At 68.3% G+C, this 55,352-nt stretch carries 58 protein-coding genes and 1 riboswitch (2 of these 59 running past the window's edge); of the genes, 14 read left to right on the top strand and 44 right to left on the bottom strand.

Translation table 11 applies throughout. From position 1 onward, the window contains the following. Positions 1-1,205 carry the 3' portion of a glycoside hydrolase family 172 protein gene (locus E5A74_RS17400; RefSeq protein ID WP_135986898.1) on the top strand. It extends 61 nt beyond the left edge of the window, so the window shows 1,205 of its 1,266 coding nt (coding positions 62-1,266); its start codon lies beyond the left edge, outside the window; its stop codon occupies positions 1,203-1,205. 6 nt (positions 1,206-1,211) lie between these two features. Here the strand turns inward: E5A74_RS17400 and E5A74_RS17395 are convergent, their stop codons facing one another. The 12 genes from E5A74_RS17395 to E5A74_RS17340 form a co-directional block, all read right to left on the bottom strand. Continuing rightward, positions 1,212-1,415: a hypothetical protein gene (locus tag E5A74_RS17395; RefSeq protein ID WP_135986897.1), complete on the bottom strand. Its 204-nt coding sequence runs from the start codon at positions 1,413-1,415 to the stop codon at positions 1,212-1,214. Then, positions 1,412-1,783: a plasmid mobilization protein gene (locus E5A74_RS17390; RefSeq protein ID WP_135986896.1), complete on the bottom strand. Its 372-nt coding sequence runs from the start codon at positions 1,781-1,783 to the stop codon at positions 1,412-1,414. Before E5A74_RS17390 ends, E5A74_RS17395 begins: the two co-directional genes overlap by 4 nt. A 67-nt stretch (positions 1,784-1,850) precedes the next feature. Continuing rightward, positions 1,851-2,600: a helix-turn-helix domain-containing protein gene (locus tag E5A74_RS17385; protein ID WP_240699867.1), complete on the bottom strand. Its 750-nt coding sequence runs from the start codon at positions 2,598-2,600 to the stop codon at positions 1,851-1,853. Beyond that, positions 2,593-4,518, bottom strand: coding sequence for a 1-deoxy-D-xylulose-5-phosphate synthase (dxs, locus tag E5A74_RS17380; RefSeq protein ID WP_135986894.1), 1,926 nt, complete (start codon positions 4,516-4,518; stop codon positions 2,593-2,595). The genes E5A74_RS17385 and dxs overlap by 8 nt, the downstream gene beginning before the upstream one ends. Positions 4,519-4,644: 126 nt before the next feature. Next, complete coding sequence (locus E5A74_RS17375; protein ID WP_135986893.1) at positions 4,645-5,106, bottom strand: Fur family transcriptional regulator; 462 nt, start codon at positions 5,104-5,106, stop codon at positions 4,645-4,647. 41 nt (positions 5,107-5,147) lie between these two features. Continuing rightward, a complete protein-coding gene (locus tag E5A74_RS17370) occupies positions 5,148-5,534 on the bottom strand; it encodes a MerC domain-containing protein (protein ID WP_240699866.1) in 387 nt (128 codons plus the stop codon). A 244-nt stretch (positions 5,535-5,778) separates the two neighbouring features. Beyond that, the gene (locus E5A74_RS17365; protein ID WP_135986891.1) at positions 5,779-6,456 is read right to left on the bottom strand and encodes an RBBP9/YdeN family alpha/beta hydrolase; all 678 of its coding nucleotides are present in this window, start codon (positions 6,454-6,456) and stop codon (positions 5,779-5,781) included. 259 nt (positions 6,457-6,715) lie between these two features. Continuing rightward, positions 6,716-8,116: a dihydrolipoyl dehydrogenase gene (gene lpdA / locus E5A74_RS17360; protein ID WP_135986890.1), complete on the bottom strand. Its 1,401-nt coding sequence runs from the start codon at positions 8,114-8,116 to the stop codon at positions 6,716-6,718. Between the two features lie 15 nt (positions 8,117-8,131). Further along, positions 8,132-8,932, bottom strand: a complete 801-nt coding sequence (locus E5A74_RS17355; RefSeq protein WP_135986889.1) for a hypothetical protein — start codon at positions 8,930-8,932, stop codon at positions 8,132-8,134. After that, a complete protein-coding gene (locus E5A74_RS17350; RefSeq protein WP_135986888.1) occupies positions 8,932-9,330 on the bottom strand; it encodes an acyl-CoA thioesterase in 399 nt (132 codons plus the stop codon). Before E5A74_RS17350 ends, E5A74_RS17355 begins: the two co-directional genes overlap by 1 nt. After that, entirely contained in the window at positions 9,323-9,613 is a 291-nt protein-coding gene (locus E5A74_RS17345) for a hypothetical protein (RefSeq protein WP_240699865.1), read from the bottom strand. Before E5A74_RS17345 ends, E5A74_RS17350 begins: the two co-directional genes overlap by 8 nt. A gap of 10 nt (positions 9,614-9,623) precedes the next feature. Then, complete coding sequence (locus E5A74_RS17340) at positions 9,624-10,925, bottom strand: pyruvate dehydrogenase complex dihydrolipoamide acetyltransferase (RefSeq protein ID WP_135986887.1); 1,302 nt, start codon at positions 10,923-10,925, stop codon at positions 9,624-9,626. A gap of 136 nt (positions 10,926-11,061) precedes the next feature. Between E5A74_RS17340 and E5A74_RS17335 the strand changes: the two genes are divergently transcribed. Together E5A74_RS17335 and E5A74_RS17330 are read left to right on the top strand one after the other, a co-directional pair. Continuing rightward, positions 11,062-11,517: a universal stress protein gene (locus E5A74_RS17335; RefSeq protein WP_135986886.1), complete on the top strand. Its 456-nt coding sequence runs from the start codon at positions 11,062-11,064 to the stop codon at positions 11,515-11,517. Positions 11,518-11,530: 13 nt separating this feature from the next. After that, the gene (locus E5A74_RS17330) at positions 11,531-12,811 is read left to right on the top strand and encodes a M20/M25/M40 family metallo-hydrolase (RefSeq protein ID WP_135986885.1); all 1,281 of its coding nucleotides are present in this window, start codon (positions 11,531-11,533) and stop codon (positions 12,809-12,811) included. 132 nt (positions 12,812-12,943) lie between these two features. Here E5A74_RS17330 and E5A74_RS17325 read toward each other — a convergent pair whose 3' ends face one another. The 5 genes from E5A74_RS17325 to E5A74_RS17305 all read right to left on the bottom strand — a co-directional run bounded on the left by E5A74_RS17325 (position 12,944) and on the right by E5A74_RS17305 (position 15,956). Continuing rightward, positions 12,944-13,813, bottom strand: a complete 870-nt coding sequence (locus E5A74_RS17325; RefSeq protein ID WP_135986884.1) for an RcnB family protein — start codon at positions 13,811-13,813, stop codon at positions 12,944-12,946. Between the two features lie 127 nt (positions 13,814-13,940). Then, the gene (locus E5A74_RS17320; RefSeq protein WP_135986883.1) at positions 13,941-14,426 is read right to left on the bottom strand and encodes a GAF domain-containing protein; all 486 of its coding nucleotides are present in this window, start codon (positions 14,424-14,426) and stop codon (positions 13,941-13,943) included. Between the two features lie 9 nt (positions 14,427-14,435). Further along, positions 14,436-14,912: an SRPBCC family protein gene (locus tag E5A74_RS17315; RefSeq protein ID WP_135986882.1), complete on the bottom strand. Its 477-nt coding sequence runs from the start codon at positions 14,910-14,912 to the stop codon at positions 14,436-14,438. Then, positions 14,912-15,313 carry an alternative ribosome rescue aminoacyl-tRNA hydrolase ArfB gene (gene arfB / locus E5A74_RS17310; RefSeq protein ID WP_135986881.1) on the bottom strand — a complete coding sequence of 134 codons (402 nt, stop codon included), beginning with the start codon at positions 15,311-15,313 and terminating at the stop codon, positions 14,912-14,914. Before arfB ends, E5A74_RS17315 begins: the two co-directional genes overlap by 1 nt. Continuing rightward, on the bottom strand, positions 15,306-15,956 hold the full coding sequence (locus tag E5A74_RS17305) for an RluA family pseudouridine synthase (protein WP_135986880.1): 651 nt from the start codon (positions 15,954-15,956) through the stop codon (positions 15,306-15,308). Before E5A74_RS17305 ends, arfB begins: the two co-directional genes overlap by 8 nt. 144 nt (positions 15,957-16,100) lie before the next feature. Here E5A74_RS17305 and E5A74_RS17300 point away from each other — a divergent pair, with 144 nt between their 5' ends. Next, the gene (locus tag E5A74_RS17300; protein WP_166745617.1) at positions 16,101-16,901 is read left to right on the top strand and encodes a M15 family metallopeptidase; all 801 of its coding nucleotides are present in this window, start codon (positions 16,101-16,103) and stop codon (positions 16,899-16,901) included. On the opposite strand, the gene wrbA is transcribed toward E5A74_RS17300, so the two are convergent. Both wrbA and E5A74_RS17290 read right to left on the bottom strand, forming a co-directional pair. Beyond that, complete coding sequence (gene wrbA, locus E5A74_RS17295) at positions 16,832-17,458, bottom strand: NAD(P)H:quinone oxidoreductase (protein WP_135986878.1); 627 nt, start codon at positions 17,456-17,458, stop codon at positions 16,832-16,834. The two genes, E5A74_RS17300 and wrbA, sit on opposite strands and share 70 nt — an antisense overlap. 94 nt (positions 17,459-17,552) lie before the next feature. Continuing rightward, a complete protein-coding gene (locus E5A74_RS17290; protein ID WP_135986877.1) occupies positions 17,553-18,251 on the bottom strand; it encodes a pirin family protein in 699 nt (232 codons plus the stop codon). A gap of 100 nt (positions 18,252-18,351) precedes the next feature. Between E5A74_RS17290 and E5A74_RS17285 the strand changes: the two genes are divergently transcribed. After that, the gene (locus E5A74_RS17285; protein ID WP_135986876.1) at positions 18,352-19,266 is read left to right on the top strand and encodes a LysR family transcriptional regulator; all 915 of its coding nucleotides are present in this window, start codon (positions 18,352-18,354) and stop codon (positions 19,264-19,266) included. A 173-nt stretch (positions 19,267-19,439) separates the two neighbouring features. Further along, on the top strand, positions 19,440-20,153 hold the full coding sequence (gene ctrA, locus E5A74_RS17280; RefSeq protein ID WP_135986875.1) for a response regulator transcription factor CtrA: 714 nt from the start codon (positions 19,440-19,442) through the stop codon (positions 20,151-20,153). Between the two features lie 67 nt (positions 20,154-20,220). Here ctrA and E5A74_RS17275 read toward each other — a convergent pair whose 3' ends face one another. Then, complete coding sequence (locus E5A74_RS17275) at positions 20,221-21,168, bottom strand: AraC family transcriptional regulator (RefSeq protein WP_135986874.1); 948 nt, start codon at positions 21,166-21,168, stop codon at positions 20,221-20,223. Positions 21,169-21,544: 376 nt separating this feature from the next. On the opposite strand from E5A74_RS17275, the gene E5A74_RS17270 reads away from it, so the two are divergent. Together E5A74_RS17270 and E5A74_RS17265 are read left to right on the top strand one after the other, a co-directional pair. Continuing rightward, positions 21,545-22,456, top strand: a complete 912-nt coding sequence (locus tag E5A74_RS17270; RefSeq protein WP_135986873.1) for a diiron oxygenase — start codon at positions 21,545-21,547, stop codon at positions 22,454-22,456. A gap of 25 nt (positions 22,457-22,481) precedes the next feature. Then, on the top strand, positions 22,482-23,045 hold the full coding sequence (locus E5A74_RS17265; protein ID WP_240699864.1) for an OsmC family protein: 564 nt from the start codon (positions 22,482-22,484) through the stop codon (positions 23,043-23,045). A gap of 1 nt (position 23,046) precedes the next feature. Here E5A74_RS17265 and E5A74_RS17260 read toward each other — a convergent pair whose 3' ends face one another. Beyond that, positions 23,047-23,766, bottom strand: coding sequence for an HPP family protein (locus tag E5A74_RS17260; RefSeq protein ID WP_135986872.1), 720 nt, complete (start codon positions 23,764-23,766; stop codon positions 23,047-23,049). A 1-nt stretch (position 23,767) separates the two neighbouring features. Continuing rightward, complete coding sequence (locus E5A74_RS17255) at positions 23,768-25,441, bottom strand: amidohydrolase (RefSeq protein ID WP_135986871.1); 1,674 nt, start codon at positions 25,439-25,441, stop codon at positions 23,768-23,770. Positions 25,442-25,501: 60 nt separating this feature from the next. Between E5A74_RS17255 and E5A74_RS17250 the strand changes: the two genes are divergently transcribed. Continuing rightward, entirely contained in the window at positions 25,502-26,746 is a 1,245-nt protein-coding gene (locus E5A74_RS17250; protein WP_135986870.1) for a threonine ammonia-lyase, read from the top strand. A gap of 330 nt (positions 26,747-27,076) precedes the next feature. Beyond that, the gene (locus E5A74_RS17245) at positions 27,077-27,862 is read left to right on the top strand and encodes an arginyltransferase (RefSeq protein ID WP_135986869.1); all 786 of its coding nucleotides are present in this window, start codon (positions 27,077-27,079) and stop codon (positions 27,860-27,862) included. A 1-nt stretch (position 27,863) separates the two neighbouring features. Here E5A74_RS17245 and E5A74_RS17240 read toward each other — a convergent pair whose 3' ends face one another. From E5A74_RS17240 to E5A74_RS17215, 6 genes are all read right to left on the bottom strand, one after another. After that, positions 27,864-28,661 (bottom strand): transglutaminase family protein, encoded by a 798-nt coding sequence (locus tag E5A74_RS17240; RefSeq protein WP_135986868.1) that lies wholly within the window; start codon positions 28,659-28,661, stop codon positions 27,864-27,866. Then, on the bottom strand, positions 28,661-29,596 hold the full coding sequence (locus E5A74_RS17235) for an alpha-E domain-containing protein (protein WP_206365908.1): 936 nt from the start codon (positions 29,594-29,596) through the stop codon (positions 28,661-28,663). Before E5A74_RS17235 ends, E5A74_RS17240 begins: the two co-directional genes overlap by 1 nt. 202 nt (positions 29,597-29,798) lie before the next feature. Then, a complete protein-coding gene (locus E5A74_RS17230) occupies positions 29,799-31,265 on the bottom strand; it encodes a circularly permuted type 2 ATP-grasp protein (RefSeq protein WP_135986866.1) in 1,467 nt (488 codons plus the stop codon). Positions 31,266-31,396: 131 nt separating this feature from the next. After that, complete coding sequence (locus tag E5A74_RS17225) at positions 31,397-31,852, bottom strand: hypothetical protein (RefSeq protein ID WP_135986865.1); 456 nt, start codon at positions 31,850-31,852, stop codon at positions 31,397-31,399. A gap of 114 nt (positions 31,853-31,966) precedes the next feature. Further along, complete coding sequence (locus tag E5A74_RS17220; RefSeq protein ID WP_135986864.1) at positions 31,967-32,578, bottom strand: redoxin domain-containing protein; 612 nt, start codon at positions 32,576-32,578, stop codon at positions 31,967-31,969. A gap of 10 nt (positions 32,579-32,588) precedes the next feature. After that, positions 32,589-34,634, bottom strand: coding sequence for a protein-disulfide reductase DsbD family protein (locus E5A74_RS17215; RefSeq protein ID WP_135986863.1), 2,046 nt, complete (start codon positions 34,632-34,634; stop codon positions 32,589-32,591). Positions 34,635-34,709: 75 nt separating this feature from the next. Here E5A74_RS17215 and E5A74_RS17210 point away from each other — a divergent pair, with 75 nt between their 5' ends. After that, positions 34,710-36,353 (top strand): alkaline phosphatase family protein, encoded by a 1,644-nt coding sequence (locus E5A74_RS17210; RefSeq protein WP_135986862.1) that lies wholly within the window; start codon positions 34,710-34,712, stop codon positions 36,351-36,353. 130 nt (positions 36,354-36,483) lie between these two features. Here E5A74_RS17210 and E5A74_RS17205 read toward each other — a convergent pair whose 3' ends face one another. From E5A74_RS17205 to E5A74_RS17135, 15 genes are all read right to left on the bottom strand, one after another. Next, complete coding sequence (locus E5A74_RS17205) at positions 36,484-37,407, bottom strand: right-handed parallel beta-helix repeat-containing protein (protein ID WP_135986861.1); 924 nt, start codon at positions 37,405-37,407, stop codon at positions 36,484-36,486. A gap of 164 nt (positions 37,408-37,571) precedes the next feature. Then, positions 37,572-38,651 (bottom strand): calcium:cation antiporter, encoded by a 1,080-nt coding sequence (locus tag E5A74_RS17200; protein ID WP_135986860.1) that lies wholly within the window; start codon positions 38,649-38,651, stop codon positions 37,572-37,574. 67 nt (positions 38,652-38,718) lie between these two features. Then, a complete protein-coding gene (mmsB, locus tag E5A74_RS17195) occupies positions 38,719-39,597 on the bottom strand; it encodes a 3-hydroxyisobutyrate dehydrogenase (protein WP_135986859.1) in 879 nt (292 codons plus the stop codon). 108 nt (positions 39,598-39,705) lie between these two features. Beyond that, positions 39,706-40,479 (bottom strand): enoyl-CoA hydratase, encoded by a 774-nt coding sequence (locus E5A74_RS17190; RefSeq protein ID WP_135986858.1) that lies wholly within the window; start codon positions 40,477-40,479, stop codon positions 39,706-39,708. Continuing rightward, on the bottom strand, positions 40,480-40,833 hold the full coding sequence (locus tag E5A74_RS17185; protein WP_135986857.1) for a YunG family protein: 354 nt from the start codon (positions 40,831-40,833) through the stop codon (positions 40,480-40,482). It lies immediately after the preceding gene. Then, positions 40,830-41,870 carry an enoyl-CoA hydratase/isomerase family protein gene (locus E5A74_RS17180; protein ID WP_135986856.1) on the bottom strand — a complete coding sequence of 347 codons (1,041 nt, stop codon included), beginning with the start codon at positions 41,868-41,870 and terminating at the stop codon, positions 40,830-40,832. Before E5A74_RS17180 ends, E5A74_RS17185 begins: the two co-directional genes overlap by 4 nt. Before the next feature lie 241 nt (positions 41,871-42,111). Then, positions 42,112-43,257, bottom strand: a complete 1,146-nt coding sequence (locus E5A74_RS17175) for an acyl-CoA dehydrogenase family protein (RefSeq protein ID WP_135986855.1) — start codon at positions 43,255-43,257, stop codon at positions 42,112-42,114. Next, a complete protein-coding gene (locus E5A74_RS17170; RefSeq protein WP_135986854.1) occupies positions 43,254-44,171 on the bottom strand; it encodes a hypothetical protein in 918 nt (305 codons plus the stop codon). Before E5A74_RS17170 ends, E5A74_RS17175 begins: the two co-directional genes overlap by 4 nt. Beyond that, complete coding sequence (locus E5A74_RS17165; protein ID WP_135986853.1) at positions 44,168-45,100, bottom strand: polysaccharide deacetylase family protein; 933 nt, start codon at positions 45,098-45,100, stop codon at positions 44,168-44,170. Before E5A74_RS17165 ends, E5A74_RS17170 begins: the two co-directional genes overlap by 4 nt. Beyond that, a complete protein-coding gene (locus E5A74_RS17160) occupies positions 45,097-45,591 on the bottom strand; it encodes a hypothetical protein (RefSeq protein WP_135986852.1) in 495 nt (164 codons plus the stop codon). The genes E5A74_RS17165 and E5A74_RS17160 overlap by 4 nt, the downstream gene beginning before the upstream one ends. A 65-nt stretch (positions 45,592-45,656) precedes the next feature. After that, entirely contained in the window at positions 45,657-47,189 is a 1,533-nt protein-coding gene (locus E5A74_RS17155) for a CoA-acylating methylmalonate-semialdehyde dehydrogenase (RefSeq protein ID WP_135986851.1), read from the bottom strand. A 202-nt stretch (positions 47,190-47,391) separates the two neighbouring features. After that, positions 47,392-48,171: an ABC transporter ATP-binding protein gene (locus E5A74_RS17150; protein ID WP_135986850.1), complete on the bottom strand. Its 780-nt coding sequence runs from the start codon at positions 48,169-48,171 to the stop codon at positions 47,392-47,394. Next, positions 48,162-49,133 (bottom strand): FecCD family ABC transporter permease, encoded by a 972-nt coding sequence (locus tag E5A74_RS17145; protein WP_135986849.1) that lies wholly within the window; start codon positions 49,131-49,133, stop codon positions 48,162-48,164. Before E5A74_RS17145 ends, E5A74_RS17150 begins: the two co-directional genes overlap by 10 nt. Then, positions 49,130-49,954, bottom strand: coding sequence for an ABC transporter substrate-binding protein (locus E5A74_RS17140; RefSeq protein ID WP_135986848.1), 825 nt, complete (start codon positions 49,952-49,954; stop codon positions 49,130-49,132). The genes E5A74_RS17145 and E5A74_RS17140 overlap by 4 nt, the downstream gene beginning before the upstream one ends. Further along, the gene (locus E5A74_RS17135) at positions 49,954-51,795 is read right to left on the bottom strand and encodes a TonB-dependent receptor plug domain-containing protein (RefSeq protein ID WP_135986847.1); all 1,842 of its coding nucleotides are present in this window, start codon (positions 51,793-51,795) and stop codon (positions 49,954-49,956) included. Before E5A74_RS17135 ends, E5A74_RS17140 begins: the two co-directional genes overlap by 1 nt. A gap of 116 nt (positions 51,796-51,911) precedes the next feature. After that, a riboswitch (cobalamin riboswitch) is annotated at positions 51,912-52,098 on the bottom strand. Positions 52,099-52,203: 105 nt separating this feature from the next. Between E5A74_RS17135 and E5A74_RS17130 the strand changes: the two genes are divergently transcribed. Beyond that, on the top strand, positions 52,204-53,517 hold the full coding sequence (locus E5A74_RS17130; protein WP_166745616.1) for a methyl-accepting chemotaxis protein: 1,314 nt from the start codon (positions 52,204-52,206) through the stop codon (positions 53,515-53,517). Positions 53,518-53,596: 79 nt separating this feature from the next. After that, entirely contained in the window at positions 53,597-54,178 is a 582-nt protein-coding gene (locus E5A74_RS17125; protein ID WP_135986845.1) for a DUF4142 domain-containing protein, read from the top strand. A 49-nt stretch (positions 54,179-54,227) separates the two neighbouring features. On the opposite strand, the gene E5A74_RS17120 is transcribed toward E5A74_RS17125, so the two are convergent. Further along, positions 54,228-54,656, bottom strand: coding sequence for a bactofilin family protein (locus E5A74_RS17120; protein WP_240699863.1), 429 nt, complete (start codon positions 54,654-54,656; stop codon positions 54,228-54,230). A gap of 420 nt (positions 54,657-55,076) precedes the next feature. Here E5A74_RS17120 and rpsL point away from each other — a divergent pair, with 420 nt between their 5' ends. Beyond that, positions 55,077-55,352, top strand: partial view of a 30S ribosomal protein S12 gene (gene rpsL, locus E5A74_RS17115; RefSeq protein ID WP_029936467.1) — the 5' portion only. 96 nt of this gene lie beyond the right edge of the window; the window shows 276 of its 372 coding nt (coding positions 1-276); it begins with the start codon at positions 55,077-55,079; its stop codon lies off the right edge, out of view.

Genomic DNA, 55,352 nt, shown 5'->3' with positions numbered 1-55,352 from the left:
CGCAGGATCAGGATGGGACGCTCTATCGCTTTCAGCAGGACGGGCGGCCGCGCTGGGCGAGCCCCGAGAATCGCGAGGCGGCACGGGGCGCGGGCGGCCGGGAGAATCGTGGTGGCAAGGGCCATGCCTTCGACACACTGCCGGCGGGCGCCTCGATCACCCTCGCCGACATGCGCGGCGCCGGGATCATCGACCGAATGTGGATCACCACCGAGGATCGCTCGCCCGAGATGCTCCGCGGCCTGCGGCTCGACATCTACTGGGACGGCGCTGCGAAGCCGGCGGTGTCGGTGCCCCTCGGCGACTTTTTCGGCGCGGGCGCAGGCGCGCTGGTACCGATGGAGACCGCGCTGGTCGCGAGCCCGGAAGGGCGCTCCTATGTATCTTATCTGCCGATGCCGTTCCGCAAGGGCGCGCGCGTGGTCGTCACCAATGAATCGGGCAAGCAGCTCAACCTGATCTTCTGGGACGTCAACTATCGTGAGATGGCAGCGCCGCCGAAGGACGCGCTCTATCTCCACGCTTACTGGAGCCGCACCCGCGCGACCGCGCTCGGACGCGATTTCCAGGTGCTGCCGCGCGTCACGGGCAAGGGGCGCTTCCTCGGCTCGATCGTCACCACGCTCACCGATCCTGCTTATGGCAAGAGCTGGTGGGGCGAGGGCGAGGCCAAGATCTATCTCGACGGCGACGGCCCCAATGCGACACTCGTCGGGACCGGGACCGAGGATTATATCGGCACGGGCTGGGGACAGGGCGCCTATGTCAATCGCTTCCAGGGCTCGCTGGTGGCCGACGAGCCGCGCGGGCGCTGGACCTATTATCGCTTCCACGTGCCCGATCCGATCTTCTTCGATCGCGATGTGCGCGTCGACCTGCAACAGATCGGAGGCTGGCCCAAGGACAAGGTGATCGGCCTGCTCAACGCCGGCGCGAAGCTCAAGCCGGTGACGATCGATCCCGGCCAGCGCACCAATTTCCAGCAGCTGCTGAGCTCGGGCAAGCAAGTCACCGATCCCGGCCTGCCGAACGGCTGGACCAACTTCTATCGCAGCGACGACGTGTCGGCAGTGGCGTTCTTCTATCTCGACAAGCCGGTGAGCGATTTGCCCGCATTGGCGCCGGCGGCAGAGCGGCTGGCGGCGCTGCGCCCGCCCGCGCCGCCGGAAAAGAAGGCAGCGGAGCCGGGCAATCCGGGGCAATAGCGCGGCTCAGCTCTCGGGAAGCTGGAGCGGGGGCGGCGACGCCGGCCGCTTCATCGCGAGGTCGATGAGCGTCTCGAGCCGGATGAGCCGCTCGCGCGTCTCGATCGAATGGCGCCGGGCTTCTTCCGCGGTGGTCAGCGCCTGCTCGACTTTGTGCTGGAGGAGCGTGACCTGCTGAAGCGCGCGGAGCGCGTCGGTCCAGAAGCTCATTGGGCGGTGCCGCCAGCGAGCGCCGCGGACAGGGCGTTCCAGTCGATATCTGTCCGTGCGAGCAGTTCCTCGCGCACCTTCGCGCGATAGGCCTGCTCGTCGAACGCGCTGGCGGCGGCGCGCGTCGCTTCAAGCTCGGTCATCGCCGCCTCGGTGCGCGCATTCGCTTCCTCAAGCTGCGCCAGCAGATCGCGCATCAGCGCCTGTTCGGCAGGCGTCGGTTCGCTGTACCGTTCGGCGGCGGTGCGCATGAAGTCGCTGACGCTCATGTCGGCCGCCTCGGCATTGGCCGCGATCCGTCGCTTTTCGGCGGAGGAAACCAGCACCACCACCCGGCTCGATCGCGGATCGGAAAGCTGTGTAGCCATGTGCATGTACATAACATGCACATGTACGGTTTTCAATTTGGATCGTGGCCCGGGCCGGCGTTGCGGCTCAGCTCTTGCGCGTCCAATACGCCACGAAGCGGCTGCTGGCGCTGCTCGAACCTGATCCGCCGAAACCCATCGCACCGCTGGCGAGACCAAAGCGCGAGAGATCGTCACGAAGGGTGCTGCCCTGCACTTCCTGATAAACGCGGTTGAGCGCATCCGCGTTTGCGCCCTCCAGCACACCGGCGACCTCGCAGATTGTCGTGGCGCAGGTTACCCGAAGAGAATCCTTGGCCACGCCTGTGATGGCGGCGAACCGCAGCCTCAATTGTTGCTCCGTTCCGGGAGCCCAAGCGGCATCGCGTGTTTCGGCCCGCAGGCGCTCGTAGAACTTCGCCGGCGTGTCCACGGTCAAGCCAACGAGATCGCCAACCAGCGGATCGGGCGCCGCTTTGGGGGGATCTTGCGACGACAGGGTGAAGGCCAGCACGGCAGTAATCGCGATCGGAATCATGACGAGCAACTCCTTGCCTCTGCCGCCCGCAACACCCGGCGCGGCTTCCGGAGGCAAGGCTGTGCCGGGCGTATTCACCGGCGCCACTCCGATTTGCTCGTCCCGATTTTCTTGTGCCCAGTGCCGGGCCAATTCGCGGCTGCTACCCACCCCGGTCTTGCGCCGCGCCTCGCGCAGCCGCTCGTTGACCGAGCCGATCGAGCGGCCGGTGAGGCTGGCAATGCTCTTCGCGGTATGGCCCTGCGCCAGCAGGCCCAGCACTTCGCGCTCGGCAGGGTTCAGCGGCGATAGATCAGGCACGGGCTCCGTCGGTGACGACGGCTTCGTTGTACCGGAGCGCCTTGAGCACAGTGTCGACGATATGCTCGGCGTTGAGCCCGGCCTCGGCATATTGGAGCTCGGGCTTGTCCTGATCCTGGAAGGTGTCAGGCAGGCGCATCGTGCGGAGCTTGAGGCCTGCGTCGATCAGACCCTGGTCGCTCGCCATGGTCAGGACGTGCGCGCCGAGCCCGCCGATCGCGCCTTCCTCGACCGTCACCGCGACTTCGTGGCTGGTGAGCAGCCGGCGGATCAGATCCTCGTCGAGCGGCTTGGCGAAGCGCAGATCGGCGACGGTCGTCGAGAGCCCCTTGGCCTCGAGCGCATCGGCGGCCTTGATGGCCTCCGCCAGCCTTGTTCCCAGCGATAGAATCGCCACGGTCTTGCCCTCGCGCACCACGCGGCCCTTGCCGATCTCCAGCCGCTCGGGAACCGCGGGGAGCGCGATGCCGACCCCGTTGCCGCGCGGATAGCGCACCGCGATCGGGCCGTCGTCATGCAACGCCGCAGTGTGCGTCATATGGACTAGCTCGGCCTCGTCGGCCGCGGCCATCACAATAAAATTGGGAAGCGTCGCCAGATAGGTGACGTCGAAACTGCCGGCATGCGTCGCGCCATCGGCGCCGACCAGACCCGCGCGGTCGATCGCGAAGCGCACCGGCAGATTCTGAATCGCGACGTCATGGACGACCTGGTCATAGGCGCGCTGGAGGAAGGTCGAATAGATCGCGCAGAACGGCCGCATGCCCTGCGCGGCGAGTCCCGCAGCGAAGGTCACTGCGTGCTGCTCGGCGATGCCGACGTCGAAGGTACGGTCCGGATGCGCCTTGCCGAAGCGGTCGAGACCCGTCCCCGAGGGCATCGCCGCGGTGATCGCGATGATCCGCGGATCGGCATCGGCCTCCTTGATGAGCTGATCGGCGAAGACGTTCTGATAGGAAGGCGGTCCCGGCGGCGCCTTGGCCTGCGCGCCGGTGATCACGTCGAACTTCTGGACGCCGTGATATTTGTCCGCCGCCGCCTCGGCCGGGCCATAGCCCTTGCCCTTCTTGGTGACGACATGGACGAGGATCGGGCCATGCTCGCTGTCGCGCGCATTCTCGAGCACGGGGATGAGGTGATCGAGATTGTGGCCGTCGATCGGACCGACATAATAGAAGCCGAGCTCTTCGAAGAGCGTGCCGCCGGTGACCATCCCCCGGGCGAATTCCTCCGCTTTCTCGGCAGCGTTGTGGACCCGCTTCGAGATGCGGCGGATCGCACGCTTGGCGAGGCTGCGCAGGCCGAGATAGTTGGACGAGGAGACTGTCCGCGCGAGATAGGCGGAGAGTCCACCGACCGGCGGCGCGATCGACATGTCGTTGTCGTTGAGGATCACCACCAGGCGGTTGCCCGCGGCCTCGGCGTTGTTCATCGCCTCATAGGCCATGCCCGCGCTCATCGCCCCGTCGCCGATCACCGCGATGCCCTTGCCCGGGCGATCGGCGAGCTTGTTGGCGACCGCGAAGCCGAGCGCGGCCGAGATCGAGGTCGACGAGTGCGCGGCGCCGAACGGGTCGTATTCGCTCTCGCTGCGCTTGGTGAAGCCGGAGAGGCCGCCGCCCTGGCGCAGCGTGCGGATACGGTCACGGCGCCCGGTCAGGATCTTGTGCGGATAGCATTGATGGCCGACGTCCCAGATCAGCCGATCGTCGGGCGTGTCGAACACATAGTGGATCGCGACAGTGAGCTCGACGACGCCGAGTCCCGACCCGAGATGGCCGCCGGTGCTGCCCACCGCGCTGATCGTCTCGGCGCGCAGTTCGTCTGCGAGCTGGCGGAGGTCGGCGGGCTTCAGCTTGCGGAGGTCGTGGGGCGTGTCGACGGTGTCGAGCAACGGCGTGTTCGGAAGATCAGCCATTATGGGCACTTACTCCAGCACCTTGGCGGTGTCGATTGCCGGCGTGCGTGGTTGCGCGCCGCGGGGCCGTGGCATTGGCGGCCGGCGGCCGTCATGAGCGAAAGATGAGCTTTGGCTGAGCGCCGGTCAGTCTTCGCAGTCGGCGCACTTGCCGCGCACCTCGATCACCGGGCGCACCGGCGAGAAGCCCGCGCTCTTCGCCGCGGTGCGCACGGTCCTGGTGATCGTGTCGTCGTCGATATGGGTGGTCTGCCCGCACGTATCGCAGACGAGGAAGATGCAGTCGTGCAGACAATCGGGATGCGCGTTGGCGACATAGGCGTTGGCGCTCTCGACTCGCCGCGCGAGGTTCGAGCCGACGAACAGATCGAGGATGCGATAGACGCTGTTGGCGGCGACGCGGCGACCCTCGGCCTTCGACACCGACTCGGCGATGTCATAGGCGGAGGCCGGCTTGTCGAACCCGGCGAGCGCCTCGAACACGCGCTCGCGCATCGCCGTCCATTGCTCGCCCGATTTCTCGAGCGTCGCCTTAGCGGCGTGCGTCAGGTCGCGGCCATGATGCTCGTGATGATCGTGCGCGTGCATGGGACAGATTTAGGGAGCCGGGGGCTCCGCGGCAAGCTGGCTCAGTAGGTCGCGCGGCGGTTGAGATCGTGGCCGAGCGCGACGAGGCTGACGCCGATCAGCGTCCAGAAGATCTCGAAGCCGCCATGCGGGAGCGATAGCGCGCCCGCCATGATGCCGATTCCGAAGGCGCCGACCACTGCCGGGGCCATATAGCCGTGCGAGAGCACGCCCTTGCCGAGCGCGATGATGCCGAAGCCGATCGCGAGGGTGAGGCCGACTTCGTGGATCGCCGGATGGAGCAGCGCGCCGGCCGACGACAAAACGGTCAGCAATACCGTGGTCGCGACGCAATGGACGAGGCAAAGCCCGCTGAGCCCCATCGCGATGCGATCGAATCGCGCATCGATACCGCCCCAGAAGCGGACTAGTGGAAGACTCACCGGCATGCGCGTCATATAGGCCGGAATATATGAAGGTACAATATATCATCCGGCGAGCCGTTCGCCGCTGCGACGAATCGAATGCGGCGGCGCTGCGATGCTGTGCGGAAGGGGGTTGGGACGTAGGCCGAGTGACGCTCTAGGGCACGTCACCCGGCCACGCCCGCTACTACCTATGTAAGAGGTAGCGGCGCGTTTTCCACCCCGGCTGCGCCGGCGTGGAAGGTGATCGCGTCGAGGCGTGCAGACCTCATACGCGCTCACCATAATAATGCGCCTGCGCCGCCTCGGTTGCGCTCACCGCGAGCAGCGTGCGCGCATCGTTGGCCGAGCGCACCCGCCCGGTGCGATCGGAGGCGGCGTCGAGCACCTTGTCGAGCAGCGCCTGGCCTTCTTCCCACCAGCCGATGCCGCTGGCGGCGTTGAGATGGCCCTGCGGCCCGGCGTCGACGAAGAAGCTGCCCCAGCCCGAAGCGAGCCCGCGCGCCTTTTCGGGCGAGATCCACGGATCGTCGTTGCTCGCCACCACGATCGAGGGGAAGGGCAGCGGCCTGGTGGGGCTGGGCTGAAAGGCGGCGAGCTCGGGCCGCACGGTCTCGCGATCGACATCGGCGGGGGCGACGAGCAGCGCGCCGGCCACCGGCCAGCCAAAGGGCTGCCCCGAAAGCTCGGCCCACCACGCCACCGCGAGGCAGCCGAGGCTGTGCGCGGCGAGGACGACCGGGGCCTGGGCGTTGCGAATCGCCTGGTCGAGCTTGGTCACCCAGGTGTTGCGATGCGGCGAATCCCACATGCCGAGCTCGACCCGGTGGGTGTCGGGGCGTGACTGCTCCCAGAGCGTCTGCCAGTGCGAGGGCCCCGAGCCGCCGAGCCCGGGGACGGTGAGGATGATCGGCGATTCGGCGTCGATAGGCGAGAAGATAGACATTTGTTTCCACTCCGACGGAGGGAGGCCGGAATGGCTATTTATATCCTATCGAATTAGTGGGCAATAAGGGCTGCGCCGAATTGCTGCCCGGATGCGGCGAGGTGATTTCTACAAAAAAGTCCTCCCTCGCTTTAGCGGGGGAGGTGGCGCCGAAGGCGACGGAGGGGGCCTATCCCCAAGCGAACCGCGCGTGGAGAAGCCCCCTCCGTCACGCTGCGCGTGACACCTCCCCCGCTAAAGCGAGGGAGGATTGGATGGATCAGATGTGCAGCGCGCGTCCGTACGCCCCCAGCACCGATTCGTGCATCATCTCGCTCAAGGTCGGGTGCGGGAAGACCGTCTCCATCAGCTCGGCCTCGGTGGTCTCGAGCGTCTTGCCGATCGTATAGCCCTGGATCAGCTCTGTGACTTCGGCGCCGATCATGTGCGCGCCGAGCAGCTCGCCGGTCTTGGCGTCGAACACCGTCTTCACGAAGCCCTCGGCCTCGCCGAGCGCGATCGCCTTGCCGTTGCCGATGAAGGGGAAGTTGCCGACCTTGACCTCGTAGCCGGCCTCCTTGGCCTTGGCCTCGGTGAGGCCGACCGACGCGATCTGCGGATGGCAATAGGTGCAGCCCGGGATGTTGCGCGGGTCCATCGCGTGCGGATGCTTGCCGGCGATCGCCTCGACCGCGATCACGCCCTCGTGGCTGGCCTTGTGCGCGAGCCAGGGCGGCGCCGTGATGTCGCCGATCGCGTAGAGGCCGTCCACGTTGGTCTTGCAGGCCGGATCGGTCTCGAGGAAGCCGCGGTCGTTGACCTTCACCCCGAGCTCCTTGAGCCCGATATTCTCGGTGTTGGGCACGATTCCGATCGCGACGATGACGTGGCTATACTCGCCGGCGACGGGCTTGCCGTCCTTGCCGGTGATCGTCGCCTTCACGCCGCTCGCGCTCGCTTCGATCTTGTCGATCTTGGCGCTGGTGAGGATATTCATCCCCTGCTTCCTGAGCGCCTTTTCGAGGAAGGTGGACACGTCGGCATCCTCGACGGGGACGATGCGGTCGAGCATCTCGACCACGGTCACATCGGCGCCCATGTCATTGTAGAAGCTGGCGAACTCGATCCCGATCGCGCCCGAGCCGATGACCAGCAGCTTGGTCGGCATCTCGGGCGGGGTCATCGCGTGGCGATAGGTCCACACGCGCTTGCCGTCGGCAGGCAGGTTGGGCAGGTCGCGGGCACGCGCGCCGGTGGCGAGGAGGATGTTCTTGCCCTCGAGATCGGTCTTCTTGCCGTCCTTGTCGGTGACCTGGAGCTTGCCCTTGCCGGTGAGCTTGCCTTCGCCGAAATGCACCGCGATCTTGTTCTTCTTCATCAGGTGCGTGACGCCCTGATTGAGCTGCTTGGCGACGCCGCGCGAGCGCTTGACCACTGCCTCGATGTCCGCGCTGATCTTCTCGGCGGCGAGGCCGTAATCCTTGGCGTGCTGCATGTAGTGGAAGATCTCGGCCGAGCGGAGCAGCGCCTTGGTCGGGATGCAGCCCCAGTTGAGGCAGATGCCGCCGAGCAATTCGCGCTCGACGATCGCGACCTTGAGGCCGAGCTGCGCGCCGCGGATCGCGGCGACATAGCCGCCGGGCCCCGAGCCGAGGACGATGAGGTCGTATTGGTCAGCCAACGGATTGTTCCTCTTTCATTCGGCGAGCAGCACGCCCGCCGCGGCCCAGACCAGGCCGGTTATCATCCCCAAGATGGCGAGCATCACGGCGAACGCCACGGGTCCGCGCCAATCCTGTTTCGATCTTCGATTGCGCAGCCCCACCAGCGGCAGGCAGGCCAGGGGAGCAACCCCGATCGCCCCGGCCAGCGCGTAGCGCGGCCAAATGCCCGCCGGCAGCAATCCGCCCCACAGGCCGAGTTCCACGGTGGTGAAGCAGATCGCCGCCCAAGTCGCGACGAAGACCAGCGCCAGCGCGCCCGAGCGGAGCTTCGTGCCGGATCGCGTCACCAACCCGAGCAGCAACGCGATCGGCAGCGCGGCGAGGAAAGGCCTCAGCAGCGCCAGCGGAAGGGAATGCGGCCCGCCGCGCCACGTCATTGCCAGCGCGGTCAGCCCCCAGACCGCGACATAGGCCGAGACCAGCATCGCGATCAGCCGCGTGCATCCCTCCATGCCATGGTCGCTCGAACGCTGCGCCAGCCAGAGACCGACCACCCCGGCGAGGATGAGCGGCAGCAATGCCGTCAGCGGGGCGCCCGCCGCGAGAATCGCCGTGCCGATGGTCGCGGCGATGAAACCGGGAATCGCCAGCAGCGCGGCGCCGAACAGGATCAGGCCGATCGTCTGCAGCACGCGCCGCCCGATCGAGCCGGTCTTCGGCGGAGTGGCGCGCATCCAGTCGCGCATTGCCGCGACGATCGCAAAGGCCGCGAGCAACAGCGCGCCGCTCACCAGTGAGACGGTGACGGCGCGCTCGGCGGCCGATCCGGGCATCAGCGCGTGCCACCGTCCACGACCCTGGGCTGGCGGTGCTCGTCGATCGCGACGAAGACGAATTGCGCCTGCGTGACGAGGCAGCTTTCCTCGGAATGGCGCGCGCGGCGCCACGACTGGACGTCGATCGTCATCGAGGTGCGCCCCACCTTGACGATGTCGGCGAACACCGAGACTTCGTCGCCCACCGAGACGGGCGCGTGGAACTTCATCCCCTCCACCGCGACGGTGACTGCCCGCCCGCGCGCATGGCGCGCCGCGACCAGCCCGGCGGCAAGATCCATCTGCCCCATCAGCCAGCCGCCGAAGATGTCGCCATAGGCATTGGCGTCGGCCGGCATCGTGCTCACCCGTATCGCCGGTTGCTTGTCGATCGGCGGGGTCGCCGGCTCATCCATGGGCGGTATCCTCGGCGTTGGCGGCGAGCGGCGAGGCATCGTCGGTCACGGCGCGGCGCACCGGGCCGATGCCCATCACCACCACCGCCGCCATGCAGGCATAGGCGACGAGCCAGATGTCGTCGGTCGCGCGCGGATAGGACCAGGCGGCGGCGCGCGCGATCAGCGCCGCGGCGAACACGCCGATCAGGATGTGCGCGACCTCGAGCAGCACGCGCACCGACCTGTTCGCGGCGACATCGAGCCCGGCGGCGATGCGGATCACCTGGAGGAAGCCACGCATGGCCGCCGCCTCAGGCGATCATGCCCATCGGGGCTTCGACCAGCTCCTTGAACACCTTCATCAGCTCGGCGCCATCGGCGCCGTCGATCGCGCGATGATCGAAGCTGCCGGTCGCGGACATCACCGTGGCGATGCCGAGCGCGTCGTCGACGATGTACGGGCGCTTCTCGCCCGCGCCGATCGCCATGATCATCCCCTGCGGCGGATTGATCACCGCCTCGAACTGCTTGATCCCGAACATGCCCATGTTCGACAGCGACGCGGTGCCGCCCTGATATTCCTCGGGCTTGAGCTTGCCTTCCTTCGCGCGGCCGGCGAGGTCCTTCATCTGCGTCGAGATCGCTGAGACGCTGACGCCGGCGGCATCGCGGATGATCGGGGTGATCAGCCCGGTCGGGGTCGACACCGCGACCGAGACGTCGGCGCGGCTGTACTTGATCAGCTTGTCGCCGGTGTAGGTGACGTTGCACTTGGGCGTCTGGATCAGCGCGACGCCCAATGCCTTGATCAGCAGATCGTTGACCGAGAGCTTCACCCCGCGCGGCTCGAGCGCCTTGTTGAGCTCGCCACGCAGCTTGAGCAGCGCGTCGAGGCGGATGTCGACGGTGAGATAGATGTGCGGGATCGTCTGCTTCGACTCGGTGAGGCGGCGCGCGATCGTCTTGCGGATGTTGGAGAGCTTCTCTTCCTCGTGCGGGATGCTCTCGTCGTACCAGACCGGCTTGTGCTCGGCCGGCGCGGCGGCGGGCGCCGGAGCGCCGGTCGGAGCCGCGGCCGTGGGCTGCGCGGCAGGCGCGGCGCCGGGCTTCGCGCCCTCGAGATCGGCCTTGACGATGCGACCGTTCGGACCCGAGCCGGTCACGCCGGCAAGGTCGAGGCCCTTCTCGGCGGCGAGGCGCTTGGCGAGCGGGCTCGCCTTGATCCGCTCGCCGCTCGCGGCGGGCGCGGGCGCCGGGGTGGGCGTGGGGGCAGGCGTCGGAGTCGGAGTTGGCGCGGCTTCCGCCTTGGGCGCGGGCGCCGGAGTCGGCGCAGGCGAAGCGGCGGGCGCGGCGGCAGCGGAGACGTCCTCGCCTTCGCCGGCGATCACGGCGATCACCGTGCCGACCTTCACATTGTCGGTGCCCTCGGCGACGAGGATCTTGCCGATCACGCCTTCGTCGACGGCCTCGAACTCCATCGTCGCCTTGTCGGTCTCGATCTCGGCGAGGAGGTCGCCGGACTTCACCGTGTCGCCTTCCTTCACCAGCCATTTGGCGAGGGTACCCTCTTCCATCGTGGGCGAAAGCGCAGGCATTTTGATTTCGATCGACATGGAGGTTCCCGTCGTTGGTCCCTTGGGGGATAAGGCTCGCTCCCCCTTTGCCGCCGCTACGGCGTCGGTCAAGACCGTTGGGCTTGCGCGGGGCAGAATGAGCGGGCAGTCAACGCGTGGAACAGGGAATGCATCCATGCGCACCTATCTGGTGGTGATCGACGAAACGCCGGAATCGGAGATCGCGCTGCGCTTCGCGGCGCGGCGCGCGGTGAAGACCGGCGGCAGCGTCGAGATCCTCGCGCTCATCCCGCAGCAGGAATTCGTCCAGTGGGGCGGGGTGATGGCGACGATCGAGGAAGAGGCGCGCCAGCGCGCCGAGGCTTTGGTCACGCGTGCTGCGGGGACTCTGCTCACCGAATCGGGGCTCAAGCCCTCGATCACCGTGCGCGAGGGCGACGGCGCCAAGGTGGTCCGTGAGATGATCGCGGCCAATCGCGACATCGCCGCGCTGGTGCTCGGCGCCGCGCCGAGCGGCCCGCCGGGCAAGCTGGTCACCCATTTCAGTGGCGCCGATGCGGGGACGTTCAGCGTGCCGGTGATGATCATCCCCGGCTCGCTCGACGTCGCCGCGATCGACCGGCTGAGCTGACGCCGGAGACCCGATGCGCCTTGTTGCCGCCCTGCCGCTTCTGCTCGCCACCCCTGCCGTCGCGCAGACCCAACCCGATCCGGCGCGGCTCAAGGCGAACGTCGAGAAGCTGGTCGGCTTCGGCACCCGTCATACGCTCTCCGACACCGATCATCCGACTCGCGGCATCGGCGCGGCGCGGCGCTGGTTCGCCGGCGAACTGACGTGGATCGGCGCGGACTGCCGGTGCATCGAGATCGCGAACGTCGCCCGGACCTTCGTCAACGACCGCGCGCCCAAGGGCGTCGAGGTGGTCGATGTGCTCGGCTTCCAGCCGGGCCGCGACCCGAAACGCGTCGTCATCGTGATGGGCCATATCGACAGCCGTGTGAGCGATCCGATGAACGCCATTTCGGACGCGCCCGGTGCCAATGACGATGGCTCGGGAGTCGCGCTGGTGCTCGAGGCGGCGCGGATCCTGTCGAAGGAGAAGTTCGACGCGACGATCGTCTATGCCGCGCTCTCGGGCGAGGAGCAGGGGCTGTTCGGCGGCCAGCTGCTCGCCGAGACCGCTAAGGAGCGCGGCTGGACGGTCAGCGCGGTGCTCAACAACGATATCGTCGGCAACACAATCGGGCAGGATGGGGTGCGCGTCGCCGATCGGGTGCGCGTTTTCTCCGAGGGCATCCGTCAGGTCGAGTCGCTCGACGCGCAACTCGCCCGCCGCGCCGATGGCGGCGAGGATGACGGGCCGTCGCGCGCGCTGGCCAAGGCGATCGACGGCGTCGCGGGCGCGCTTCCCAAGGGTCTCGACGCCGTGCTGGTCCGCCGGCCCGACCGATTCGGACGCGGCGGCGATCATTCGCCCTTCCTCAAGCTGGGTTATCCGGCGGTGCGCTTCACGGTGGGCGTCGAGAATTACGACGCGCAGCATCAGGATCTGCGCACCGAGAAGGGCCGGGTCTATGGCGACACCGTCGACCGGATGGATTTCGGCTATCTTGCCAAGGTGACGGCGATCAACGTCGCGACGATCCGCCGGCTGGCACAGGCGCCCGCCGCGCCGGCGCGGGTGACGATCGGCGGCGCGCTGGCCCGCGACACCTCGGTGGCGTGGGATCCGGTGCCGGGCGCCTTGGGCTACCGCGTCCATTGGCGCCGCGCCGACGCGCAGGACTGGCAGCACCATGTCGACGTCAAGGCGAACCAGGCCACGCTGGAGGGCGTGGTGGTCGACGACCATTTCGTCGGCGTCTCGGCGTTGGGGGCCGATGGGTCGGAGAGCCTGGTGACCTTCGGCGGCCGCCAGCGCTAGAGGCCGGTCAGGACGTCATCCCCGCGAACGCGGGTCCCCCTTGGCGCAAGTCGACGGCGTTTGCCGCGGGCTTGCGAGATGGGCCCCCGCTTTCGCGGGGGGTGACGAAATAGGGTGACTCGAAGCCGCGCCTCAGCGGCAGCCGCAGCTGACGCGCTTGCGCACCAGCCGCTTGGTCGGGCGGCGCCACGTCCTCGTCGACACGCGCTCGACATATTCGGTCACGGTGGTCGTGGTCGTCGCGCCGGGGATGACCACCACGGTCGTCCCTGCGCCATAGTTGCCGACCCATGCGCCGTTTTGCCACGTCATGCCCGAATAACCGCCTTGCCAGCCGCCGCAGAATTGCGGGCAGGCCGGGGCCATTTGCACCATCGGCGGCGGCGCCACCGATGGTGCATACCCCCCCGGGTACGGGCCATGATAGGGCGCCGGCTCGGCAAAAGGCGGCGGGGACGGCGGCATGTCGTGGCGCCGCGGGCCGTCGTCATAATAATAGTCATCAGGATCGACCGGCTCGATCCGCGGCGCGGGATAGGGCGCGCCTAGCCCCGCGCGGCTCTCGGCGCTGGCTAAGCCGGCGCTCGCGCTCGCCGCCGCGCCGCCCCAGGCGATGCCGTCGATCGAATCCCAGACCCGGCCGTCACGGTCGACGAGCACCGCGTCGTCATAATAGCGCACCCAGCCATAGCCGTGCGGCGGCGCGGCGAGCCCGAAGCTCAGATAATCGTCGATGCGAAAATCCTGCTCCCGCCAAAAGCCCGGGAGCGTGCCGCCGCGGTGCATCCGGCGATAGGCGTTCCAGCCGCCCGGCGCGCGGAAACCCGCTTCCCAGCGCCCGTCGACCATCTGCCAGCGATGGCGATCGTTCCGCGTCACCTGCGGCGCGCTGTGCCGGGGCATCACCACCCAGCGGCCATCCTGCCACACGCGCTGCGCCATCGCGGGCGTCGCGCCCGCGATCCCGGCGATCACCGCCGCTGCCAAGCAATAGCTGCGCACTTCGCTCACTCCTTCGTGCAAGCCCCCATGCTCGCGCTTGCGAAGAAGTAACCGTTACGCCGCGCGCACGAAATCGCGCGGCGGGCCCGAAGCTGTCCCAATGCGGGGCAGCGTCCCGTCGCGAGATTCAGCCGGCGATGCGCGGGGCGAGGATCCGCATCAACGCCTCGCAGCCGGCGGCGTCGCCGGCATCGAAGCGCGCCGGCAACGGGCTGTCGAGATCGAGCACGCCGAGCAACGCGCCCTGGTGGACGATCGGGACCACCAGCTCGGAGCGGCTCGCCGCATCGCAGGCGATATGGCCGGGGAAGGCGTGGACATCCTCGACCAGCTGGGTCTCGCGGCTCGCCGCGGCAGCGCCGCACACGCCCTTGCCGAACGGGATGCGGATGCACGCCGCCTTGCCCTGGAACGGGCCGAGCACCAGCTCGCCGCCGACATTGCGATAGAAGCCGGACCAGTTGAGATCGGGCAGATACTGGCCGATCAGCGCCGAGACATTGGCCATGTTGGCGATGGCGTCGGGCTCGTCGGCGGTGAGCGAGTCGAGCGCGGCGGCGAGGTCGCGATAGAGCTCGGATTTGGAGCCGGCGGCGATGTCGAAGCTGTACATGGCGCCTAGCTAGTCGTTCGTGCCCGGCGCTTCCAGCAGCGCGGCGAGGTTTTCGAGCGACGAGGCGAGCCCGGCGGCATGATCCTCGGCGGAGATGCCGGCAGGCACGTCGCGGCATTCGATCGCGACCTCGGTGCCGCCGGGCAGATCGCGCAGCACCCATTCCATGATCATCGTGCCGGCAAAGGCGGGGTCGTTCGATTCGAAATCAGCGGACTGGACGACCCGCTCGCCGGGCTCGAGCGCAACGAACCGGCCTTCGATCACGTCCTCGCCACCGCCCGATTTGCCCGCCTCGTCCGCGTCGAGATAGCGCAGGATCATCCGGTAGCGTCCGCCGGGCCGCGCGTCGAAAGCCTCGAAGCGCCCCGTCATGCCCGCGGGCGGCAGCCAGCGAACCAGCAGATCGGCATCGGTCAGCGCGCGATAGACCGTGGCGCGGCGGGCGGCGACGATGCGCGTGGCGCGATCGGTGCGCCCGGCCATCAATCCAGCCGTACCCTGCCGCGCCCGGCCTTCACTTCGCTGCGGCCTTTCTTGGCATCGACCCGGCGGGCCTTGGCGGCCTTGCTCGGCTTGGTCTTCACCCGGCGCGCCTGGCGTTCGTGCGCCTTGTCGATCAGCTCGGCGACGCGCTCGCGGGCATCGGCGCGGTTGGCCTCCTGCGTGCGGAACTTGCGCGCGGTGATCACCAACTCGCCGGTGCCGGTCATCTTGCTGCCCGCCAGCGTCTTGAGCTGCTGATAGGCATAAGGTGGCAGCCCTAGCGCGAAGACGTTGATGCGCAGCTGCACCGCAGTCGCGACCTTGTTGACGTTCTGCCCGCCCGGCCCCGAGGCGGCGAGGAACTTCTCCTCGACGATCGCCTCGTCCGGAATCTCAGCCACGGCCGAAGCCGATATTGTGGAAGCGCGCCGGCAGCGGCGCCTCGGCATGGACGTCGGGCTTGCCCTCGCGCGGCACGGTCAGCGCGGCGGCGTGGAGCATCACCGCCGGGCCGCCCTTGCCATAGACCGGGTCGCCGAGGATCGGCAGGCCGAGTCCTTCGGCGGCATGGACGCGGATCTGATGGGTGCGGCCGGTTTCGGGGAAGAAGGCGAGCATCGCTTTGCCGCCGACGCGCTCGACGACTTCCCAGCGAGTGCGCGCGGGCTTGCCGCCGGGATCGCCGGTCATCCGCCAGCCGGCCTCGGCGCTCGATATCTTGGCGAGCGGCAAGTCGATCGTGCCGCTGTCTTCGCCGGGTTCGCCGTCGAGGATCGCGAGGTAGCGCTTGACCACGGTGCCCGCCTCGAACGCCTGGCCGAAGCGCTTGTGCGCCTTGGGGTTGCGCGCGAGCAACAGGCAGCCGCTGGTGTCTCGATCGAGCCGGTGGACGGGGAGCGGCAGCCGGCGGAAGCCGAAGGTCAGCTGGTCGAGCAGGTCCTCGAGGCTTTCCGAGCGGTCGCGCGGGCGATCGACCGGCAGCCCCGCGGGCTTGTCGATCACGATCGCCTCGCCATCGATGAAGAGTACACGGTCCTGGAACATGCCCCGCCCATGCCACCGGCGGCGCACAAGCGCCAGCGGCTGCGCGATATCGGCGCGCGTGGATGATCCTTTCAGCCTGCCCGGCGTTTCGCAAAGGATGCCATTCCGGCAGCGTCGTGAGGGTGCATGGTGCGTCTTTCGGCTGTGGCTTTGCTCCTGTGCATTCCGCTCGCGGCGCATGCCGAGGACGATGTGCCGCCGCCGGCGCCCGCCGCCGCGCCCGCACCGCTCGCGCCGGCGATGCGGATGTTCAATCACCTCGCTTATGGCGAGGCCAATGCGACGGCGCTCGTGCCGGTGCCGAGCCTCGCCGGCTGCATTCTGGTGCGCGATGCTGTCGACGATCTCGAGCATCTGCTCGCCGCGGCGCGCGCGGAGGGAATCGATCTCGGCGCGGTATCGTGCTTCCGCTCGATCGCCAAGCAGCGCCGGGTGTTCTGCTCCGGCAGCGAGAATTGCGATTCGGTCGGCGGCGCTGCGCTGCGCGCGCGCTTCGTTGGTCCGCCCGGGCATAGCGAGCATGCCACCGGCTATGCGATCGACTTCGTCCATCGCGGCGGCGATTGCCGCGCCGTCGAGCAATGCTTCGCGCTGACGCCGGGCGGCAAATGGCTGATGCGTCGCGGGCCCGAATTCGGATTCGAGCTCTCCTTCCCCGCGGGCAACAAGCAGGGCGTCGGCTGGGAGCCGTGGCATTGGCGCTGGGTTGGCCGCAGCGGCGATGCCGGCGCCCAGGCACAGGCGGCGCGGGCGCGCTTCGCGGCGGCGCAGGCGCGCTTCCCGGCGCTGCCGGCGGTCGCGCGGACACAAACGAAAGCGGCGGCCGGGCTCTTGCCAGACCGCCGCTCCGTCGAAACCGCGCGGGAAGGGGGAGGTTACGCGGTTTCGAGCTCGCGGGCAGGCGCCGCGATCTTGTTGGCGACCTCGGCGATGCGCCGGCCCTGATAGCGGGCGCCGTCGAGCTCGACTTCGCTCGGCAGCCGGCTGCCGTCACCATCCGAGATCGTCGTCGCGCCATAAGGCGAGCCGCCCTTGACCTCGTCGACGCCGGTCTGGCCCTGGAAGCCATAATCGAGGCCGACCACGGTCAGGCCGAAGTGCAGCAAATTGGTGATGATCGAGAAGAGCGTCGTCTCCTGGCCGCCATGCTGGGTCGCGGTCGACGTGAAGGCGCCGCCGACCTTGCCGTTGAGCTGGCCCTGGAACCAGACGCCACCGGCGCGATCCCAGAAGCTCGCCATCTGGCTCGCCATCCGCCCGAAGCGCGTCGGCGCGCCGACGATGATGCCGTCATAGTTGGCGAGCTCGTTGACGTCCTCGAGCACCGGATGGCTGTGATCTGCGACGAAGCCCGCAGCCTGCGCGACTTCGAACGGTGCGGTCTCGGGGACGCGGCGGACATCGACCTCGGCACCGGCGCTGCGCGCGCCCTCGGCGACGGCGTCCGCCATCTTCGCGAGGTGGCCATAGGACGAATAATAAAGAACGAGGATCTTCGACATGGGGCGTTCCTTCTTGTTCCCCTCCCGCTTGCGGAAGGAGCCAGGGGTGTGTTCGGGCAGAGCCCCCTCCCGCGAGCGGGAGGGGAGACTGGAATTATTCGGAGTCGACCAGCACGATCTCGGCGTCTTCGATCGCCTTGATCGTCACGGTCTGGCCGCCGCTCAGCGCGGCGCCGTCGCGGGCGTCGACGCGCTCGCCGTCGATCTCGATCACGCCGACGGCGGGGACGAGATAGGCGTGGCGGCCGTCGCCCACGATGTGCTCGACGCTTTCGCCGGCCTTGAGCGTGGCGCCGAGCACCCGGGCATCGGCCCGGATCGGCAGCGCGTCATTGTCCTCGGCGAAGCCACTGGCGAGCGTCACGAACTTACCCGAGCGATCGCCCTTGGGGAAAGGCTTGGCGCCCCAGCTCGGCTGGCCGCCGGCGGAACGAGGCTGGATCCAGATCTGGAACAGCGTCGTGGTCTCGGGCTCGAGATTATACTCGGCGTGACGGACGCCGGTCCCGGCGCTCATCACCTGCACGTCGCCGGCGCCGGTGCGGCCCTTGTTGCCCATCGAGTCCTGATGCGTGATCGCGCCTTGGCGGACATAGGTGATGATCTCCATGTCCTTGTGCGGATGCGGCGGGAAACCCGAATTGGCGGCGATCTCGTCGTCGTTCCAGACCCGGATCGCGCCCCAGCCCATCCGGGCGGGATCATAATAGTTCGCGAAGCTGAAATGGTGCCGCGCGTTGAGCCAGCCATGGTCGGCATGGCCGAGGCTGTCGAAAGTGCGTTTGTCGATCATTTCCTGATCTCCCTTGTTCCTTGAGCACCAAGATAGGGAGCAGGATCATGCGGTAAATGGAAACGTTGGAAACCGATCGTTTCCGTGTTACTCATATGAAATGAAGCTACCCGATTTCGAGGCCTGGGCGATCTTCGCCGCGGTGGTCGAGCATCGCTCGTTCAGCGCCGCGGCCGAGGCGCTCGCGGTGTCCAAGGCGACCGTCTCCAAGGCGATCTCGCGGCTCGAGACGCGGCTGGGCACCTCGCTCTTCCACCGAACTTCGCGGCGGCTGACGCTCACCGACAGCGGCCGCGCGCTCGCAGATCATGCCCAGCGCATCCTCTCCGAAGGCGAGGCCGCCGAGGAGGCCGCGTTCGAATCCGCCAGCGCGCCTGTCGGGCTGGTTCGCCTCGCCGCACCGCTCACCTTCGGGATCCAGGCAGTGGCGCCGGCGCTCGCCGACTTCATGGCGCTGCACCCGGGCATCAAGGTCGATCTCCGGCTGTCGGACGCGTTCGTCGACATCGTCGGCGAGGGGATCGACATCGCATTGCGCATCGCCGAGCTGCCCGACAGTTCGCTGCGCGCGCGCCGGCTCGGACCGGTGACCGGGCATATCGTCGCGGCGCCGGCCTATTGGGATCGCGCCGGACGCCCGCGCCACCCCGCCGATCTCGCGACGCATGCCTGCTTCGTCTACACCAATACCGCCACCCCCGATGTCTGGCGCTTCCGCCGCGCCGGCGGCGAGGAGGCGGCGGTGCGCATCGACGGACCGATCCGCACCGACAATGGCGACGCGATGCTCCCCGCGCTGCGCGCAGGGCTCGGCGTCGCGCGGCTGCCCGACTTCCTCGTCGCGCAGGATCTCGCCGCGGGCCGGCTCGAAGCGGTGCTCGCCGATTGGGCCGCGGGCGCATCGGGGCTCCATCTGCTGACTCCGCCGGGCACCTTGCGCCCGGCGCGGGTCGAAGCGCTGATCGATTTCCTCAGCGATCGCCTCAGGAAAATCTGCGGCGAAGCGCATTTGTGACTCGACTTCGAAACGAAAATGATTCGCGGAATAGGTAGATTCCCTACGACTCGTGGAACAAGGCCGGTTAGTCAGAAATTAACCTTTTGCCTTCAGAGGTGCTTAGGTTAATGAATCGTCCAGCGCGCCGGCCGTCGGGGCTTGCTCGCGTGCTTGGGACAGGGGAACCGACGATGCGCGTGCTGCTGATCGAGGACGAACCTTCGACCGCCAAGGCGATCGAGCTCATGCTCTCGACCGAAGGGTTCAATGTCTACACGACGGATCTTGGCGAAGAAGGCCTCGATCTCGCCAAGCTCTATGACTACGACATTATCCTGCTCGACCTGAACCTTCCGGACATGCACGGCTATGACGTGCTCAAGAAGGTCCGCGTCGCCCGCGTCCAGACGCCGGTGCTGATCCTGTCGGGCATCAACGAAATGGATTCGAAGGTGCGTTCGTTCGGCTTCGGCGCCGACGATTACGTCACCAAGCCGTTCCACCGCGAAGAGCTGGTCGCGCGCATCCACGCCGTCGTCCGCCGCTCGAAGGGCCATAGCCAGTCGGTCATCCGCACCGGCAAGCTCGCCGTCAATCTCGACGCCAAGACGGTCGAGGTCGATGGCGCCCGCGTGCACCTGACCGGCAAGGAATATGCGATGCTGGAGCTGCTCTCGCTCCGCAAGGGCACCACGCTCACCAAGGAAATGTTCCTCAACCATCTCTATGGCGGGATGGACGAGCCGGAACTCAAGATCATCGACGTCTTCATCTGCAAGCTGCGCAAGAAGCTCAGCATGGCGTGCGATGGCGAGAATTATATCGAGACCGTCTGGGGCCGCGGCTATGTGCTGCGCGAGCCCGATGGCGTCGAAGGTGCGGACACGGTCACCGCCGTCGCCTGAACCAGCTTCATGGGGGTGAGGGAGCCGCGGTCCGCGAGGATCGCGGCTTTTTCGTTCGCGGCGGCGCTCAGGCGGCGACCGCCTCGCGCGCCCAGGTCGCCGGCGGCGCGCCGAACTCGCGCTTGAACGCGCGATTGAACGCGGCTTCCGAATTGAACCCGACCGAATAGGCGACGCTGCAGGCATTCTGGCGATTGTCGCGCAGCATCTCGGCCGCCGCCTTCATCCGCCAGCGCGCGCAATATTGCATCGGCGATTCGCCCAGCAGCATCCGGAAGCGCTCGGCGAGGACGGTCTTCGAGACCGCCGCCTCGCGCGCGAGCGCGTCGAGCGTCCAGCTCTCGGCGAAGCGCTGGTGGATCAGCGCGAGCGCCCGGCCAACCGCGGGATCGCGCAGCCCGGCGAGCCAGCCGCGCTCATGGGCCGGCAGATCGGCGACATAGCGCCGCACCGCTTCGGCGAAGAGGCCTTCGGCGAGCTTGCCGACCATCTCGCACGAGCGCGTCGCGACGCCCTGCGCGGCGAAATCGAGCGATCGCACCATCCAATCGCCTTCGGCCGAATCGACTGCGATCACCAGCATCGGCGGCAGGCTCTGGAGCAAGGTATTGTCGGGCGTGGTGGTGCCCAGATAGCCGCAATACATCGTGGCAGCCTCGCCGCCGCCGCCGCCGCGCAGTCGCAAGATGCCGTTGTCGATCGTGCGCAGCACGTTCTGCGTGTCCATCGGCGCGGGCCAGGGCTCGGGGCCGTGGAGATAGTGCGGCACGCCGTGCGGGAGGATGACGATCTCGCCGGCGCGCACCTCGCGCGCGGGGCCATCGGGAATCCGGCAGGTGAACGTGCCCGAACGGACATAATGATAGGCGATCAGCTGGTTGGGGATCTCGAAGAACGGGGCGCAATCCTCTGGCGTATAGTCCGAGAGCACCGTCCACGGGGCCCTGAATTCCGCATCCACGAATACGCCACCCGAGAGGCGCAGCGCCGCGAGCATTTCGCCGAGCACGTCCATCCCAACATCCTCTGAAATCGATCCGCGCGGCCCGATGGGCGGGCCGTCGATCCGGTCGATCGATCAATTTTCCCGTCCGCACGATCATAGCGCGTTGCGGCTGCCGGGGCTAGTTCGGCACCATAAAGTCGCAGTCGATTTGCGTGAGGATCCGGGCGACCTCCGCGAAAGGCCAATCAATAATCTGAACATCGTAAATCCACGCACCTGAGCTGCGTTGGATAACCATGGGAGATTACTCGTGAACTTCTATTCCAGTTCGTTGCTTTGCGTACGGCTTCCCGCCCTGGTCGGTTCGACTGTTCTGACCGTGATCATCCTGACCTTTCACGCCCTGACCTTTGCCTGAAGGCATAGGGTCCCAAGGAGAAATTCTATGTACCATGATTTCACTTATTCGGGCGTGCTGGCGGCATCGGCGCGTGCGGCGTGGCAGCTCGACGACGTGATGCCCGAGAGCGCCGAGCTCGACTTCGCCCGGCCGTTCATGCCCGAGGCGCTGGCGCGGGTCGACGAGACCCCGGGCGTCGCGCCCGGGGAGCGGCGGCTGCTCAACCAGATCCGCGGGCACGAATATCTCTGCATGTTCGGGCTGATCGAGGAGATGATCCTGCCCTTCGTGCTCGATCATGCGCGCTCGATGCTGGCGGATGACGATGCGCGTGTGCGGGCGATGCTCGCCTTCGCGTCCGAAGAAGCCAAGCACATCCATCTGTTCAGGCGCTTCCATGCGGCGTTCGTGCGCGGCTTCCCGGTGCCCTGCGGGATGATCGGCCCGGCCGAGGCGATCTCGGCGGAGATCCTCCGCCACGATCCGCTGAGCGTGGCGCTGGCGGTGCTCCACATCGAATGGATGACGCAGGCGCACTATCTCGAGAGCGTCCGCGACGATGGCGGGCTCGATCCGCTGTTCAAGAGCCTGCTCCGCCACCACTGGATGGAGGAGGCGCAGCACGCCAGGATCGACACGCTGATGGTCGAGGCGCTCGCCGAGGGGCGCGATGCCGCGGCGATCGATCGCGCGATCGACGAATATCTCGAGATCGGGATGTTCCTCGACGGCGGGTGCAAGGGGCAGGCCGCGCTCAATCTCGCCGCGTTCGAGGCGGCGACCGGCCGCGTGCTCGACGAGGCCGACCGCGAGGGCTTCCTCGCCGTCCAGCACCAGGCGCTGCGCCGGACCTATCTCGGCAGCGGCATGACCCACCCCCGGTTCCGCGCCACGCTCGGCGCGGTCTCCCCTGCCGCGCTCGCCCGCATCGATGCGGTCGCGCCGGCCTTTTGCTGAACCTTCAAACCAAAGGAGAATGACTATGAACGACGTGATGACCCGGAATGTCGTGAACGGGATCGACCTCGACGCGCTCGGCGAGGTGGTCGAGACGATCAAGCGCGATCCCGGCGAGGGGATGGTGCGCTTCAACGTGACGACGCGCTGGACCGGGCAGACCGGCACCGTGTCGAAGATGGGCGACATCGAGCTCGGCGGCGAGCGGATCGCGCGCGACTTCGAGGTGCGTGCCGACGAGCCCGAGCAGCTGCTCGGCCAGAACCAGGCGCCCAATCCGCAGGAGCTGCTGATGAGCGCGGCCAATGCGTGCATGACCGTGGGTTATGTCGCGGGCGCGGCGATGCACGGGATCACGCTCGACAAGCTCGAGATCGAGACCTCGGGCCAGCTCGACCTGCGCGGGTTCCTCGGCCTCGATCCGAGCGTGCCGCCGGGCTACGACCAGATCGACTATGTCGTGCGCATCGCCGGCAACGGCACGCGCGAACAGTTCGAGGAGATCCACCGCGCGGTGATGGCGACTTCGCCCAATTACTATAACCTCGCGCGGCCGATCCGGATGAACGGCACGCTCGCGGTCGGCTGATCTAGTCGACCAGTTCCTTTTCCTGGCCGCGCCGGACCCTCCGGCGCGGCCTTTTGCGTGCGGCGAGGCGGCGCGCCTCGGCATGGCGCTCGGCGCGATCGAGCAGCGCCTCGAGATCCTCGCGGCTGACGTCGAAACTCTCGCCCGATTCGGCCAGCGCGGCGTCGATATCGTCCATCAGCAGGCGCGGCTGGTCGGAGACCTTCATCGGACGGTGGGGATAGCTGTGGCCCGAGATGCGGTGGAAGGCGATGCCGATCGCGGCGAGCGCGACGGCGTTGAGCCCCACCGGCAGGAAGGCGAAGCCATAGCCCTGCGCGAACACCGCCGGCGCCAGCACCGGCAGCAGCACGGTGCCGCCGCCCGGCGCGTGCAGGCAGCGCAGCGCCGACATGGCGAGGATCGCCGCGCCGACCGCCACGCCAACGGCGAGCGCGCCGTGCCCGAACAGCTGCGCGACGACCACCCCGACCAGCGCCGAGACGATGTTGCCGCCGACGATCGGCCAGGGCTGGGCGAGCGGGCTCGACGGCACCGCGAACAGCAGCACCGCCGAGGCGCCGAGCGGCGCCGCCAGCAGCAGCCCGTGATCGGGGACGATCATCGTCGAGATCGCCGCGCACAGGCCGATGCCGATCACCGCGCCGACTCCGGCGATGACGCGCTCGCGCCAGTTCGCCCCCGCCAGCGGCAGGGGAAGGCGCCCGAATGGGAAGGTCATGCTATTTGCGCTGCCACACCCGATCACCGCCCACCCAGGTCTCGATGACCTTGGTGGCGCGCAGATCGCCCGGCGCAGCGAGCAGCGGATCGCGGTCGATGATCAGGAAGTCGGCGCGCATGCCGATCGCGATCCGGCCGATCTTGTCCTCGGCGAAGCCGGCATAGGCGGCGCCGGTGGTGAAGCCGGCCCAGCCCTGCTCGCGCGTCACGGCTTCCTGCGGGCGCCAGCCGCCGAACGGCTGGCCGCTCGCGTCCTGCCGGGTGAAGCTCGCCGCCCAGCCTGCCCAGGGATCGGGGCTCTCGACCGGGAAGTCCGAGCCGAAGGCGAGCTTCGAGCCGTTCTGGAGCATCGAGCGCCACGCATAGGCGCCGACGAGCCGGGCCTCGCCCAGCCGCGCCTCGGCCATGTGCATGTCGCTGGTCTGGTGGACCGGCTGCATCGACGCGATCGTGCCGAACTTGCCGAAGCGCGGGAGATCCTTGGGGTCGACGATCTGGGCATGCTCGATCCGCCAGCGGCGATCGCCCTTATAGGTGTCGGAGAGTACTTCGATCGCGTCGAGCACCTGCTGGTTGGCGCGGTCGCCGATCGCGTGGACGGCGATCTGGAAGCCGTCCATCGAGCCGCGGATCATCCGGTTGAGCAGCTGATCGTCCGAGAAGAAGGTAAGCCCCTTGTTGCCCGGCGCATCGGCATAATCGGCCTTGAGCCGCGCGCCGCGCGAGCCGAGCGCGCCGTCGGCGAGGAGCTTGATCCCGCCCATCCGCAGCCGATCGGCATAGAGCCACGGCGTCGGGCCCTGCCCGGCCACCGCGAGCGCGGTGTCGACACCCGCCGCGTAGCTGAGGATGCGCATCTTGAGCAGATTGATGTCGGCGAGCCGGCGGAAGGTCAGCCAGTCGTTCTGGCTGGTGCCCATGTCGGCGACGCTGGTGACGCCGAGCGACAGCAGCCGATCCTGCGCGGCGAGGAAGGCGGCGTTGAGCTCGCGCGGGGTGGGGGCGGGGATCGAATTGGTGATCAGATCCATCGCGCCGTCGACGAACACGCCCGCCGGCTTGCCGCCGGCGCCGCGCTCGATCCGCCCGCCATTGGGGTCCTTGGTCGCCGCGGTGACGTTGGCGAGCGCGATCGCGCGGCTGTTCGCCCAGCCGGCATGGCCGTCGACCCGCTCGAGCCATGCCGGCCGGTCGCCGATCGCGGCGTCGAGCTCGGCGGCGGTCGGGAAGCGGCCGAGCTTCCAGCGCTCCTGATTCCAGCCGCCGCCGACGATCCACTTGCTCGGATTGTCCGCGGCATAGGCCCGCAGCTTGGCCAGCGCCTCGTCGAGCGAATTGGTTTCCGAGAGATCGATGCGGACCAGCTGCGCGCCGAGACCCATGACATGGCCATGGCCGTCGATCATGCCGGGGACCATCGTCTTGCCGCCCATGTCGATCTTCCAATCGACTTTCTTGGGGCGCTTCTGGCCGCTCGACAGCAGATAGGTGATCTTGCCGTCGCGGTTCATCATCAGCCCGGTGAAGCGGACGACCTGCCCCTTCTCGTCGAGCGTCATGCCGTTGACGTTGTCGATCAACGCATCGGCACGGGCGACCGAGGGAGCGGCAATGGCGAGGAGGGGGGCGAGGAGCGGGGCCAGCAGGCGCGCGAGCAGGGGCAGCTTGGGCATAGACCCTAGCGCATAGGGCCTGTTCCCCCGCCGCGCCAGATGGTCTAGGCGGGAGATACTATGGCCACCAAAGCAGCACCGGCGGACAAGCCGCTTCCCGTCTCGATCCACGACGTACGCGATGCGGCGCAGCGGATTAGCGGCGCGGTGGTGCGGACGCCCACGCTGATCAGCAAGACCTTGTCGGAGCTCACCGGCGCGACGGTGTATCTCAAGTTCGAAAATCTCCAGTTCACCGCCGCGTACAAGGAACGCGGCGCGCTCAACACCTTGCTCCAGCTCGACGAGGCGGCGCGCGCCAAGGGCGTGATCGCGGCGTCCGCGGGCAATCACGCGCAGGGGCTCGCCTATCATGCGACGCGGCTCGGCATCCCGAGCACGATCGTCATGCCGCTCAACACCCCCACGGTGAAGGTCACCCAGACCGAGGGGCATGGCGCCAATGTGATCCTCCACGGCGAGACTTTCGATGCCGCCTATGCGCATTCGCGCGAGCTCGAGGCCGAGCGCGGCTTCACCTTCGTCCATCCGTTCGACGACACCCGGATCATCGCGGGGCAGGGGACCGCGGCGCTCGAGATGATCGAGGATGTGCCCGGGCTCGACACGCTGGTCGTGCCGATCGGCGGCGGCGGGCTGATCTCGGGCTCGGCGGTGGTCGCCAAGTCCGAAGGCCGCGCGATCGAGGTGGTCGGCGTCGAGGCCGAGCTCTTCCCGTCGATGTACAATCGCATCCACGGCACCGACATGCCCTGCGCGGGCGACACGCTGGCCGAGGGCATCGCGGTCAAGGAGCCCGGGGGGATCACCGCGCGGATGGTCGAGGCGCTGGTCGACGATATCGTCCTGGTCGGCGAGCGCCGGCTCGAGGAGGCGGTGAGCCTGCTCCTGCAGATCGAGAAGACCGTGGTCGAGGGCGCCGGCGCCGCGGGGCTCGCCGCGCTGCTCGCCGAGCCGGGGCGGTTCCGCGGCAAGACCGTCGGCACGATCCTGTGCGGCGGCAATATCGACACGCGGCTGCTCGCCAACGTGCTGCTGCGCGACCTCGCCCGCTCGGGCCGGCTCGCGCGGCTGCGCATCCGGCTGCAGGACCGCCCGGGCGCGCTGTTCAACGTCGCGAGGATCTTTCACGAGCAGGGCGTCAACATCATCGAGGTCTATCACCAGCGCGTGTTCACCACGCTGCCGGCGAAGGGGCTGATCACCGACATCGAGTGCGAGACGCGCGACCGCGACCATCTCGACCGGCTGACCACCGCGCTGCGCCGCGCGCAGTACGAAGTGAGCCAGGTCGAGCTGGCCTGAGCCCCAAAGGCCCGCTCCCCTTCCTGGGAGCGGGAGTGCGATGTGCGTCCAGCCGAATCGGATACGCGACGAGTCGAGTCGTCGGCTGATTCTCGCAAGTTAACACCCGGTGTAAGCTGAAACCCGCCGCCGACGCATTGCGCGGCCAAAGGTTAACGTCGCGCGCCCATCACGGCGTTTCGCGAGCGCAACGTGTTGTTTTCCCGCGTTTCGCCTTCCGCACCCCGTTAACTCTCTTTCATGGTAAAGCGGCTTTTCATCATGCATCCGCCGCTCCATAGTCGCGTTGAAAGGTCGATTCCAAAGGCCTGAACAGAGGGCGACTGAGCGGTGACTGCACTTTCCCGTTTCCCGCGATTCTTCGTGACCAGCCCGTCGCCGTGCCCCTATCTGCCCGGCCGGCAGGAGCGGAAGATCTTCACCGAGCTGAGCGGCCAGCATGCCGGCGAGCTCAACGACGCGCTCGGCCGGATCGGTTTCCGCCGCAGCCAGTCGGTCGCCTATCGTCCGAGCTGCGCGGGCTGCACCGCCTGCGTCTCGGTCCGCGTCGTCGCCGACGAGTTCCGGCCCAACGCGACCCAGCGCAAGCTGCTCAAGCGGCACGGCGATCTCGAGGTCACCGCGTGCAAGCCTTGGGCGACCGAGGAGCAGTTCGAGCTGCTCCATCGCTATCTCAAGACGCGCCATCCGGGCGGCGGCATGGCGGCGATGGACGAGAACGATTATGCCGACATGGTCGAGCAGTCGCCGGTCAGCTCATGGGTGATCGAGTATCGCGAGCCGAGCGTGGACGGCGTCCGCGGCCGGCTGGTCGGCGCGTGCATCACCGATCAACAGGCAGACGGCCTGTCGATGATCTACAGCTTCTTCGAGGCCGACAGCGAGTCGCGCCCCGGGCTCGGCAACTTCATCATCATCGACCACATCCTGCGCGCCCGCGCGGCGAGCCTGCCCTATGTCTATCTCGGCTATTGGGTGAAGGGCTCCGAGCGGATGGCGTACAAGACGCGCTATCGCCCGATCGAAGTGCTCGGCCCCAATGGCTGGGCGCTGCTCACCGACGAGGATCTGGCCCCGGCGATGCCGGTGCCGATGCGGATGCGCGAGCTGGCCTGAACTATTCCTCGGAGACGCGGAGCGCGACGTCGAGCTTCTCGTCGCCGGCGCCGATCCGGGTACCCGCGATCGACGCCGCGCCATGCGCATCGAGTCCGACCGCGACCCGGACATAGCCTTGGTCGGGCGACAATCCGGTCACCGGATCGAAGCCGACCCAGCCCAGCCCCTCGACATACGCTTCGGCCCAGGCGTGCGGCGCCGATTGCGCGCCGCCGTCGATCCGATAGCCCGAGACATAGCGCGCCGGCATTTCGAGCCCGCGCGCCGCGGCGATGAACATCTGCGCGGCGTCACGCGAGGTCGCGCGCCCGCTCTCGAACGCCTCGGCGGCGGTCAGCCCGGTGTCGGGCGCGTCGGGCAGGCACGGGAAGCGCGCATGCAGCGCGGCGTTGAGCCGGTGCAGCCGTTCGAGCGAGTCGCGCGCGCCGGCGATGCTTTCCGCCGCGAACGCGGGCAGGCCGTCGCCCAGTGTGGTGCGCGGCGTGGTGCGCAGATAGAGCATCGGCGGCAACGGCTCGCTCGATCCGTGCACCACGCCGCCGCTGTCGACGGTGAGCACCTCACCGGTCACGCTGATGTCGATCGCCGCGATCGGTCCCTCGGCATAGAGCATCGTCACGGCGTTGCCGAAGCCGTCGACCGCGTCGCGCATCCGCGCATCGCAATCGACGCTGATCATCCAGCTCACCGCGGTCTGGTCGCGCGTATCGCACGGGGTGAGGCGCAGCATCTGGACGATCCGCGCCTGCGGCTCGGTGAAGCGGTAGCGCGTGCGGTGATCGATCGCGATGCGCATCAGATGAACCTGAACTGCCGCGCGATCGCGGCGTCGAGCATCGCATTCTCGCGCACGAACGCCTCGAGATATTCGTGCAGTCCGCTGACGATCACTTCGGAGGTGCGCGTCTTCTGCATCCGCGCCATCCGCGCGCGGGCCATGCGATCGGCCTCGCCCTGCAGCCCGGTGCGCCGCGCGAGATGGCTGAGCAGTTGCACCGTCTCCTCGACGCACGCGGCGAGGCTGCGCGGCAGCTCGAAGCGGCTGATCAGCAAGTCGATGACATTGGCGGGCTGGAGTCCCTCCGAATAGAGCCAGCGATAGGCGGTCACTGCCGAGACGGTCTGGAGGATCGTCGTCCATTGGTCACGATCGACCACGCCACCCACCGCCTCGCCTTCGGGCAGCAGCAGATGATATTTGACGTCGACCAGCCGCGCGGTGTTGTCGGCGCGCTCGATCGCGGCGCCGAGCTGGATCAGCCATGTCGCCTCGTTGCGCATCATCCGGTGGATCGATCCCTCGAAGCCGCGGGTCTCGCCCTTGATCTGCTCGACGAGGTTGAGCGTCGCGGTGGCCCCGCCGGTCGAGGCGCGGTTCTGGAAGAGCAGCCACGCGCGGTTGATCGCGGTCCACGCCTCGCGGGTGAGCGCGGTGCGCACCGCGCGGGCATTGTTGCGCGCCATGTCGAGGCAGCGGATGATCGAGCCGGGATGGCCGGCGTCGAGCGTGAGGAAGCGCGCGACATGGCTCTGGGTATAGCTCTGCCCGGTCGCGGCGAAGGCCTCGTCGGTATAGGTCACCGCGAGCGCGCTCTGCCACGCCGCCTCGCCGGCCGGGCGCGCGGAGAGCGCGTCGAGGCGGACGGTCGCCTCGACCAGCCGCGCGATGAAGTCGGCGCGCTCGACATAGCGGCCGAGCCAGTAGAGCGCCGCCGCGGTGCGCGAGAGCATCAGCATGACAGCGACCCAATTCCTCCTCGAGCTCCGCTCGGGGAGGGGGACCATGCGAAGCATGGTGGAGGGGCCGCGCCGAAGGCGCGGATCTCGCTTGCGGTTAGCGCGGCCGCCGACTTCGCGGCGGCCCCTCCACCACCGCCTTCGGCGGCGGTCCCCCTCCCCGAGCAAGCTCGGGGAGGAATTGGACAAACCATCCTCACGATCCCTGCCTCTGCGACTGGCTCGGGCCGGCGCCGTCCTCGAGCAGCACGAAGCTGTCCTTGGTGCCGCCGCCCTGGCTCGAATTGACCACCAGCGATCCCTCGCGCAGCGCCACCCGGGTGAGCCCGCCGGGGACGACGCGGACGCCGTCGCTGCCGGTCAGCACGAAGGGACGGAAATCGACATGGCGCGGCGCCAGCCCGGCCTCGCTCATCGTCGGCACCGTCGACAGCGCGAGCGTCGGCTGGGCGATGTAGCGGTGCGGCTCGGCGATCAGCGCGGCGCGGAACTCGGCGATCTGCGCCTTGGTCGCGGTCGGCCCGACCAGCATGCCATAGCCGCCCGATCCGTCGACCAGCTTGACCACCAGCTGATCGAGATGATCGAGCACATATTTGAGCGCCTGCGGCTCGCGGCAGCGGAAGGTCTCGACATTGGGCAGCTTGGCCTCGCCGCCCGAATAGAATTTCACGATCTCGGGCATGTAGGAATAGATCGCCTTATCGTCGGCGATGCCGTTGCCCGGCGCGTTGATCAGCGCGACGTTGCCGGCGCGATAGGCCGCGATCAGCCCGGGCACGCCGAGCAGCGATTCGGGGCGGAAGGCGAGCGGATCGAGGAAATCGTCGTCGATCCGGCGGTAGATCACGTCGACCTTCACCCGGCCGGCGATCGTCTGGACCCAGACGATGTCGTCGTCGACCACCAGATCGGCCGCCTCGACCAGCTCGATCCCCATCGAATCGGCGAGGAAGCTGTGCTCGTAATAGGCCGAGTTGAAATGGCCGGGGGTGAGCACGACGCACACCGGGTGCGGATTGTCGCCTGGCGCGACCGAGCGCATCGTCTCGAGCAGCATGTCCGGATAGCTGTCGACCGGCGCGACGCGGAAATCGCGGAAAAGCTCGGGGCAGAGCCGCAGCATCGCCTCGCGATTCTCGAGCATGTACGACACGCCCGAGGGGGTGCGGGCATTGTCCTCGAGCACGAAGAACTGGTCGGGGCCGGTGCGGACGAGATCGATTCCGCAGATATGCGCCCAGACGCCGTGCGGCGGGCGGATGCCGGCGACCTCGGGGCGGAACTGGTCGTTGCGATAGATCAGCTCGGGCGGGATCAGCCCTTCCTTGAGGATCCGCCGCTCGCCGTAAATGTCCTCGAGAAACGCATTGATCGCCTGGGTGCGCTGGACGAGTCCTTCGCACAGCCGCGACCATTCCTGCTGAAGGAACACCCGCGGCACGATGTCGAACGGGATGATCCGCTCGGCGGCCTCGCTGTCGCCATAGACCGCGAAGGTGATGCCGAGCTGACGAAAGGCGGCCTCGGCGGATTGCTGGCGGCGCTGAAGCTCGGCGGAGGGCGTGTCCGCCACCCATTCGGATAGCGCGGCGAATTCAGGCCGCGGGTTGCCCGGCCCGCCATGCCCCCAGATCTCGTCGAACGCCCCCCGTGATGCCATGCGCCTCCCAAAAGCCGGAACTGCTCAGCGGTTCCATGCTGCAACGCTTTGTTGCGGCGCACAAGTCCCCGCAACGCGGCTTTGGCGACACCGCCTGCGCGATGCCGCAGGTTCGCGTTCCGCGGGCGCGATCAATCCGCAAAGTAGAAATTGCAGTTCAAACGCGTGTTGTTGCCGGTCTTGTCGGGAATCAGCTCGACCTGCTGAAGCATTCCCTCGGCGCCGCCCTTAACCGAAAAGGAGCAATATCTCCCGTCCGAGTCGCAATAGGGATTGGGGAAGGCTTTTCTATATCGCGACAGATAATTCCCGATGCTTCCCGGCAGGAGATATTCGACGGACATCAGCTGTTTACCCCAGGAATGGCTGCTGATGGACATGGGCTGGACCCCGAACATCGTGGTTTTGTTCGCGTCGTATTTATAGGCGCGCTGGCAGGGATAGAAGCAGATGTCGTCGCCGAGCCGGGGGAGCGTCATCAGCAGGGCCACCCCCTCCGCACGCGTTGCCGGGCACGGGCCGGCCAGCGCCGGGCTGCTCGCCAGCAAGAGGGCGGCACTGCTTAACATAAACGGCGGCTTGCGCATCTTTCGTCTCCCCGGATTGGTCGGGGAAGGCTGGATTTTCCCACTGGCAAGCCAAGCCGTTTGCGACGAAGGGCAATTCTGGCGTCACTGGCAGCCCGGCGGGGCGCGCCGACTTCAGGCCGCGTATTTCACCGAGCAGCCATAGGGTCGGCTCTCGGGCACCGATACCGGCTTGCCCGCGCGCATCTCGCCCAATGCGGCGAGGACATGGTTGCGCGCGCCGGCGATGTCGGCCTTGTCGGCGGTCGGCTTGTCGTCGATCGCGCCGTTATAGGCGAGCCGGCCATCGCCATCGATCACGTACATGTGCGGCGTCGTCTTCGCGCCAAAGCCCTTGCCGATCAGACCCTGCGGATCCAGCAGATAGGCGCTCGGCGCGGCATGCTGGTCGGCGACGAATTTCTGCGCCTCGACGCCGCTCATATGGCCCTGCTTGCCGGGCGGGCCCGAATTGATCGTCAGCCACACCGCGCCCTGCGCCACCGCGGCGGCCTGGCTCTTCTGCATGTTGCCGCTCTGATAGTGCTTCTGCACGAAGGGGCAGCCCGGGTTGTTCCACTCGAGCACCACGGTCTTGCCGCGATATTGCGAGAGATCGACGATCTTGCCGTGCATGTCATAGGCGCGAAAATTGGGAACAGCGGCGCCGATCCCCGGTTCCGCAGCCAGCGGCGCCGCGCTCGATACGCACACCGCCGCGAGTCCCGCGAAGATCCACCTGGTCATATGCGTCTCCCTAAGGATTTACGCCCGCAAGGTTTTGCAGCATCGCCTGGGTCAGCACCTGAGGCAGGACCTCGGGCTCCGCGCTCCCCGGCCTATACCATAGATAGAGCGGAACGCCCGCACGATTGTGTCGCTCGATGAAGCGGCCGAGCGCCGGATCGCCATTGGTCCAGTCGCCGACCAGCACCGCGACCTTGCCCTTCTCGAAAGCGCTGCGGACCGCTTCGGTTTCGATCGCGCCCTTCTCGTTGACCTTGCAGGTCAGGCACCAGTCGGCAGTGAAATAGGCAAAGACCGGGCGCCCCTCGGCGCGCAGCGCCGCCAGCCGCGCCTCGCTGAAAGCCTCGCTTCCGGCCGGCGCCGCGCGCGCTGCCTCGGGCGGGGCGGGGTGGATCATCGCCATCCCGGCGAGCGCGAGCAGGAGAAGCGGCAGCGCGGGAAGCCAGGCTCGGCTCAGCCCACGCGCCTGCCGGCGGCCCGCCCACCACAGGCCGAAGGCGGCGAGCAGCGCCGCGCCGAGCCCGATCGTCATGCCGTCGACGCCCGCCTGCCGCCCGAGCACCCAGGCGAGCGCGAGCGCGGTCAGGAACATCGGGATCGAGAGGATGCGGCGCAGCGTCGCCATCCAGGCGCCCGGCTTGGGCAGGCGGCGGCGCAGCGCGGGGACGAAGCCGAGCAGCAGGAAGGGCAGCGCGATGCCGAGGCCGAGCCCGCCGAACACCGCGAGCGCCGCGGGCGAGGGCAGGATCAGCGCGGCGCCGAGCGCGGTCGCCATGAACGGGCCGGCGCAGGGCGTCGCGACGAAGGCGGCGAGCGCGCCGGTGAGGAACGCGCCGCCATTGCCGCGCGCGGCGGCGCGATTGGCGAAGCCGGGCGCGGAGAGCTCGAACAGCCCGGCGAGGTTGAGCGCGATGCCGGTCACCAGCAGCAGCAGGAACAGGATCACCCGCGGGTCCTGCAGCTGGAACGCCCAGCCGATCGCCGCGCCGCCGGCGCGCAGGCCGAGCAGCAGCCCGCCGAGCGCGAGGCAGGTCAGCACCACGCCCGCGGTATAGGCCAGCGCCTCGCCGCGCGGATTGCCGGCCTGATCGCCCGCCTTGACCAGGCTCAGCGCCTTGAGGCTGAGGATCGGGAAGACACAGGGCATGATGTTGAGGATCACGCCCCCGGCGACCGCGCCGAGAAAGGCGAACAGGGCGGCGGCGATCCAGCCGCTCGACGGTGCGCCGGCCGAGGCGGAGGTCGGCGCGACGGTTCCCGGCGCGGCCGAGAGCGTGAATCCCTGACCACCAAAAGCAAGCAAGCCGTCGACCTTGGGCAGCGCGCGCTTGGCCGGCGCCTCGACCACGATGCGATCGCCGTCGCGCACCACGCGCTGAGGCGCGGCATAGTCGATCGCGCCGTCGGTGAGGGGGAAGAAATAGCCTTCGCCCGTGAGCGCCGCCGCGGCCGGGAAGGGGACCTCCAGCCGGAAGGTCTTGCCGTCGATCTGGTATTTGGCCGGCGTGCCCAGTGGTTTGGGCAGCGCCGCGCGCCAGCCGTCGAAGCGCGCGCGGCGATCGGCCGGCACCGCGCCGTCGCCGATGGTCAGCGCGGTCGAAAGCTCGGCCTTTTCGGGAACGCAGATTTCGTTGGTGCAGACCAGATAGTCGAGCTTCACACGAACCGGGAACACGTCTCCGATGGTCGCATCCGCCGGTACCTTGAGCGTCACCAGCGGCGCGAACGGAGCCTCATAGACATAGTTCATCAGCCCGCCGATGATCAGCCGCTGCGGCACCGGGAAGCGCAGCGGTTCTGCGCTCGCGCCGTCGGGCAGCGTCCAGCTCGCGCGGGCCGGCAGGCCGGCATCGCCCGGATTCTCCCAATAGGCATGCCAGCCAGGCTCGGGGGTCGAGGCGAAGGCGAGGGTGACTTCGCTGCCCGGCGCGGGCCGCTCGGTCTCGGCGATCAGCTCGATGCGGACATGCGGACCTTTGCCGGGTGCCTGCGCCGATGCAGGCGCTATCGCGAGCCACAGCGCGAGCGACATCAATACGAAACGAAGCAGGGCCATGGGGCATGTCCTTGCCCAGGATCAGTCGATCGACAATAGCTGGGCGCAGAATTCCTCGATGGAGTCGATCCCGCAATGAAGCTCGCTCTTCCCGCCGCGCTGGCGCTGCTCGCCGCCACGCCCGCCGCCGCCCAGCAGGCGCAGCCGGCCCCGGCTCCGGCGACGCCGCAGACGCCGCCGAAGCTGCTGGTGGTGATCTCGGTCGACCAGTTCTCGGCGGACCTGTTCGCCGAATATCGCGCCCGGTTCACCGGCGGCTTCGCGCGGCTGCTCACCGGCGCGGTCTTCCCCTCGGGCTATCAGAGTCATGCCGCGACCGAGACCTGCCCGGGCCATTCGACGATCCTCAGCGGCGCGCGGCCGGCGCGCACCGGGATCATCGCTAATGACTGGACCGACTTCGCGGCGCCGCGCGAGGACAAGACCGTCTATTGCGCCGAGGACGAGAGCGTGCCCGGCAGCACTTCGGGCAAATACACCGTCTCGGACAAGCATCTGAAGGTGCCGACGCTCGGCGAGTGGATGAAGCTCGCCGATCCGCAGAGCCGCGTCGTCTCGGTTGCCGGCAAGGACCGCGCCGCGGTGATGATGGGCGGGCACAAGGTCGACGAACTGTGGTGGTGGGACGGCAAGGCCTTCGTCTCCTATGCCGGCAGGACCGCGCCGGCGATGGTCACCCGAATGAACGCGAGCGTGACCGAGCGGATCGGCGAGGCGCAGGAGCCGCTCGCCGAGCCGCCCTTCTGCCAGGCGCGCAGCCGCGCCTTCCAGCTCAACCCGAACCGCAGCGTCGGCGACGGGCGGTTCGCGCGCGCGGCGGGCGATACCGCCGGCTTCCGCGCCTCGCCCGAGTTCGACGAATCGATCCTCGCGCTCGGCGCCGGGATCGCCACCGACATGAAGCTCGGCCAGGGCGCGCATACCGACCTGCTGATCCTCGGCGCCTCGGCGACCGACTATGTCGGTCACACCCGCGGCACCGCGGGCAGCGAGATGTGCCTCCAGCTGCTCGCGCTCGACCAGACGCTCGGCAAGCTGTTCGCCGTGCTCGACCAGACCGGCGTCGATTACGCCGTGGCGCTGACCGCCGATCACGGCGGCCACGACATGCCCGAGCGCAACCGCGAGCATGCAGCGCCGATGGCGGCGCGGGTGGCGCGCGGGCTCGATGCGGGCACGATGGGCAAGGAGATCGGTGCGGCGCTGGGCATCATCGGCCCGGTGCTGGTTGGCGGCAATTCGGGCGACGTCTATTTCGCGCCGGGACTGAGCGCCGCCAATCGCGCCCGGGTCCAGACCGAGGCGATCAAGCGCTGGTCGGCCAATCCGCAGGTCGAGGCGGTGTTCACCCGCGCCCAGATCGAAGCGACCCGCCAAGTCCATACTCCGCCCGAGACCTGGACATTGCTCCAGCGTGCCGCTGCCTCGTACGATAAGGGACGCTCGGGCGATCTCGTCATCGCGCTCAAGCCGCGGGTCACGCCGATCGCCGGCACCGAGGGCGGCTCGATCGCCACGCATGGCAGCTTCTGGGACTATGACCGGCGCGTGCCGATCCTGTTCTGGCGCAAGGGGATGACCGGGTTCGAGCAGCCTTTGTCGGTCGAGACCGTCGATATCGCGCCGACGCTGGCGTCGCTGATCGGGGTGAAGGTGCCGGTGGAGATCGACGGCCGCTGCCTCGATCTCGACGCGGGGCCGGGAGATACGTGCCGGTGAGCTAAACTCCCGCTTCCCTTGGGAGCGGGAAGGGGCCCGCTCGCGAAGCGAGTGGAAAGGGTGAGTGCGGCTCGACTCTCACCCTTCCGGCGCGTCGCGCCTCCCTCCCTTTCCCAAAGGGAACAGGGAATTACCGCCGCTCGAATGCCCGCATGCCGCTCAGCCGGTTGGCGCTGAGTTCGATCGTCGAGCCGCTCAGATCGGCGACGAACGCGGGGTTGGGCGGCGCGCCGGGGGCCATGCTGGCGATATTGTCCTCGATGCGCAGCCCCGACGAGGGATAGGTCCGCCCCTCGGCGGCGATCACGATCAGCCCCGAATGATTGTCCTTGCTGCGTCCCTGCACGAAGGTGTTGCGCGCGATCAGCCCGGTGCCGCCCTCGGACAGGTCGATCATGTAGTTGGTCTTCTTGCCGGCGCTGTCGTCGAAGCTCGAATCGGTGATGTTGACCCGGCGCGCGCGCAGCTTGACGTAATGGCCGCCGGTACCGCGCTCGAAGCGCGAGCGGGTGATCGAGACGTCGCCATCGACCGCGAGATAGATGGCGTGGCTGCAATTCTCGGTCTCGCACTGGCCGAGCCCGGCAAAGGTCGAGCGATCGATGCTGACCTTCCGCACTGTCTCGTGCCCGCCGCCGAGAATACCCTCCTGGCTGTCGAGGAACATCGAATTGGTGATGGTCAGGTCGCCCATCTCGTGGCGGATGCCGGCGCCGTTGCCGTCGGACACCGCATAGCCGCGGAAGATGATGCCATCGATCGACGAGCCGCGCCCGCGCAGCACGAAGCCGGCCTTTTCCTCGCACACCGTCTTCTCGAAGATCACCGTGCCGGGCTGGCGCGCCTTGAAGACGATCTTGCCGCCGGTCTGGACGGTGCACTGGCGATAGGCGCCCGGCGCGATCAGGATCGTCGCATCGTCGTCACGGATCGCGGTCACCGCCGCGTCGATCGTGGCATAGCCTTGCCCGGTCTCGGCGACGACGAACGGTGCGGCGCGCTCCTGCGCGGCGGCAGGGGCGGCGAGGGCGAGAAGCAGGATCGTTGCGCGCATGGCAGGTTTATGCGCGCCGGGGTGGAAAGACCGGGTTAATCGTCGCCTCGTCATCCCCGCGAAAGCGGGGACCCATCTCCCGAACCACCCGCAAATGCACAGGCGCATTCGTTGCGCGCGCACGAGATGGGCCCCCGCTTTCGCGGGGGTGACGTGCCTTTGATTCAGGGCACCACGGTGGTGAACAGATAGACGCCGAGGATCACCAGATGGACCACGCCCTGCAAGATCGTGGTGCGTCCGGTGGCAAGCGACAGCGTCGACACGATCAGCGTGAGGAACAGCAGCACGAGGCTCTTGGGGATGAGCCCGAGCGCGATCGGCATGTCGGCGACCAGCGACAGCGCGGCGACGCCGGGGATGGTGAGCCCGATCGTGGCGAGCGCCGAGCCGAGCCCGAGATTCATGCTGGTCTGGAGTCGGTTGGCGAGTGCGGCGCGGACCGCGGCGACGCTCTCGGGGAGCAGCACCAGCGCCGCGATGATCACGCCGACCACCGCCTGCGGCGCGCCGGCGCCGATCACCCATTTCTCGATCGGATAGGCGAGCGCCTTGGCGAGCAGCACCACCCCGCCGAGACAGGCGAGCAGCAGCCCGAGCGAGGCGAGGGCGCGGCGGTTGGACGGCGGATCGGCGTGGGTGTCGGGGTCGAACGAGACAGCGCGCGGCGGGAGGAAATAGTCGCGGTGACGGACGGTCTGGACCATTACGAAAGTCGCGTAGAGCAAGAACGACACCACCGCGACGAAGCCGAGCTGCGCCGGCGAATAGGCCGGGCCGGGCTCGCTCACCGTGAAATTGGGCAGGACCAGCGTGAGCACGGTCAGCGCGCAGAGCGCGGCGAGCGAGGCGCTTACGCCGCTCTGCTGGAAGCTCTGCTCGCGATGCTTGATCGCCCCGACGAGGATGCACACGCCGAGCAGGCCGTTGAGGATCAGCATCACCGCCGCGAACACGGTGTCGCGCGCCAGCGTCGCCGCGCCCGCGCTGGCCGCGCGCATCAGGGTGATGATCAGCCCGAGCTCGATCACGGTGACCGCGACGGCGAGCAGGAAGGTGCCGAAAGGCTCGCCGACGCGGTGCGCCACCACCTCTGCATGATGCACCGCGGCGAGCACCGTCGCGATGAGCACGACGCCGAGCAGGAGCGGGGGAATCGTGATGCCCGCGCCGGCGAGGAGCAGCAGCCACGCCGCGGCGGGCACGGCCCAGACCCAATGCTGCACGATTCGCGTCATCGCCATGGTCTACGCTCCCTCCCCGGCGAGGCTCCGCGTCGCGGTGCGGGCGGACGATGGTCTCGCGTGCCGGTCAGCGCTTGAGCATCCGGATGATCCCCGAAAAGTCCAGCGTCGCGCCCTCGCCATTGGCGAAACGGGTGTAGAGCTCCTCGGCACGCGCCGCCATCGGAGTCTGCGCGCCGACGCTCGCCGCGGCCTCGAGCGCGAGCTTGAGGTCCTTGAGCATCAGCGCCGCGGCGAACCCGCCCTGATAGTCGCGATCGGCCGGGGTCTCGGGGCCGACGCCCGGGACCGGGCAATAGCTGGTGATCGACCAGCTCTGGCCCGAGCTGACCGAGGCGATGTCGAACAGCTTCTGGAGATCGAGCCCCAGCTTCTCGGCGAGCGCGAAGCTCTCGCAGGTGGCGACCATCGTCGCGCCGAGCATCATGTTGTTGCAAATCTTGGCGGCCTGACCCGCGCCGCCGGCGCCGGCATGGATCACCGCCTTGCCCATGTCCGACAGGAACGGCTCGGCGCGGCTGAACGCCGCCTCGCTGCCGCCGACCATGAAGGTGAGCGCTCCCGCATTGGCCGCGGCGATCCCGCCCGAGACCGGCGCGTCGACCGCGGCGAGGCCATGCGCGGCGGCGGCATCGGCCACGCGGCGCGCGGTGGCGACGTCGATCGTCGAGCAGTCGATCAGGATCGCGCCGGCATCGGCATGCGGGAGGATATTGTCGGTATAGACCGCTTCGACATGGCGCCCCGCGGGCAGCATGGTGATCACCGCCTCGGCGCCCTCGATCGCGGCATTGGCGCTCTCGGCGGGGAGGCAGCCTGCCTTCTTTGCCCGGTCGAGCGCCTCGGCGGAGAGATCGAAAGCGCGGACGTCATGGCCGTGCTTCGCGAGGTTGGCGGCCATGCCGCCGCCCATATTGCCCAGCCCGATGAATGCGATGCGTGCCATGTGACCCTCTTCCCAAATCCGCCGTCCCGGCGAAAGCCGGGTTCCAGAGCCGCATGCGTTGTGCTTCGCGGCTCCGGCCCCCGGCCTGCGCCGGGGTGACGATAATAGCTACTTCCCCGACCAGTTCCCCGGCCGCTTCTCGACGAATGCGGCCATGCCTTCCTTCTGATCGGCGGTGCCGAACAGCGCGTGGAACAGCCGGCGCTCGAATTGTACGCCCTGCGCGAGCGTCGTCTCATAGGCGGCGTTGACCATCTCCTTGTTGGCCAGCACCGCGAGCGGGGCCATCGATGCGATCGTCGCAGCGGTCTTGACCGCATCCTCGACCAGATCGGCGGCGGGGACGATGCGCGCGACGAGGCCGGCATGCTCGGCCTCGGCGGCGTCGATCATCCGGCCGGTCAGACACATCTCCATCGCCTTGGCCTTGCCGACGGCGCGGGTGAGCCGCTGCGAGCCGCCCATGCCGGGCGAGACCGCGAGCTTGATCTCCGGCTGGCCGAACTTCGCCGAATCCGCCGCTAGGATGAAGTCGCACATCATCGCGAGCTCGCAGCCGCCGCCCAGCGCGTAGCCGGCGACTGCGGCGATGACCGGCTTGCGGGTGCGGGTGAATGCGTCCCAGCCGGCGAAGAAGTCATGGCCGTACATGTCGGCAAAGCCCTGCGCGTGCATCTCCTTGATGTCGGCACCCGCGGCGAAGGCCTTTTCGCTGCCGGTGATCACCGCGCAGCCCTGCGATGCGTCCTTGTCGAACGCGGCCATCGCATCGAGCAGCTCGGACAGCACCTGGCCGTTGAGCGCGTTCAATGCCTGGGGGCGATTGAGGGTGACGAGCGTGACGGCGCCGCGCTGCTCGATGAGGATGGTTTCGTACGCCATTCAGGCCTCCTGATGCACGCGCGCGACATTGGCGAGCAGCGCCGCGAGCTGCGCCGGGGTGGCGTGCTCGTGCGCTTCCCCGATCGAGCTCGGGCTGTTGTCATAGGGGATCGGCTCGTCGAACTGATCGGCTGCGAGATCCCAGAAACGACCGTCGATCCGGTTGTAGAAATGCGTGCCGCCCTTGGTCGCGGTCTTGAAGATGTCGCCACCGAAGAAATGCTGCGTGGCGAGCGCGGTGACCGCGCATTGGTTGCGGCAGGGATTGGCGGAGTCGAACGCGTCGGGGATCGTCTCGGCGCTCCACGCGCGTTTGACGACATGGTAGAAATCGGCGGGCGAGGAAAAGGTCATCGGGGTTCCCATTGCTCGTCATCGGCCAGCGGCGCGAAGATCTGGTCGATGACATGATCGCTGACGCCCTCGGCTGTCGAGGGGTTCCAGCGCGGCGCATTGTCCTTGTCGATGATCACCGCGCGGACGCCCTCGGCGAAGTCGGGGCGCTGGACGACGCGGCTGGCAACCGCGAATTCCTGCCGCATCTCGTCTTCGAAACTCGGCATGTGCCGGCCCTGCCGGACGAGATGGAGCGAGACCTTCATCGCCTGCGGGGATTTGGTGGCGAGGATCGCCAGCTGCTCCTTCGCCCACAGGCCCGGATCGGCGGCGAGCGCAGCGAGGATATCCTCGAGCGTGTCGCCGGCGAAGAGCCGGTCGATCTCGGCGCGGTGTTCGAGGATCGTCGTCTCGCCCGGCGCGGCGGACAGGGCGTCGAGCGCCGTGGCGATCGCCTGCGGATCGGCGGCGATCGCGGCCTTGGCCTGCTCCAGCCCGTCGGCGGGGAGGAAATGAGTGGCGAGGCCGAGCGCGAGGCAATCCGCGCCGTTCAGCCGTGCGCCGGTGAGCGCGATATATTCGCCGAGATGGCCGGGCAGGCGCGAGAGATACCAGCCGCCGCCGACATCGGGGAACAGGCCGATCCCGGTCTCGGGCATCGCAAATCGGGTGTTCTCGGTCGCGATCCGGAACTTCGCCGGCTGCGAGATGCCGACGCCGCCGCCCATGGTGATCCCGTCCATGAACGCGACGATCGGCTTGGCATAGGTGAACAGCGCATGGTTGAGCTGATATTCGGCGCGGAAGAAATCGCGCGCCGAGGCGCCATCGCCGGCGCCGCTTTCCGCGATCATCCGGATATCGCCGCCTGCGCAGAAGCCGCGGCCCTCGGCATGGTCGATCAGCACTGCTTCGATCGCGGTATCGGCGCGCCACGCAGTCAGCGCGTCAAGCATCGCGGCGCACATGCCGGTGTCGAGCGCGTGGATCGCCTTTGGCCGGTTGAGCCGGATGCGGCCGACCCGGCCTTCGGTGAAGGTGAGGACGTCGGTCATTGAAAGTTCTCATGCGACGCCGCGAAGGCGTGAAGAAGAAAAAAGCGGTTCACGCGGAGGCGCGGAGACGCGGAGGATGCAGGCGTTCCGGCGGCGTCAGCCGCCTCTCCCATTTCCCGATACCTGGCGCGCGCGATGGGATGAGGGTCGCTGAAGCGGCGATTCCCAATCTCCGCGTCTCCGCGCCTCCGCGTGAACAAACTTCTCTTCGTGCCTTTGCGGCTTCGCGTGAACAGGAGACTCATTGCCGCGTCAGCTCCCGTCCGACGATCATCCGCATCACCTGGTTGGTCCCTTCGAGGATCGAATGGACGCGCAGGTCGCGCCAGAAGCGCTCGATCGGATAGTCCATCAGATAGCCGTAGCCGCCATGCAGCTGGAGCGCGCGATCGACCACCGACGAGCCGGTGTCGGTGGCGAGGCGCTTGGCCATCGCGGCGAATTTGGTCTTGTCGGGCGCGCCAGCGGTGACCTTGGCGGCGGCGAGATAGAGCAATGCGCGGGCGGCCTCCAGTTCGGTCGCCATGTCGGCGAGGACGAATTGGGTGTTCTGGAAGTCGGCGATCGGCTTGCCGAACTGCTGGCGGTCCTTCGTGTACTTCACCGCCTCGTCGAGGCAGCGCTGCGCGCCGCCCAGCGAGCAGGCGCCGATGTTGAGCCGGCCGCCGTCGAGCCCCATCATCGCGAAGCGGAAGCCTTCGCCTTCGCCGCCGACGCGGTTCTCGACCGGCACGCGGACGTCCTCGAAGGTCACCTGCCGGGTCGGCTGCGAATGCCAGCCGAGCTTGCGTTCGTTGGCGCCGAAGCTGACCCCCGCCATGTCCTTCTCGATCACGAGGCACGAAATGCCCTTGGGGCCTTCCGCGCCGGTGCGGACCATCGTGACGTAAATCTCGTTCTCGCCGGCGCCCGAAATGAACTGCTTGGAGCCGTTGACGACATAATGGTCGCCGTCGAGGATCGCGCGGGTCTTGAGCGCAGCGGCGTCGGAGCCCGAGCTGGGCTCGGTGAGGCAATAGCTGGCGAGGCGGTCCATCGTGATCAGCGAGGGGAGGTATTTGTCCTTGATCGCCTGGCTTCCGAAGGTGTCGATCATCCAGCTCGCCATGTTGTGGATCGAGATGAACGCGCTGGTCGACGGGCAGCCATAGGCCATCGCCTCCATGATCAGCGCCGCCTCGAGCCGGCCGAGCCCGATCCCGCCCGATTCCTCCGAGACATAGATCGAAGCGAAGCCGAGTTCGGCCGCAGCCTTGATCGTGTCGCGCGGGAAGAGGTGCTTCTCGTCCCATTCGGCCGCGTGCGGGGTGATCGCATCGGCAGTGAACTGGCGCGCCATCTCCTGGATCTGGAGCTGCTCGTCGGTGAGGTCGAATTGCGTGGTCATCGGGGCTCCGGGGAGAGGCAGCGGTCGTCGGGACGGCGCGCGCGCAGGCGCTGCGCGACGCCGCGCACGGCCGCTTCGGGGGTGCCGGGGGTGTAGGCGAAGGTGACGTTGAAGCTCGAATGCGGCTCGCTGAGACGCTTGAGCGTGTGATAGGCGACCCGCGCGTCCTTCGCCTGCGGGGTGGCTTCGAGCACGAAACCGGCATCGTCGAGCAGCGCGCCCTTGGGCAGCGGCTTGTCTCGCGCTGGATAAAAGTCGCCGAACACGCCGATGCGGACGCCGTCGCGGTCGACACCGAAATGGTTGAGCGGGATCCACGGCAGCACTGCCTGCTCGCCGTCGGCAATGTCGAGCGCGAGGCTGGTCGTGCACAGCGTTCGCCGGCCCGGATAGGCCTTGGGCGCGAACCACAGCATCATCGGCACCTCGCGCTCGGGCGTGGCACGCAGCGCCGCGGGGATTTCCGCGCACATCGCCGTGGCGGCATCGCCGGTGGCGATCCGTCGGAGGACCGCGAAATCGGCGTCGCTGCCGTCGAAGCGGTCCGAGGTGATCTCGAGCCGAGAATTGGGGCCGGCCTGATAGACATAGCCGGTCCAGCGCCCCGGCCGGTTGCGCGAGCCGAGCGACCAGCGTTCGAGCGTGCCGAAGCCGGGCACCGCCACCTTGCCGAGCGGCGCGGCGATGTCGCGATAGGCGTCGTCGTCGTACATCCAGCCCTGGATCCCGATCCTGCCTTCGGCGAGGTTCAGGATCTCGCTGCTGCCGACGGACTCATAGCCTTCGCCGGCCCGGACGTCGGCGGCGAGCGCGCCCGCGCACATGCGGACCGGGCCGTAATAATAGTGCGGGAAGATCGGCGGCGGCGGGATCGACGCGGTCTGCAGCAGCGCGAGGGCGATCGCGATGCTCATGGCGCTGGCGCCTCGTGCAGCACCCGCTCGGCGAAGAGCGCATTGGCGAGCTTGATGTCGTTGCGTTCGTACCAGCGCGGCGCCGGCAGGCCCTTCTCCCAGGCGAGCAGCTCGGTGAGCGTGCCGTTGGCGCTCGGCACGTCGGGCGCGGCGGTGCGGAGCGGATCGGCATAGGCGACATCCGCCGTCACGATCTCCCAGCCATCGGCGCGGAGCGCCTTGACCAGATCGGCGATGTAGAGCGCGGCGATATCGGTCTCGTGGAGCAGCATCACGTGCGGCGGCGAGCGGCCGATCGTCCTGACCATCAGCGCGTCGGCGAAGTCGGCTGCCTCGACATGCGTCTCGACATAGAGATCGCGCAGTGCCGCCATGTCGATCGTCTTGCCGGCCTTTTCCGCGTCGATCGCGAGCTGCTCCATGTTCCAGTCCGAGCCTTCGGCAGTGACATAGCCGTTGGTCAGACCACGCGCGGCCAGCCCGGCGCGGACTGCATCGCGCCTGGCCTTGTCCTTGCCGCCCTCGTCGAGGAACGGATAGCGGAACCATGGGCGGCGGCCGGGCCGCGGCGCGAGCCACGTCTCGGCCTTGTCGATATCGGCGAGGTAGTCGGCGGCGCTCAGCTGGTTGAGATGCAGGTGGCTGAAGCCGTGATCGGCGATGACGTGCCCGGCGCGGACATAGCCATCTACCAGCGCCGCATCGGCCGGGCTCGCCACCTTGCCCGGATTGACGAAGAACGCCGCCTGCCGGACCCGCGCCTTCTTCAGCCCCGCGATCAGCCTTTTGGCGCGCTCCTCCTTGCTGAAGAAGGCGCCGACGCCGCGCGGCGTATCGTCGAAGGTGAGCGCGATGCGCTTCTGCGCGTTCGCCGCGGGGGCGAAGGCGAGCAGCAGAAGCGCGGCGAGCGTGGCGAGGCTGCGGATCATGCGCAACGTTGATAGCGCAGCGGGTTCGGCATTGCATCGTCACCCAACTCGCGGCGGATCAGCGTCTTGCCGCTCTCGTGCATGTCGAGCACCATCCGCCGCGTCCATTGCTGGCCTTCTCCGGTCATCGCGAAGTCGGCGACGATCCGGGTGGGCTCGCGCGAGACGACGTTGCCGAGCGTGCCGACCGATTCGTAGAAGCGCAGCGTATCGCCGCTGATCGTCAGCAGCCCCTTGTTGTCGCCTTTGGTCGAGGTGCAGTCGGCGGGGACGAGGCCCCAGCGACCCTGCAGCGCGGCCGGGATGCCGGTGCCGCTATCGGCCGCGGACGAGGCGGTGCTGGGCGTGTCCGCCGGAGTTGCGGGCGGCGCGGGCAGCGTGACCGCGCCATTTTCCGGCACGGCGACGGTGTCGTTGGCCGGGGTCCGCTCACCGCCGCCACCACAGGCGGCGAGCGACAGCAGCGCGGCGATCATCACGGTGTTGCGCATGGTTCGTCCCCTCGATCGTTTCGGTCGCGAGCCCAACGCCGCCGGGCGCCGGGTCGATCCTCGGTTCAACCCATTGTGGGGATGATGAACGCGTCCTGGATGCGCGAGGGCCCGCCGTCCTCGCTGCCGCGCGGAAGGTCGGCCGAGCCGTCGGGCCAGCGCTGGGTGATCGTCTTGACCTTGGTCCAGAAGCGCACGCCCTCCATGCCATGCTGGTTGACGTCGCCGAACGCGCTGCGCTTCCAGCCGCCGAAGCTGTGATAGGCGACCGGCACCGGGATCGGCACGTTGATCCCGACCATCCCGACATTCACGCGCGCGGCGAATTCGCGCGCGGCATGGCCGTTGCGGGTGAAGATCGCGACGCCGTTGCCATATTGGTGGTCGCTCGGCAGGCGGACCGCGGTCTCGAAATCGGGCGCGCGGACGATCTGCAGGACCGGGCCGAAAATCTCTTCCTTGTACGATTCCATGTCCGGGGTGACCCGGTCGAACAGGCTCGGCCCGATGAAGAAGCCCTTCTCATGCCCTTGCAGCGAGAAGCCGCGGCCGTCGACCACCAGCTCGGCGCCTTCGTCGACTCCGGTCTGGATCCAGTTCTCGACGCGCGCCTTGTGCGCGGCGTTCACCACCGGGCCGTAATGCGCGTCATTGTCGGTCGAGACGCCGACGCGGAGCTTCTCGATCGCGGGGATCAGTTTGGCGCGCAGCGCGTCGGCGGTCTTGTCGCCGACGGGGACGACCACCGGCAGCGCCATGCAGCGCTCGCCCGCGCTGCCGAACGCCGCGCCCGAGAGATCGGCGACGACCTGGTCGAGATCGGCATCGGGCATGACGATGCCGTGATTCTTGGCGCCGCCCATCGCTTGGACGCGCTTCCCGGCCGCGACGCCGCGGCGATAGACATAATGCGCGATGTCGGACGAGCCGACGAAGCTCACCGCCGAGATCGCCGGGTGATCGAGGATCGCGTCGACCATCTCCTTGTCGCCATGGACTACCTGGAGGATGCCCTCGGGCAACCCGGCCTCGCGCATCAGCTCGGCGAGGCGGACGGGGACCGAAGGATCGCGCTCGCTGGGCTTGAGGATGAAGGCGTTGCCGCAGGCGATCGCGACGCCGAACATCCACATCGGGATCATCGCCGGGAAGTTGAACGGCGTGATGCCCGCGCCGATGCCCAGCGGCTGACGCATCGAATAGACGTCGATGCCGGGGCCGGCGCCCTGGGTGTACTCGCCCTTGAGCGCATGGGGGATGCCGCAGGCGAACTCGATCACCTCGAGCCCGCGCTGGATGTCGCCCTTCGAATCGGCGATGACCTTGCCGTGCTCGGACGAGAGCGTGTGGGCGAGCGACTCCATGTTCGCCTCGACCAGCTCCTTGAACCTGAACATCACACGGGCGCGGCGCTGCGGGTTGGTCGCGGCCCAGCCGGGCTGCGCGGCCTGCGCGGCGGCGATCGCGCGATCGAGATCGGCCTGGCTGCCGAGCGGCACGCGGGCCTGGACCTCGCCGCTATTGGGATCGAAGACGTCGCTCTCGCGCGCGGCGGCGCCGCCGGCGGAACCCGCGATGAAATGGTCGATGATGCGCATAAAACTCTCCTGCGGCGGACTCTGCGGCCCGACTCGTCGTGTAATTTTATTGCGCAATGGCACAGTGAGGTTCGGCTGTCAGCCCCAACCATATCCCGTCATCCCTGACTTGTTCCGGGATCCACGGAGCCGCGAAGGATACCACCTCTGGCGCAGTCGACCCCGGGACAAGTCCGGGGTGACGAGGGAGAAATGGCAGCCTTCAGGCCTTCGTTCGTCCGATCGGCACCGGGAGCAGCCGGCCCTGCTCGTCGGGGACGATCATCACCTCGACTCCGAACGCCTCGCGCAGCGGCTGGTGCGTCAGTGCTTCGGCGGCAGGGCCGAAGGCAACGACCTCGCCCGCCTTGAGCAGCAGGACATCATCGGCGGCGCGCGCGGCCTGGATCAGATCGTGGAGAACGATCACCACGCCCATGCCGCTCGCGGCGAGCGCGCGGAGCTGGTCGAGCAGGGCCAGCTGGTGCACCGGATCGAGGCTGGCGAGCGGCTCGTCGGCGAGCAGCCATCGCGGTTCGCCGGCAAGCACCCGCGCGAGCAGCACCCGGGCGCGCTCGCCGCCGGAGAGCGCGTCGGTGGCGCGCGCGGCGAGCGGGAAAGTGTCGGTCGCGGCGAGCGCCGCCCCGATCGCCATCGCATCGGCTTCGGACTCGCCGGCGAACGGGGAACGGTGCGGTAGCCGGCCGAGCGCGACGAGGTCGCGCACGCGGACGTTCCAGTGCACCGTCGCGTCCTGCGGCAGATAGCCGATCAGCCGGGCGCGCTCGCGCGGCTCGATCCGGGCGATATGGCGGCCGTCGATGCGGACATGGCCGGCATCGGCATCGAGCAGCCCGGCGAGCGTGCGGACCAGCGTCGACTTGCCCGAGCCGTTGGGGCCGAGGATCGCCGTCACCCGGCCCGGGCGGAAGGCGGCGGCGACGCCGCGCAGCACCTGGCGGTTGCCGAGGCTGACGGCGAGATCGCTGACGCTCAGTTCCATGGCGACCGCCGCATCTTAAGGAGGAGCAGGAAGAAGAACGGCGTCCCGAGCACCGCCATCGCGACGCCGAGCCGGATCTCCGACGCCCCAGGCGCCAGCCGGACGAGGCTATCGGCGGCGAGCACCAGCGCCGCGCCGCCGAGCGCGCCCGGAATCAGTAGCGCCGAGGGCCTGGCGCCGGTGAGCGGGCGCAGCAGATGCGGGACGATCAGCCCGACGAAACCGACTACGCCCGTCACCGCGACGCTGGCGCCGACGGCGAGCCCGGCGCCGAGCACGATCAACAGCTGGGTGCGTCGCAGCCGCACGCCGAGCGAGCGCGCCGCATCCTCGCCGAGGGTGAGCGCGTCGAGCGCGCGGCCGGTGAGGAGCAGCAGCGCCGATCCGGCGGCGATGAAGGGCAACGCCAGCCGCGCCTCGGCGAAGCTGCGATCGGTCAGCGCGCCCATGATCCAGTCGATGATCTCGGCGGTGGCGAAGGGGTTCGGCGCGATCGAGATCAGGAAGGCGGTGAGCGCGCCGCCGAGGCTGGCGAGCACGGTGCCGGCGAGGATGAAGGCGGCCTGGCTGTCGGCGCGCCATGCGAGGCCGGCGAGCAGCAGCATCGATCCGCAGGCGGCGAGCATCGCCGCGGCGAAGATGGTCAGCGGCGCGCTCGCGGCGAAGACGACGATCGCGGCGACCGCGCCGAGCGCCGCCGAGGAGGAGACGCCGACCACCGCCGGATCGGCGAGCGGATTGCGCAGATAGCCCTGCAGCACCGCGCCGGTGAGCCCGAGCCCGCCACCGATCGCCAGCCCGAGCAGCGCGCGCGGCAGGCGCAGTTCGGCGATGATCCACCAGCGCGGATCGCTCGAGAACCACACGGTGGGCGGCACCCAGACCTTGCCCGCCATCAGCGACCCCGCGAAGAGCAGCGCGACGAGCAGCGACAGCAGGATGAGGAGGAGGGGGCGGTTCATGGCGTCACCTCGCGGCGGATTTCTGCCAACCGCGTCATCGCGCGGGCGATAGCGGGGCCACCGCAATTGACGAGGCTGCGGTCGTAACGTGCCTGATGGACGCTGGCGCCCGAGCGGGCGAGCGCCCAGCCGCGCATCGCGGCGGCGCGCGAATCGGCGTCGCGGCCGGCGCGATCGGGAACGAGCATCACCCGCGGTGGATCGGCGACGACATGCTCGATCGGCAGATAGCCGGTGCCGCGCAGCCCATAATGCGCAGCGTGATCGCTGAAGCCGGCCTTGATCATCATCTCGTCGAGCAGGGTGTTGGCGCCGTTGACGGTGTTGCCGCCGATCCACAGCAAGGCGGGGACCGGCGGGCGATCGGTGCGCGCGGCGGCGACCGCGGCGTCGATCCGCGCGATCATCGCCTCGCCCGCCGGGACCGCGTCGACTGCGGCGGCGAGCTCGCGCACCTGGGCCTTGCTCTGGTCGATCGTGTTGGCCCAGCCGAGGTACAGTGCCTTCACCCCGGCACGCGCGAACGCCTCGCGCGTCGAGGCCGATGTGAAGCTGTCGGCGATGACGATGTCGGGGCGCAGCGCGATGATTTCTTCCGCGGTGCCGTGATTGATGGGGAAGCGGCGCGCGACCTCGGGAGCGATCGACGAGGTCGCGGGATCGCGCGAATATTTGCTGATAGCGGCGATGCGGCCGGGCGGAACCAGCTCGACCAGCATCGCGTCGGCGCACGGATTGAGCGAGACGATCCCCCCGCCGCGCGCCGAAGGTTGCGCCGCGCATCCCGCCGCGAGCAGGCAGAGAAGCGCGGCGCGTTTCATCAGTTCAGCTTCAGCCGCACGCCGGCATAGGCGGCGCGGCCATAGGTGCCATAGCCCGAGACGACTTCGTATTTCTCGTCGGTGACGTTCTCGACCCGGCCATAGAGCGCGAAGCGATCGCCGATCGGCATCTCGGCGCGGATGCTGCCGAGCGCGAAGCCGTCGATCCGGGTGAAATTGCCCGCATCGTTGAAGCTGTCCCCGACGATCGTCACCGTGCCCCCCAGCGAAAGCCCGAACGGCAGGCGGTAATCGGCCGAGACGCTGGCGGTGTCCTGCGGACGGCGCGCCAGCTGGTTGCCTTTGAAGCCTGCCGAACGATTCTCGGCGTCGGTATAGGTGTAGTTGGCGGTGACGGTAAGCGCCTCGACCGGCCTGAGCGCGAGCTCGATCTCGACGCCCTCGGCGCGGGTGTGCGCGATATTCGCGTAGGTGAAGCTCATCAGGTCGAAATCGATCTGGTTGCGGGTGTCGCGGTGGAACCACGTCACGCCCAGCTTGGCGGCGCCATCCAGCGCGCTCTGCTCGATGCCGGCTTCCCAGCTCTTCGCGGTCTCGGGCCGGAGCGTGTCGGTGCCGTAGAAGGGCGCGAACAGCTGGTAGAGCGTCGGCGCCTTGAAGCTTTCGCCATAGCTGGCGCGCAGCAGGGTGGTCGCGAACGGCTTGACCGCGGCGCTGGCACCCCAGGTCGTGTAGCCGCCGAAGCGGCTGTGATCGTCGTTGCGAATGCCGGCGGTCAGCGTCACGCGCTCGATCGGCGTGACGATCGCCTGGCCGTAGAAGCTGGTGATGTCTGCGCGGGTGGTGTCGCTGCCGTCATAGAAGCGCAGATTCTCGCGCTCGGCGCCGAAGGTCACGCGCAGCTGATCGACCAGCCTGGCGTCGCCGCGATATTCGTAGCGCTCGCTGCGGCCGCGATAGAGATAATGCGGGGTGAAGGCGCCGGGTGCGGGATCATAGCCGTCGCGGTTGATGTCGGCGATCGTGAAGGCGACGCGGTTCGCCAGCGGGCCGAAGTTCGCGAACAGCCCGGCATAGCCGTAGAGTTCCTGCGCGGTGGTATATTCGTCGGTGTCGGCGAAGCTGTAGGTCGGGGCGGGGAAGCCGTCGATCTCGAGCCGCGAATTGGCGTAATAGCCGCGCAGGTCGACGCCGAAGCCCGGCGCGAACTCGGCGCGGAGGCGCCCGCTGGCATTATATTGGCGATAGCCGTCGGCCTCGGTGCCGACCGCCGCCTGCGAAATGCCGTCGGTCCGGAAATAGCCGCCGGTCAGCGCGCCCTGGAGCGTGTCGTTGCCCGCCGCGACCGCGGCATTGGCCGAGATCTGGTCGGCATAGCCATATTCGGCATTGGCGCGCGCTTCGATGCCGTCGACCGGCCGCTGGGTCACGACATTGACCACGCCGCCCAGCGCCTGGCTGCCCCAGATCACCGAATTGGGGCCGCGCAGGATCTCGACCCGCTCGACCGAGCTGCTCAGCAGATTGCCGAAATCGAACGCGCCGGCGGGAGCCGAGGGATCGTTGGTGCGGACGCCGTCGATCAGGACGAGCGTCTGCGCGTCCTCGGCGCCGCGGATGCGTACGGCGGTCACGCCGCCGGGGCCGCCGTTGCGGGTCGAGGTGACCCCGGGGGTGGTGGCGAGCAGATCGGACAGCGAGACGGTCTGGCGCGTCTCGATCGTCGCACGATCGAGCACAGTGATCGAGCGGCCGGTGGTCTCGGCCTCCTGCTCGACACCCGATGCGACGACGACGATCTGGTCGTCCTCGGACTGGGCATGCGCCACGGCCGGCAGCAGCGCGGCAGAGGCAAAGAGAAACAGCTTCAGCTTGGTCACGGCAAAGACACCTTCGTCTGGGGTCGTCTTGCCGGAATTGGCGCGGCGACCCGGTTAAACGGTGTCGCTCACGCGAGGGTAGCCCCTCGTTCGCCCGGTGCACCCCGCCCGCGCAAAGGAATCGACTGCGACTGGCAGGTCTCCTGGCTCCCGGGTCTTCACATGCGCGCCGCCTTCCCGGATGTGCTCCAGTGGCATGATGGCGCGAACGCTCGCCGGTTACAGTTGCGGGGGCAGCCTCGGGTTCGAACCGAGTTCCCATTTTCATCCCCTTGCGGGGACACCCGTCACGGCGGCGCCTCTACGCGCGACATGCATTCGCTGCAACTGCGAAAAAATTTCGATTGTCACGCAGGTGTAACCAACGGTGAAGCTCGCCTTTACCACCGAGCCCTAGGCACGGGCGCCATGAAGGTCGCAACTTCCTCGCTCCAGCCGGCACCGAATCCGGGCTGGCTCACCGCCGCCGAGGCGGATCCGCCGTGGCTCCTGCTCGACGATTCGCTGTTCAAGGCGATCGATCTGTTCAACTCGGACACCGATGTGCGGCTGATGCCGGTGGTCGACGAAGCGCGACGCCCGGTCGGCGCGATCTTCGAGAAGGACGTGCGGCGGCTGCTGCTCAATCCGTTCGGCCATGCGCTGCTGCGCAATCCCTATTTCGGGCACGGCGTGGTGCGCCATGTCCGCACCTGCCCGGTGGCCGAGATCAGCGCGGACATCGGCGCGCTGATCCACGCCTATCGCAGCGCGAACGGCAGCGAGGGTATGATCCTCACGCGTGCGGGCAAGCTCGCCGGGGTGATCGGGAATCGCCGGCTGCTCCATCTCGCCGCCGAGTATGAGCGCAGCAACGCCGCCAGCCGGGTGGCGCGGGCCGAGCGGATCGAGCGCGCCAGCGAACGGTTCGAAGGCGAGGTCGCCGCGCTCGCCCGGGCGCTGGGCAGTCTCTCCGCCGAGCTCCAGCACAGCGCCGCGTCGAGCGCCGACCGCGCCGCCGAAGTCGGCAATCGCGCGGTCGCGGTCGCCTCGGCCGCCTCGCAGACGAGCGACAATATGCGCGAGATCGCGGCGCGCGGCCGCGAGCTGGCGACGGCGCTGACCTGTGTCGAGCGCAATACCGAAGCGGCCGAGGCGGCGGCGGGCAAGGTCTCCGCGCTGGTCCGTCTCGGCAGCGTGCGGACCCGCGAGCTCCACCGCACCGCGCAGACGATCGATTCGGTGATCGCGCTGATCAGCGACATCGCCGGCCAGGTGAATCTGCTCGCGCTCAACGCGACGATCGAGGCGGCGCGCGCCGGCGAGGCGGGGAGGGGGTTCACCGTGGTCGCCAACGAAGTGAAGCAGCTGTCGAGCCAGACCGGCGTCGCCGCGGGGCGGATCGCCGCGCATGTCGCCGACATCCGCCGCGGCATCGACGAGGTCACCGCGGGCCATGCGCAAGTCGAGGAGGCGATCGCGGCGATGGTCGATCTCGCCGGCGGGGTGCAGGCGGCGGTGGTGGCGCAGGAAACGGCCACGCACACCATCGCGCGCAATGTCGAGGAGGCGGTCGGCGCGAGCACGGCGATCCGCCACGAGGTCGAGGCGATCGGCGAGACTTCGGGCGTCGCCTCGACGAGCGCGAACGGGATGCGCGGCGTCGCGGCCAAGCTTCAGCAGGGTGCAGCCGCGCTGTCGCACGAACTGCAGGGCTTCCTCGCCGAGCTCCGCGCCGCCTGAAAATTCCGGCGCATTCTCATTGGGAAAGCGGAACGGCGGCAATCGGGCGGCGTTGAGCCACCCCGAGGAGGACGCCTGCATGAAGACGCATTATCTGATCCTTGGGCTCGCCCCGGCGCTGGCGCTCGCCGCGTGCGGCGGCAACGATAGCGCGACCAACACCGCGACGACCGACAACATGGCCGGGATGGACATGTCGGGCGACGGCAATGCTGCCGACAATGCCGCGCTCGTCGCCGCCTCGCCCGGCCAGGCCTTCGCCGACATAGTCGGCGCCAGCGACTATTACGAAGTCGAGGCCGGCAAGCTGGCGCAGGAAAAGGCGCAGGACCAGAAGCTCAAGGACTACGGCAAGCTGATGGTCGAGCATCACACCGCCTCGACCGACAAGCTCAAGGCCGCCGGCGCCAAGGCCAGCCCGGCGATCACCCCCAATCCGGCGCTCAGCGTCGAGCAGGAGGCCAATCTCGAGGCGCTCCGCAAGGCCGATGGCGCGGCGTTCGACACCGCCTACAAGACCCAGCAGGTCGCCGCGCACGAAAAGGCGCTGGCGGCGGTCAAGGATTATGCCGCCACCGGCGACGTCGCCGAGCTCAAGGCTTTCGCCAACGAGGCCGAGAAGGTGGTCGAGGCGCATCTGACCAGGATCAAGGGCCTGTAAGGCGTCTCCCGCCCTCTCTCCGCTTGCGGGGAGAGGGCAGCGAGATGGATCAGGCCGCCTGTTCCTGCGTGGGCACCGCGTGCAGCCCTGCTGCCGCGGGCTCGGCGGTGCGCTTGAGTCGGCCGTCGACATGGCCGCCATTCTCGATCGTGATGTCGGCATATTCGACATCGCCGATGATCTTCGCCGAACGCTCGACGGTGAGGTGCCGCACGCGCACGCTGCCTTCGATCGTGCCGGCGATTCGCGCGGTGTCGGCTGTGACGCCCCCGACGATGCGGCTCTCCGATCCCTGGACGAGATTGCCGCAATGGACGTCGCCCTCGATGTTGCCGTCGATATGGAGGTCGGCGGTCGCGCGGACGTCGCCGGTCACCGCCATGTCGGGACCGATCACCGAGAACATGCCGCGCCCGCGGCTGCCCGCCTGGCCCGATGCCGAAGGACGTTCGTCGCGACTCTTGTTGCTGCTGAACACTAGCTCACTCCCCCAGCGCGGGACTCGACGTCCGCGCGGGGTTGCGTAGCATAGCGCGGCGGGTCCCGAGACTCGAAAACAGGGCTAACGGGGCGTTTCGTCGCAGGCCGTGGCGGTGCCGGAGAATCGGGGCGCGGGGGCGTCGCGCCGAGGCCCTCGCCAGCGCCGAGGCCGTGCCGCGCCGGCCGCGCCTGCGAGAGGGCGGCCCCATTGACCGTTCTCGCCTGCGTCGCTATAGGCGCCCCCGTTCCGCGAGAGGCCTCACGGCCGCAAAGCCTTGCGGAACAAAGAGCTGAACGTTGCTGGAGACGCAATGGCCCGGGGGGTCAAGGACACCCGGGGCCTTTTCGTATTCTCTGGAGTCTGGGCTCCCGCAAAGTAACCGCCGGATCATCCGGTAACACAAAGGTGAAGGGCTTCATGCCGACGATCAACCAGCTGGTCCGCAAGGGCCGCGAACCGCAGAAGGCCAAGTCGAAGGTCCCTGCGATGGAGCAGAACCCGCAGAAGCGCGGCGTCTGCACCCGTGTTTACACCACGACCCCGAAGAAGCCGAACTCGGCGCTGCGCAAGGTGGCCAAGGTCCGCCTGACGAACCAGCGCGAAGTCATCAGCTACATTCCGGGCGAGGGCCACAACCTGCAGGAGCACTCGGTGGTCCTGATCCGCGGCGGCCGTGTGCGCGACCTTCCGGGC

Origin of the sequence: Sphingomonas naasensis (assembly GCF_004792695.1) — a bacterium.
Classification (GTDB): Bacteria; Pseudomonadota; Alphaproteobacteria; order Sphingomonadales; family Sphingomonadaceae; genus Sphingomonas; species Sphingomonas naasensis.
This window is presented reverse-complemented; position numbering and strand designations above follow the sequence as displayed.

Coding starts and splice junctions, on each gene's coding strand:
- E5A74_RS17125 (WP_135986845.1), top strand. CDS start 53,597: ATGAAGACGCATTATCTGATCCTTGGGCTCGCCCCGGCGCTGGCGCTC.
- wrbA (WP_135986878.1), bottom strand. CDS start 17,458: ATGTCGAAGATCCTCGTTCTTTATTATTCGTCCTATGGCCACCTCGCG.
- E5A74_RS17215 (WP_135986863.1), bottom strand. CDS start 34,634: ATGGCCCTGCTTCGTTTCGTATTGATGTCGCTCGCGCTGTGGCTCGCG.
- E5A74_RS17290 (WP_135986877.1), bottom strand. CDS start 18,251: ATGATCGACAAACGCACTTTCGACAGCCTCGGCCATGCCGACCATGGC.
- E5A74_RS17285 (WP_135986876.1), top strand. CDS start 18,352: ATGAAGCTACCCGATTTCGAGGCCTGGGCGATCTTCGCCGCGGTGGTC.
- E5A74_RS17390 (WP_135986896.1), bottom strand. CDS start 1,783: ATGGCTACACAGCTTTCCGATCCGCGATCGAGCCGGGTGGTGGTGCTG.
- E5A74_RS17350 (WP_135986888.1), bottom strand. CDS start 9,330: ATGGATGAGCCGGCGACCCCGCCGATCGACAAGCAACCGGCGATACGG.
- E5A74_RS17170 (WP_135986854.1), bottom strand. CDS start 44,171: ATGAGCATCGCGATCGCCCTCGCGCTGCTGCAGACCGCGTCGATCCCG.
- E5A74_RS17305 (WP_135986880.1), bottom strand. CDS start 15,956: ATGTTCCAGGACCGTGTACTCTTCATCGATGGCGAGGCGATCGTGATC.
- E5A74_RS17210 (WP_135986862.1), top strand. CDS start 34,710: ATGAAGCTCGCTCTTCCCGCCGCGCTGGCGCTGCTCGCCGCCACGCCC.
- E5A74_RS17250 (WP_135986870.1), top strand. CDS start 25,502: ATGGCCACCAAAGCAGCACCGGCGGACAAGCCGCTTCCCGTCTCGATC.
- E5A74_RS17275 (WP_135986874.1), bottom strand. CDS start 21,168: ATGGACGTGCTCGGCGAAATGCTCGCGGCGCTGCGCCTCTCGGGTGGC.
- E5A74_RS17220 (WP_135986864.1), bottom strand. CDS start 32,578: ATGACCAGGTGGATCTTCGCGGGACTCGCGGCGGTGTGCGTATCGAGC.
- E5A74_RS17225 (WP_135986865.1), bottom strand. CDS start 31,852: ATGCGCAAGCCGCCGTTTATGTTAAGCAGTGCCGCCCTCTTGCTGGCG.
- E5A74_RS17205 (WP_135986861.1), bottom strand. CDS start 37,407: ATGCGCGCAACGATCCTGCTTCTCGCCCTCGCCGCCCCTGCCGCCGCG.
- E5A74_RS17260 (WP_135986872.1), bottom strand. CDS start 23,766: ATGACCTTCCCATTCGGGCGCCTTCCCCTGCCGCTGGCGGGGGCGAAC.
- E5A74_RS17330 (WP_135986885.1), top strand. CDS start 11,531: ATGCGCCTTGTTGCCGCCCTGCCGCTTCTGCTCGCCACCCCTGCCGTC.
- dxs (WP_135986894.1), bottom strand. CDS start 4,518: ATGGCTGATCTTCCGAACACGCCGTTGCTCGACACCGTCGACACGCCC.
- E5A74_RS17315 (WP_135986882.1), bottom strand. CDS start 14,912: ATGGCCGGGCGCACCGATCGCGCCACGCGCATCGTCGCCGCCCGCCGC.
- E5A74_RS17335 (WP_135986886.1), top strand. CDS start 11,062: ATGCGCACCTATCTGGTGGTGATCGACGAAACGCCGGAATCGGAGATC.
- E5A74_RS17180 (WP_135986856.1), bottom strand. CDS start 41,870: ATGACCGACGTCCTCACCTTCACCGAAGGCCGGGTCGGCCGCATCCGG.
- E5A74_RS17375 (WP_135986893.1), bottom strand. CDS start 5,106: ATGCACGCGCACGATCATCACGAGCATCATGGCCGCGACCTGACGCAC.
- E5A74_RS17175 (WP_135986855.1), bottom strand. CDS start 43,257: ATGACCACGCAATTCGACCTCACCGACGAGCAGCTCCAGATCCAGGAG.
- E5A74_RS17200 (WP_135986860.1), bottom strand. CDS start 38,651: ATGGCGATGACGCGAATCGTGCAGCATTGGGTCTGGGCCGTGCCCGCC.
- E5A74_RS17155 (WP_135986851.1), bottom strand. CDS start 47,189: ATGCGCATCATCGACCATTTCATCGCGGGTTCCGCCGGCGGCGCCGCC.
- E5A74_RS17340 (WP_135986887.1), bottom strand. CDS start 10,925: ATGTCGATCGAAATCAAAATGCCTGCGCTTTCGCCCACGATGGAAGAG.
- E5A74_RS17145 (WP_135986849.1), bottom strand. CDS start 49,133: ATGAACCGCCCCCTCCTCCTCATCCTGCTGTCGCTGCTCGTCGCGCTG.
- E5A74_RS17160 (WP_135986852.1), bottom strand. CDS start 45,591: ATGCGCAACACCGTGATGATCGCCGCGCTGCTGTCGCTCGCCGCCTGT.
- E5A74_RS17365 (WP_135986891.1), bottom strand. CDS start 6,456: ATGTCTATCTTCTCGCCTATCGACGCCGAATCGCCGATCATCCTCACC.
- ctrA (WP_135986875.1), top strand. CDS start 19,440: ATGCGCGTGCTGCTGATCGAGGACGAACCTTCGACCGCCAAGGCGATC.
- E5A74_RS17355 (WP_135986889.1), bottom strand. CDS start 8,932: ATGCCCGGATCGGCCGCCGAGCGCGCCGTCACCGTCTCACTGGTGAGC.
- E5A74_RS17270 (WP_135986873.1), top strand. CDS start 21,545: ATGTACCATGATTTCACTTATTCGGGCGTGCTGGCGGCATCGGCGCGT.
- E5A74_RS17165 (WP_135986853.1), bottom strand. CDS start 45,100: ATGATCCGCAGCCTCGCCACGCTCGCCGCGCTTCTGCTGCTCGCCTTC.
- E5A74_RS17190 (WP_135986858.1), bottom strand. CDS start 40,479: ATGGCGTACGAAACCATCCTCATCGAGCAGCGCGGCGCCGTCACGCTC.
- E5A74_RS17150 (WP_135986850.1), bottom strand. CDS start 48,171: ATGGAACTGAGCGTCAGCGATCTCGCCGTCAGCCTCGGCAACCGCCAG.
- E5A74_RS17130 (WP_166745616.1), top strand. CDS start 52,204: ATGAAGGTCGCAACTTCCTCGCTCCAGCCGGCACCGAATCCGGGCTGG.
- E5A74_RS17320 (WP_135986883.1), bottom strand. CDS start 14,426: ATGTACAGCTTCGACATCGCCGCCGGCTCCAAATCCGAGCTCTATCGC.
- E5A74_RS17140 (WP_135986848.1), bottom strand. CDS start 49,954: ATGAAACGCGCCGCGCTTCTCTGCCTGCTCGCGGCGGGATGCGCGGCG.
- E5A74_RS17265 (WP_240699864.1), top strand. CDS start 22,482: ATGAACGACGTGATGACCCGGAATGTCGTGAACGGGATCGACCTCGAC.
- E5A74_RS17240 (WP_135986868.1), bottom strand. CDS start 28,661: ATGCGCATCGCGATCGATCACCGCACGCGCTACCGCTTCACCGAGCCG.
- E5A74_RS17235 (WP_206365908.1), bottom strand. CDS start 29,596: ATGCTCTCGCGCACCGCGGCGGCGCTCTACTGGCTCGGCCGCTATGTC.
- E5A74_RS17255 (WP_135986871.1), bottom strand. CDS start 25,441: ATGCCCAAGCTGCCCCTGCTCGCGCGCCTGCTGGCCCCGCTCCTCGCC.
- mmsB (WP_135986859.1), bottom strand. CDS start 39,597: ATGGCACGCATCGCATTCATCGGGCTGGGCAATATGGGCGGCGGCATG.
- E5A74_RS17230 (WP_135986866.1), bottom strand. CDS start 31,265: ATGGCATCACGGGGGGCGTTCGACGAGATCTGGGGGCATGGCGGGCCG.
- E5A74_RS17395 (WP_135986897.1), bottom strand. CDS start 1,415: ATGAGCTTCTGGACCGACGCGCTCCGCGCGCTTCAGCAGGTCACGCTC.
- E5A74_RS17370 (WP_240699866.1), bottom strand. CDS start 5,534: ATGCCGGTGAGTCTTCCACTAGTCCGCTTCTGGGGCGGTATCGATGCG.
- E5A74_RS17185 (WP_135986857.1), bottom strand. CDS start 40,833: ATGACCTTTTCCTCGCCCGCCGATTTCTACCATGTCGTCAAACGCGCG.
- E5A74_RS17345 (WP_240699865.1), bottom strand. CDS start 9,613: ATGCGTGGCTTCCTCCAGGTGATCCGCATCGCCGCCGGGCTCGATGTC.